Source organism: Verrucomicrobium spinosum DSM 4136 = JCM 18804 (assembly GCF_000172155.1).
Classification (GTDB): domain Bacteria; phylum Verrucomicrobiota; class Verrucomicrobiia; order Verrucomicrobiales; family Verrucomicrobiaceae; genus Verrucomicrobium; species Verrucomicrobium spinosum.
In genome coordinates, this window is sequence record NZ_ABIZ01000001.1 from 6,508,026 (window position 1) to 6,565,696 (window position 57,671).

General features: G+C 59.6%; 43 protein-coding genes and 3 pseudogenes (2 of these 46 cut by a window edge). 19 read left to right on the plus strand and 27 right to left on the minus strand.

Annotated elements, in window-relative coordinates; genetic code table 11:
• On the minus strand, positions 1-339 hold the 5' portion of the coding sequence (locus VSP_RS26545; RefSeq protein ID WP_198141235.1) for a substrate-binding domain-containing protein. It extends 759 nt beyond the left edge of the window; only the first 339 of its 1,098 coding nucleotides appear in the window; it begins with the start codon at positions 337-339; the stop codon falls past the left edge of the window.
• A 441-nt stretch (positions 340-780) separates the two neighbouring features.
• On the opposite strand from VSP_RS26545, the gene VSP_RS26555 reads away from it, so the two are divergent.
• On the plus strand, positions 781-1,557 hold the full coding sequence (locus VSP_RS26555) for a hypothetical protein (RefSeq protein WP_009964544.1): 777 nt from the start codon (positions 781-783) through the stop codon (positions 1,555-1,557).
• A gap of 755 nt (positions 1,558-2,312) precedes the next feature.
• Here VSP_RS26555 and VSP_RS26560 read toward each other — a convergent pair.
• Positions 2,313-2,747 carry a c-type cytochrome domain-containing protein gene (locus VSP_RS26560; RefSeq protein ID WP_009964546.1) on the minus strand — a complete coding sequence of 145 codons (435 nt, stop codon included), beginning with the start codon at positions 2,745-2,747 and terminating at the stop codon, positions 2,313-2,315.
• Between the two features lie 501 nt (positions 2,748-3,248).
• On the opposite strand from VSP_RS26560, the gene VSP_RS26565 reads away from it, so the two are divergent.
• Complete coding sequence (locus VSP_RS26565) at positions 3,249-3,797, plus strand: sigma-70 family RNA polymerase sigma factor (RefSeq protein ID WP_009964548.1); 549 nt, start codon at positions 3,249-3,251, stop codon at positions 3,795-3,797.
• 11 nt (positions 3,798-3,808) lie between these two features.
• Positions 3,809-5,329 (plus strand): DNRLRE domain-containing protein, encoded by a 1,521-nt coding sequence (locus tag VSP_RS26570; RefSeq protein WP_009964550.1) that lies wholly within the window; start codon positions 3,809-3,811, stop codon positions 5,327-5,329.
• A 1,240-nt stretch (positions 5,330-6,569) separates the two neighbouring features.
• Here VSP_RS26570 and VSP_RS26575 read toward each other — a convergent pair.
• A complete protein-coding gene (locus VSP_RS26575) occupies positions 6,570-7,460 on the minus strand; it encodes a helix-turn-helix domain-containing protein (protein ID WP_009964552.1) in 891 nt (296 codons plus the stop codon).
• Between the two features lie 195 nt (positions 7,461-7,655).
• Between VSP_RS26575 and VSP_RS26580 the strand changes: the two genes are divergently transcribed.
• The 4 genes from VSP_RS26580 (at position 7,656) to VSP_RS37555 (ending at position 11,749) form a co-directional block, all read left to right on the plus strand.
• On the plus strand, positions 7,656-8,699 hold the full coding sequence (locus VSP_RS26580; protein ID WP_009964554.1) for a TIM barrel protein: 1,044 nt from the start codon (positions 7,656-7,658) through the stop codon (positions 8,697-8,699).
• A 65-nt stretch (positions 8,700-8,764) separates the two neighbouring features.
• Entirely contained in the window at positions 8,765-9,592 is an 828-nt protein-coding gene (locus VSP_RS26585; RefSeq protein WP_009964556.1) for a class I fructose-bisphosphate aldolase, read from the plus strand.
• Between the two features lie 19 nt (positions 9,593-9,611).
• A complete protein-coding gene (locus VSP_RS26590; protein ID WP_009964558.1) occupies positions 9,612-10,745 on the plus strand; it encodes a Gfo/Idh/MocA family protein in 1,134 nt (377 codons plus the stop codon).
• Entirely contained in the window at positions 10,742-11,749 is a 1,008-nt protein-coding gene (locus tag VSP_RS37555) for a carbohydrate kinase family protein (RefSeq protein WP_009964560.1), read from the plus strand. Before VSP_RS26590 ends, VSP_RS37555 begins: the two co-directional genes overlap by 4 nt.
• Before the next feature lie 387 nt (positions 11,750-12,136).
• Here the strand turns inward: VSP_RS37555 and VSP_RS26600 are convergent, their stop codons facing one another.
• Together VSP_RS26600 and VSP_RS26605 are read right to left on the minus strand one after the other, a co-directional pair.
• Positions 12,137-13,789, minus strand: a complete 1,653-nt coding sequence (locus VSP_RS26600; RefSeq protein ID WP_009964561.1) for an NfeD family protein — start codon at positions 13,787-13,789, stop codon at positions 12,137-12,139.
• Between the two features lie 90 nt (positions 13,790-13,879).
• Positions 13,880-14,923, minus strand: coding sequence for a c-type cytochrome domain-containing protein (locus VSP_RS26605; RefSeq protein WP_009964563.1), 1,044 nt, complete (start codon positions 14,921-14,923; stop codon positions 13,880-13,882).
• Positions 14,924-14,976: 53 nt separating this feature from the next.
• On the opposite strand from VSP_RS26605, the gene VSP_RS26610 reads away from it, so the two are divergent.
• Entirely contained in the window at positions 14,977-16,299 is a 1,323-nt protein-coding gene (locus VSP_RS26610) for a glucose-1-phosphate adenylyltransferase (RefSeq protein ID WP_081452737.1), read from the plus strand.
• A gap of 118 nt (positions 16,300-16,417) precedes the next feature.
• On the opposite strand, the gene VSP_RS26615 is transcribed toward VSP_RS26610, so the two are convergent.
• Positions 16,418-17,152: a leucine-rich repeat domain-containing protein gene (locus tag VSP_RS26615; RefSeq protein WP_157211073.1), complete on the minus strand. Its 735-nt coding sequence runs from the start codon at positions 17,150-17,152 to the stop codon at positions 16,418-16,420.
• 136 nt (positions 17,153-17,288) lie between these two features.
• On the opposite strand from VSP_RS26615, the gene VSP_RS42605 reads away from it, so the two are divergent.
• A complete protein-coding gene (locus VSP_RS42605; protein WP_157211074.1) occupies positions 17,289-17,426 on the plus strand; it encodes a hypothetical protein in 138 nt (45 codons plus the stop codon).
• Here VSP_RS42605 and VSP_RS42610 read toward each other — a convergent pair.
• Both VSP_RS42610 and VSP_RS26620 read right to left on the minus strand, forming a co-directional pair.
• Positions 17,414-17,797: a glycine zipper domain-containing protein gene (locus tag VSP_RS42610; protein WP_157211075.1), complete on the minus strand. Its 384-nt coding sequence runs from the start codon at positions 17,795-17,797 to the stop codon at positions 17,414-17,416. The genes VSP_RS42605 and VSP_RS42610 overlap by 13 nt on opposite strands.
• Before the next feature lie 66 nt (positions 17,798-17,863).
• Positions 17,864-18,787, minus strand: a complete 924-nt coding sequence (locus VSP_RS26620) for an adenylate/guanylate cyclase domain-containing protein (RefSeq protein WP_009964571.1) — start codon at positions 18,785-18,787, stop codon at positions 17,864-17,866.
• 165 nt (positions 18,788-18,952) lie between these two features.
• Here VSP_RS26620 and VSP_RS26625 point away from each other — a divergent pair, with 165 nt between their 5' ends.
• Complete coding sequence (locus tag VSP_RS26625) at positions 18,953-19,612, plus strand: hypothetical protein (RefSeq protein WP_156346102.1); 660 nt, start codon at positions 18,953-18,955, stop codon at positions 19,610-19,612.
• 17 nt (positions 19,613-19,629) lie between these two features.
• On the opposite strand, the gene VSP_RS26630 is transcribed toward VSP_RS26625, so the two are convergent.
• The 3 genes from VSP_RS26630 to VSP_RS26640 form a co-directional block, all read right to left on the minus strand.
• The gene (locus tag VSP_RS26630; protein ID WP_009964576.1) at positions 19,630-20,322 is read right to left on the minus strand and encodes a toxin-antitoxin system YwqK family antitoxin; all 693 of its coding nucleotides are present in this window, start codon (positions 20,320-20,322) and stop codon (positions 19,630-19,632) included.
• Between the two features lie 69 nt (positions 20,323-20,391).
• Positions 20,392-21,309, minus strand: coding sequence for a hypothetical protein (locus VSP_RS40090; RefSeq protein WP_009964577.1), 918 nt, complete (start codon positions 21,307-21,309; stop codon positions 20,392-20,394).
• A gap of 8 nt (positions 21,310-21,317) precedes the next feature.
• Positions 21,318-23,048, minus strand: coding sequence for an LptF/LptG family permease (locus tag VSP_RS26640; RefSeq protein ID WP_009964578.1), 1,731 nt, complete (start codon positions 23,046-23,048; stop codon positions 21,318-21,320).
• Positions 23,049-23,162: 114 nt separating this feature from the next.
• Here VSP_RS26640 and VSP_RS26645 point away from each other — a divergent pair, with 114 nt between their 5' ends.
• Positions 23,163-25,166 carry an ATP-dependent DNA helicase gene (locus VSP_RS26645; protein ID WP_009964580.1) on the plus strand — a complete coding sequence of 668 codons (2,004 nt, stop codon included), beginning with the start codon at positions 23,163-23,165 and terminating at the stop codon, positions 25,164-25,166.
• 28 nt (positions 25,167-25,194) lie between these two features.
• Here the strand turns inward: VSP_RS26645 and VSP_RS40095 are convergent, their stop codons facing one another.
• Positions 25,195-26,136, minus strand: a complete 942-nt coding sequence (locus VSP_RS40095; protein ID WP_009964582.1) for a M23 family metallopeptidase — start codon at positions 26,134-26,136, stop codon at positions 25,195-25,197.
• Between the two features lie 246 nt (positions 26,137-26,382).
• Here VSP_RS40095 and VSP_RS26655 point away from each other — a divergent pair, with 246 nt between their 5' ends.
• The gene (locus VSP_RS26655) at positions 26,383-27,195 is read left to right on the plus strand and encodes an undecaprenyl-diphosphate phosphatase (protein ID WP_009964583.1); all 813 of its coding nucleotides are present in this window, start codon (positions 26,383-26,385) and stop codon (positions 27,193-27,195) included.
• 95 nt (positions 27,196-27,290) lie between these two features.
• Here the strand turns inward: VSP_RS26655 and VSP_RS26660 are convergent, their stop codons facing one another.
• Positions 27,291-27,629: a P-II family nitrogen regulator gene (locus VSP_RS26660; RefSeq protein WP_009964585.1), complete on the minus strand. Its 339-nt coding sequence runs from the start codon at positions 27,627-27,629 to the stop codon at positions 27,291-27,293.
• A gap of 101 nt (positions 27,630-27,730) precedes the next feature.
• On the opposite strand from VSP_RS26660, the gene VSP_RS40100 reads away from it, so the two are divergent.
• Both VSP_RS40100 and VSP_RS26670 read left to right on the plus strand, forming a co-directional pair.
• Positions 27,731-28,342: a DUF2062 domain-containing protein gene (locus tag VSP_RS40100; RefSeq protein ID WP_009964586.1), complete on the plus strand. Its 612-nt coding sequence runs from the start codon at positions 27,731-27,733 to the stop codon at positions 28,340-28,342.
• A gap of 87 nt (positions 28,343-28,429) precedes the next feature.
• Positions 28,430-29,155 (plus strand): peptidoglycan recognition protein family protein, encoded by a 726-nt coding sequence (locus tag VSP_RS26670; RefSeq protein WP_157211076.1) that lies wholly within the window; start codon positions 28,430-28,432, stop codon positions 29,153-29,155.
• Here VSP_RS26670 and VSP_RS26675 read toward each other — a convergent pair.
• From VSP_RS26675 to VSP_RS26710, 8 genes are all read right to left on the minus strand, one after another.
• Positions 29,152-30,324 (minus strand): cysteine desulfurase family protein, encoded by a 1,173-nt coding sequence (locus VSP_RS26675; protein WP_157211077.1) that lies wholly within the window; start codon positions 30,322-30,324, stop codon positions 29,152-29,154. The genes VSP_RS26670 and VSP_RS26675 overlap by 4 nt on opposite strands.
• Positions 30,325-30,464: 140 nt before the next feature.
• Positions 30,465-30,713, minus strand: coding sequence for a hypothetical protein (locus tag VSP_RS26680; protein WP_029190785.1), 249 nt, complete (start codon positions 30,711-30,713; stop codon positions 30,465-30,467).
• Between the two features lie 93 nt (positions 30,714-30,806).
• The gene (locus tag VSP_RS26685) at positions 30,807-31,985 is read right to left on the minus strand and encodes an ISAs1-like element ISVsp18 family transposase (RefSeq protein WP_009959057.1); all 1,179 of its coding nucleotides are present in this window, start codon (positions 31,983-31,985) and stop codon (positions 30,807-30,809) included.
• Positions 31,986-31,994: 9 nt separating this feature from the next.
• Positions 31,995-35,534 (minus strand): Verru_Chthon cassette protein A, encoded by a 3,540-nt coding sequence (vccA, locus tag VSP_RS26690; RefSeq protein WP_157211078.1) that lies wholly within the window; start codon positions 35,532-35,534, stop codon positions 31,995-31,997.
• A gap of 22 nt (positions 35,535-35,556) precedes the next feature.
• Positions 35,557-36,579 carry a Verru_Chthon cassette protein C gene (gene vccC, locus VSP_RS26695; protein ID WP_009964591.1) on the minus strand — a complete coding sequence of 341 codons (1,023 nt, stop codon included), beginning with the start codon at positions 36,577-36,579 and terminating at the stop codon, positions 35,557-35,559.
• A complete protein-coding gene (vccB, locus tag VSP_RS26700) occupies positions 36,576-37,124 on the minus strand; it encodes a Verru_Chthon cassette protein B (protein ID WP_009964592.1) in 549 nt (182 codons plus the stop codon). The genes vccC and vccB overlap by 4 nt, the downstream gene beginning before the upstream one ends.
• Positions 37,125-37,141: 17 nt before the next feature.
• The gene (gene vccD / locus VSP_RS37575; protein ID WP_029190786.1) at positions 37,142-37,795 is read right to left on the minus strand and encodes a Verru_Chthon cassette protein D; all 654 of its coding nucleotides are present in this window, start codon (positions 37,793-37,795) and stop codon (positions 37,142-37,144) included.
• A 211-nt stretch (positions 37,796-38,006) separates the two neighbouring features.
• A complete protein-coding gene (locus VSP_RS26710; protein WP_009960198.1) occupies positions 38,007-39,260 on the minus strand; it encodes an IS4-like element ISVsp5 family transposase in 1,254 nt (417 codons plus the stop codon).
• Positions 39,261-39,852: 592 nt separating this feature from the next.
• Here VSP_RS26710 and tnpA (VSP_RS26720) point away from each other — a divergent pair.
• The gene (gene tnpA, locus VSP_RS26720; protein WP_009964597.1) at positions 39,853-40,161 is read left to right on the plus strand and encodes an IS66 family insertion sequence element accessory protein TnpA; all 309 of its coding nucleotides are present in this window, start codon (positions 39,853-39,855) and stop codon (positions 40,159-40,161) included.
• 212 nt (positions 40,162-40,373) lie between these two features.
• Here tnpA (VSP_RS26720) and VSP_RS37580 read toward each other — a convergent pair whose 3' ends face one another.
• The 4 genes and pseudogenes from VSP_RS37580 to VSP_RS26735 form a co-directional block, all read right to left on the minus strand.
• Complete coding sequence (locus tag VSP_RS37580) at positions 40,374-41,429, minus strand: transposase (protein ID WP_081452742.1); 1,056 nt, start codon at positions 41,427-41,429, stop codon at positions 40,374-40,376.
• A 319-nt stretch (positions 41,430-41,748) separates the two neighbouring features.
• Positions 41,749-42,186 carry a hypothetical protein gene (locus VSP_RS42615; RefSeq protein ID WP_156346652.1) on the minus strand — a complete coding sequence of 146 codons (438 nt, stop codon included), beginning with the start codon at positions 42,184-42,186 and terminating at the stop codon, positions 41,749-41,751.
• A 2-nt stretch (positions 42,187-42,188) separates the two neighbouring features.
• Positions 42,189-42,401, minus strand: a pseudogene (locus VSP_RS44035) (hypothetical protein); the annotation flags it as partial.
• Positions 42,402-42,413: 12 nt separating this feature from the next.
• Positions 42,414-43,352, minus strand: coding sequence for an RHS repeat-associated core domain-containing protein (locus tag VSP_RS26735; protein WP_009964601.1), 939 nt, complete (start codon positions 43,350-43,352; stop codon positions 42,414-42,416).
• Between the two features lie 122 nt (positions 43,353-43,474).
• Between VSP_RS26735 and tnpA (VSP_RS26740) the strand changes: the two genes are divergently transcribed.
• The 3 genes and pseudogenes from tnpA (VSP_RS26740) to tnpC form a co-directional block, all read left to right on the plus strand.
• Complete coding sequence (tnpA, locus tag VSP_RS26740; RefSeq protein WP_009958043.1) at positions 43,475-43,819, plus strand: IS66 family insertion sequence element accessory protein TnpA; 345 nt, start codon at positions 43,475-43,477, stop codon at positions 43,817-43,819.
• Positions 43,813-44,172 carry an IS66 family insertion sequence element accessory protein TnpB gene (gene tnpB, locus VSP_RS26745; RefSeq protein WP_009964602.1) on the plus strand — a complete coding sequence of 120 codons (360 nt, stop codon included), beginning with the start codon at positions 43,813-43,815 and terminating at the stop codon, positions 44,170-44,172. Before tnpA (VSP_RS26740) ends, tnpB begins: the two co-directional genes overlap by 7 nt.
• Positions 44,173-44,261: 89 nt before the next feature.
• Positions 44,262-45,506: pseudogene (tnpC, locus tag VSP_RS37585) on the plus strand (IS66 family transposase); the annotation flags it as partial.
• A gap of 115 nt (positions 45,507-45,621) precedes the next feature.
• Here tnpC and ltrA read toward each other — a convergent pair.
• Positions 45,622-47,028, minus strand: coding sequence for a group II intron reverse transcriptase/maturase (gene ltrA, locus VSP_RS26755; protein WP_044133671.1), 1,407 nt, complete (start codon positions 47,026-47,028; stop codon positions 45,622-45,624).
• 490 nt (positions 47,029-47,518) lie between these two features.
• Here ltrA and VSP_RS40105 point away from each other — a divergent pair.
• Positions 47,519-47,806 (plus strand): annotated as a pseudogene (locus VSP_RS40105) (transposase domain-containing protein); the annotation flags it as partial.
• A 636-nt stretch (positions 47,807-48,442) separates the two neighbouring features.
• On the opposite strand, the gene VSP_RS37595 reads toward VSP_RS40105, so the two are convergent.
• Positions 48,443-57,671: the 3' portion of an RHS repeat-associated core domain-containing protein gene (locus VSP_RS37595; RefSeq protein WP_232289509.1), read on the minus strand. Its footprint extends 2,495 nt past the window's final position; the window shows 9,229 of its 11,724 coding nt (coding positions 2,496-11,724); its start codon lies beyond the right edge, outside the window; it ends in the stop codon at positions 48,443-48,445.

Here is a 57,671-nt window from a genome sequence, read left to right on the forward strand (position 1 = left end):
GCGGAGCTGGGCGATCTGCCGTTGCACGTCCCCCAGGGCGAGGATCTGCACCAGATCCACCCCCGCCCGGGTCCGGACAAGGCGTGCAGCCAGCACTTGCTGAAAATTTCGCATGGGGGTCTCCAGCGAGTCCAGGAACACCACCACCTTGGGTCGCTTGGGGGCCTCCTTGCCAAACACGCCCTTCTTCTCCGGCACCATGAGGGCGGCGGGATCCGGCTGCGGCTGGGTGCGATCCCGCTTCTTGCACCCGAGAAGCGGCACCCCTGCCCCCACGGCCAGACCCAGGCGACCCAGCATCGCAAGGGCAGCGCGGCGGCTGGCGGGCTCAGGAGACAAGTCAGACGGGGGCATCGGCATCCCGCCATTTTGAACCGCGATGGCTCCAGATCAAAACCACAAAATCTGAAAAAGATCCATCCAAGCACCAGACGGCCAGAAACCAGACCTGCGTGCAGCAGACTGCCGGCCCGCGTATTGCCCTTTTCCCTCTTTGGTCCCTTTTCCCTTATCCCTCTTTAGTCCATCCTCCCTCATCTCAGGCCCTGAGAATGGCATTTTGACCCCGCTGGGGCGGCGTTCTTCGATTTTGCTCGACCTCGACATGGTCAATCCTTTAAAACTCCTGCGGTCGGTTGAGAATGCTCTCTCCAAATTCTAAGAAATCCCCCTCATTATTGCGGTTTATTTTAGAATTCCGAAATATCAGTTGCCGATTCGCTGAAAAAATGGTAATTTCAGCCCGAGTTTATAAAAACCAAACCGGAGGGTCCGAGTTCCATGTTCTGCCTACTCTTCAAAAGGCGTGTTAAAGCGCATGCTGAGCGGCTGTTTCATTTTCTCCTTCCCCATGGATTCCCCGGCGAGATATTTCTCTGCGGGAGCGCCTTCAAGCCCCTGCTCAAGAAGAGCCTGCCCGTGCATGATGTGGACCTCTGGGTCCGCACCGCTGAGGACCGGATGAAGCTCTGCCAGGCCCTGATTCAGCGTGGAGCCTCCGTGGTGCCCGATGCCCAGCACCCTCACGCGCTAAAATTCCGCTTGGAAGGCCATCTCATTGAGATCACCTGCAACGCGGTGCACGATGGCACCCTCTCTGACGTGGTGCACACCTACGAGCTGGCCGTGCACGGGCTCGGCGTCCACTACCGGAAGGGCGAGGTGATCGACACCTGCGTGAGCCCGGAATGCTGGGACGCGATCTCGCATCGGCAGGTGAAGGTGATGCCCGCGTATGTCTGCCTGCTCATGATGATGAAGCCCGCCTGCCTTATCCGCACCCTGCACCGCATGGGACAGGAGGCGGCCGAGCTGGGCTTCGATGTGCATGTGGATGAGGAGCACCGCCTCTGGGAGATCTACTGGCATGATTACTCCGAGGAAGAACGGAAGGCCGCCATGGACCTCTACTTTGAGACCACCGTGTGCCACAAGAGCCAGCACCACTACCATGTGGTGCGCCGGGCGACCATCGGACTGGTCATGACGCCTGCGACGGCCCAAGCTGGTGCTGGCGGCAAGGTGCAGACACGCCAGCTCCGACCGAAGGTGGCTTAGAGTTCGTGATGCTTGGTGCTTGGTTGGCGAGGATGGAGGCATGATGAGCAGTGTCGGAAAATGAGTGGGTAAGGGGCAATCTTCAATGCTTGCGACTGATTCCGCCTAAAGGCGGTACTCCAACCCTGCTGCGGGCGTCTAGAGTACACTGAATGGGAAGTCGCGCAGTTCACGGCTGTTGCTTGCGAGCAGGGCAAAGGGACTTCCAACCCTCATGAGAACGTCAGCGCCGTGGTTGGAGCACCGTCCCGCATGCGGGACCAATGCCATCAGGGAAAAGTGGAGAGGTCGAGCATCTCCCTTTTGTGAAAGTATTGAGGGCCGAAGGTCCGGCATCATTGCAGCCTTGGGCAACGCCCAAGGTAGGCGCTCGTTTTAGATCTTGAGGGCTGTAGGCCCGACTTCATTCAGGGATGCCGGCATAGGCAGACTTGATGACACGGCCTACAGCCCTCAAGGGTAGTTTGGCCATCTATCCCCGGGGCGTTGCCCCAGGCTGGTATGAACCCGGACCTTCGGCCCTTCTGAAAGGGGCTCACCAGTTACAGTCGTGGCGGTTGCACCATCGCAGCTCCGAGGCGCGCCAAGGCAAAACAGCAAGACGATGCGTTTTCCCTGTTGGCATTGGCCTTTAGGCGGAATCAGTCGCGCAAAAGACAGCGCAATCATTATACCTCGAACCCAAAAGAACCAAGAACCAAGAACCAAGAACCAAGAACCAAGAACCAAGAACCAAGAACCAAGAACCAAGAACCCTACCCTCCCATCTCCCCCACCCACTTTTTCAACATCTCGATCTGCTCCTCATCGAGCTTGCCATCAGGCGGCATCTGGAGGTCGGCGTCTTCGTAGCAGACGGCCGTGATCAGGTTCGAACCTTCTACATCACCTGGCACAACGGCGGGCCCACTGTCGCCGCCTTCCATCATGGCCTTGAGGGTGTCCAGCCTCAGATTGGCCTTTTGTTTCTCCGGCCCGTGACATTTCACACATTGCGCATCGAGAAGCGGGCGGACCTTCTTCAGATACAGCGGATTTCCCTCGGGGTTCGAGGCATGCACACCTGACAAGCCTGTGAGCGTCAGGCAAAGGACCGCTCCCATCGCTGCATCCCGACCGACGACAGGCAAGGCACCCGGACGGCGGCCGCACAGGAACCTGAATGAACGGAGGATGCAGTGGAGCGACATGCGCGGGAATTCGAACTCGCAAATACAGTGATGAGGCCTGCTTGCACCGGGCTTGTTCATAGCATCCAACGTTAAAGAATTGATGTCAATTCGACAGGCTTTGAGCTGTCTGTGAAGATCGTGCCCGACCCGGTGGTGTGCGGCAGGCCTTGATGGGGACGGGCGGGAGATTGCGAAATGGTGAGAGCGTACGACAGAGCGGCGCAGGGAACCCACGCCTCAAGTCATCGTGCCTTTGTGCCTTCGTGTGAGAATACGCATTCTCACGCTCCGGCCACCTGGTGCCGATTGCCAATCGGCGGCACAGCAGATTGCCAATCTGCGCTACAGCGACTCCCCAGCCCACCTCAACCAGCGCAGCGTCTCAACCAGCGGCCGCCCCGTCTCACCGTGCCGCTGGCGCCACACCTCAACTTTTCCTGTCCAATTCCCCGCGCCATCCGGCCTAGTTAGGGTGACAGTCTCTATTTCCCAGCCCTGCCAGCCCCTGCTTCCGCCCGCATGGAGTCCGCCGACCGCACGACCGAATTTCTCACTCTGCTCACCCAGCACGATCGTGCGCTGGGGGTGTATGTGTACAGTCTGGTGCCGCTGGCGGCGGATGCGGACGATATTCTGCAGCAGACCAAGATGGTCATGTGGCGGAGTTTCTCCCAGTTTGAGCTGGGGACGAATTTTCTCGCGTGGGCCCGGAAGGTGGCCTTTCACCAGATCCTGACCTACCGGCGGGAGAAGAAAAAGGAGCACCTGCCTCTGGAAGACGACGTGCTTGAGGCCATCGGCCACGAGGTGGAGAAGCTGGCCACAGACGGCGGCGACCACCGCCGGGATGCCCTTCAGGCCTGTTTGCTCAAGCTGCCCAAGGAGCACCGCCAGCTCATCCTGCTGCGCTATTATGAGGATCTCGAGGTGGATCAGGTGGCCAGCCGCATCCAAAGCACTCCGGGGGCCGTGTACCGCGCCCTCAGTCGCGTGCGCATGGCCCTGCTGGACTGTGTAGAACGACAGATGCAGTTGCAACCCAACGCCAACGAGGGGGTAGCCCCATGAATCACCAACCGATGACTGACTCCGAACGCTGGCACCTGCTTGAGCTCTGCGAGAGAAGCCTGACGGCAAAGCTCACTGCGGCGGAGAGGGAGGAACTCAATGCGCGATTGCGCATGGATGAGGAAGCGCGTCGCTTGTTTGCCGCGGCGCTCCACCAGCATGCGGAACTGAAATTCGACTCCCATCTGCTCAAGCAACTGGCAGGCGAATCCCCGCCCTCGATCGCGAAGATCTCCCCTGGCAGGAGCATTGTTTCCCGCACCCCCTGGCTACCCTCCGCCCTTGCGGCCGCCGCAGGCATCGCCGTGCTGGGCATTGTGGGTGCCGTCTGGAACTGGCAGCTCACCCCTCGCACAGGCGACGGTCCGAATCTCACCGTGGCCACAGTCATCAAGGCCCGCGATTGCAAATGGGCGGGGAGCACCCTGCCCACTGCCGAAGGATCACGCGTGGCCGCAGGCATGCTGGAGCTCGCCGAGGGTCTTGCCACGCTGAAGTTCGACAGCGGCGCAGAGATCGTCATGGAGGCTCCGGCCACGCTGGAGATCGTGGATGCCAAAGCCTGCCGCCTGGTCAGAGGCACCCTCATGGCCGATGTGCCCCCCAGCGCCATCGGCTTCGTGGTGGACACGCCCGACGCCAAGGTCGTGGACTACGGCACGCGCTTCGGTGTCAGTGCCGGTGAGGATGGCAAGTACCTGGTGAAGGTGCTGGACGGCTTGGTGGAAGTGAGCCCCAAAGCCACCGGCGACGCCAAACAATTGCGCGGCGGGCAGAGCGTTGACACCGGCATCCGCCGCAGCCAGCTCACCCCGACTCCCAACCCCACCACCGTGGAGTTGGAGTCCCGCCGCTGGCAGCCCAACATCATTCTGGATGCCGGGGGCGGCTGGCAGATCGTTTCCACCGCCTACGGCCGTGGCAAGGACACCTACATCCAGGGCAATCCCAAGTCGAAGAACTTCGGCAAGGACCCGTACTTCCGGGTGAAACGCAGCAGCTTCTCCCCGGAGCTGGACCGCAAGGGCTATGTGTGCTTCGACCTTGGCAAGTTCAAGGATGACCTTAAAGAGGATGCCGAGCTGGTGTTGAGCATCGAACCCAGCGATCTCGGCTTTGCCACCCTCGTGCCAGACAGCACCTTCGCCGTGTACGGCCTCACCGATGAGTCGGAAGACAACTGGAGCGAGAACACCCTTACGTGGAAGGAAGCTCCTGCCCACCATGTGGACACTGACGCGGGTCAGCACCACCTTCCGGATCTAAGGAAGGCCGCCTTGCTCGGCCGCTTCCAGATCGCCCAAGGGGTCAGCCGCGGAACCCGATCCATCAAGGGCCAGGAGCTTGTGAAGTTCCTGCAGGGCGACACCAATGGGCTGGTGACTTTCATCATCTGCCGCGAGACAGATGAATCCGCCCGCGACGGCATGGCGCATGCCTTTGCCACAAAGGAAAGCGGCAGCAATACCCCGCCTCTGTTGCGGGTGAAGGTGAAGGATGTGGAGCCCGCTTCGCGGGAGACCAAAGATTAGAAGACGAAAGACAGAAGACCTGAGTGAGGACCGCCGGACGACGTCCGCTGTGGCAGAGCAAAGTAGTGCAGCACTTCAGTAAGGGTGTCAGTCACGTCCCCCAAGACACCCAATTCACACCCCCGCGCCCAAACGTCTTGGGTTGTAGGGCGAGCGCCCCGCTTGCCACCTCAGGAGCCGTTCGCACCATGCGGAGCGCTTGCCCTACAGCGCCGCTTGGCGACCGCACCGCACCGCGCCCCCCCGCAGGCCTCGCCAGACACCCAATTCACACCCTCACCCTCAAACCTCTTGGGTTGTAGGGCGAGCGCTCCGCTTGCCACCTCAGGAGCCGTTCGCAGCAAGCAGAGCGCTTGCCCTACAGCGCTGCTTGGCGACTGCGCCGCACCTAGCCCCCGCAAGCCTCCCCAGAGCCCCCATTCACAACCCCACCCTCAACCCCCTCGGGTTGTAGGGCGAGCGCCCCGCTTGCCCTATAGCGCCGCTTGGCGTCTGCGCCACACCTAGCCCCCCGCAGGCCTTCCCTGACACCCCAATCACATCCCCGCGCCCAACCGTCTCGGGTTGTAGGGCGAGCGCCCCGCTTGCCACCTCAGTCGCCACTCGCAGCAAGCAGAGCGCTTGCCCTACAGCGCCGCTTGGCGACCGCACCGCACCTAGCCCCCGCAAGCCTCGCCAGCCACCCAATTCACACCCCCACCCTCAAACCTCTTGGGTTGTAGGGCGAGCGCTCCGCTTGCCACCTCAGGAGCCGTTCGCGGCAAGCGGAGCGCTTGCCCTACAGCGCCGCTTGGCGACTGCGCCACACCTAGCCCCCCGCAGGCCTCCCCAGAGCCCCCATTCACAACCCCACCCTCAACCCCCTTGGGTTGTAGGGCGAGCGCCCCGCTTGCCACCTCAGTCGCCACTCGCGGCAAGCAGAGCGCTTGCCCTACAGCGCCGCTTGGCGACTGCGCCGCACCTAGCCCCCGCAAGCCTCGCCAGCCACCCAATTCACACCCCCACCCTCAAACCTCTTGGGTTGTAGGGCGAGCGCTCCGCTTGCCACCTCAGGAGCCGTTCGCGGCAAGCGGAGCGCTTGCCCTACAGCGCCGCTTGGCGACTGCGCCGCACCTATCACCCCCGCAAGCCGATATCATCCCCTCCCGACAACTCACCCCCAACACCTTGACGCACTGACGCACCGACGCACCGACGCACCGACGCACCGACGCACTGCCCACTGACGCACTGAACTCCCCTACCTCCTCCTCCGCCTCCACTCCGTGGGACTGCACTTGTGCACCCGCTTGAAGATCCGGTTGAAGAACGAGATCTGCGAGAAGCCGCATTCCCCGGAGATTTCCAGCACACTGCGGTCACTCTCCACCAGCTCCCGGCAGGCAGCCTGAAGACGCAGGCGGTTCAGGAACTCACTGAAGGTGCGGCCGGAGTGTTTCTTGAACTGCCGGGCAAAGGTGGGCCGGCTCAGATTGGTCAGCTCCAGCACCTCCTCCAGGCGCACCTCCTGGCGAAAGTTGGCGATGAGATGGCGCACCGCATCCCGAATGGCTTGTTGATAGTGCGACTCCATGGGCAGGGCAAAGGATCGCACGGAGAGGAAGCTCCGATCCTGTTCCGGTGCCCGTGAAAGCAGCGCCAGCAGCTTGAGCAGCAAGGCCAGGCGCTCCACGCCATCAGCAGTCGTGAGTTCCTGCAACAGCCCTGCCGCGGCTGTGACGGTGCGACCGCTGAGGCGGAGTCCGCGCCCAGCCTTTTTGAAAAGCCCGGCCAGCTTCAGGGTTTCAGGAAACGCCCAGAACGGGTGACTCTCCGGAAAATGCCACTGCACCGAGACGCCCGACGAGGACTCCTTCGTGTGCCAGTAGTGCGGCAGCTTCGCCCCCAGCAGCACCAGATCGCCTCCGGCGAAACTGCCGATGTGATCCCCCACAAAGCGCATCCCCGATCCGCTGGTGAAGAGGGTCAGTTCCATCTCCGTGTGGTAGTGCCAGTGCGTGCCCTCGCCTGCGATCTTTTGCGCCTTTCCCGGGGCCAGCACGCACTCCACCTCCCTGAGGTTCCGCGACCAGCGGATGACCCGGAAGGACTGGCCGGGTGGAAAGTCGATTTTCTCTCGGAGAACCTGCATGGCGATGGAGGGAAGCAGAAACGGGGCGGCGCGTGGCGGAGCCTCCCTGAGGCAGACCCCGCCGGTCACAATTCCACCGTTTCATGTCACTTCCATCCGCGAATGACGGTGTACAGCAGGAAAATTGAGACAATAGTCGCAGCCCCTGAGTCTGGGAGCGTAGCGCCCGCCGCCAGACCCGGCCATTGTCCCGGCATGAGCAATCCCACCCAGTACCGCTTCTCCTTCGGCCCTTGGAACATCAGCGAAGGTTCGGACCCCTTTGGCGTTGACGTCCGCACCCCCTTCCCGCACGAGGAAAAATACGCCCTCTACCGTCCCCTGGGTTTTGAAGGCGTGCAGTTCCACGATGACGATGTGGTCCCGGGCATGGACAGCCTGAGCCCGGACCAGATCTCCGCCAAGGCCGCCGAGGTGAAGACCATTCTGGCCAACCAGGGCCTGACCCCGGAGTTTGTCGCGCCCCGCCTCTGGTTCGCGGAACAAACCACCGATGGTGCCTACACCTCCAACAGCGCCAGCGACCGCGCCTACGCCTGGGACCGCACGAAGAAGTGCATCGACATCGCCCGTGCCATTGATTGCAAGGCGGTCGTCCTCTGGCTCGCTCGTGAGGGCTCCTACATCCGCGAGTCCAAGGACGCCCGCCTGGCCTACCAGCGTCTGCTGGAGACGGTGAACGCCATGCTGGACTACGACAAGGAGATTGAGATCTGGATTGAGCCCAAGCCCAATGAGCCCACGGACCAGGCCTATGTCCCCACCATCGGCCATGCCGTCGCGCTTTCCTACGCCTCCAACGATCCCAAGCGGGTCAAGGGCCTGATCGAGAGCGCCCACGCCCTCCTCGCCGGCCTTGACCCCAGCGATGAGATGGCCTTTGCCCTCTCCCACGACAAGCTGGCCAGCGTGCATCTGAACGACCAGAACGGGCTTAAATACGACCAGGACAAGAACTTCGGTGGCGCCAACCTGCGTGCCGCATTCAACCAGGTGCGCGTGCTTGAAGAAGCCGGCTACGGTCAGCGCGGCGAATTTATCGGCCTGGATGTGAAGGCCATCCGCACCCAGCGCGGCTGCCCGGTGACCGACCACCTGAAGAACAGCCGTGAGATCTTCCTCCACCTGGTGGACAAGGTCCGCTCACTCGACAACGGGCTCGTTCAGCAATACCGCGACGGTCGTGATTATGAGGCCCTGGAACTTTACATCTTGAAGCACCTCATGGGTATCAAGTAAGACCAGAGCCTGAGTCACCGCCTGCCTCATCCAAAGCCCCCCTTCCCGCTTTCCCAACCTGCTCCATGAAACAATACCGCCTCAATCGCCTCTTCAACGCCAAGTCCAACCGCTGTTTCGACGTCGCCGTGGATCACGGCTTTTTCAACCAGCCCGGTTTCCTTCAGGGCATCGAAGACATGCGCACGGTGGTGAAGACCCTCGTGGATGCAGCGCCGGATGCGATTCAGCTCACGCTGGGGCAGGCCCGCCATCTCCAGGAGATCCCAGGCCGCCACAAGCCCTCCCTCGTGCTGCGCACTGACGTGGCCAATATCTACGGAAAGGAACTGCCTGAAACCCGGTTCAGCCTGATGATCGAGGAAACCATGCTCCAGGCCGTGCGGTTCGATGCGGCCTGCGTCTGCGTGAACCTCTTCCAGATCCCCGGTGCCCCGGAAGTGCATGCCGAGTGTGTGGAAAACATCCTGCGACTCAAGCCCCAGGCGGACTACTACGGCATCCCCATGATGGTGGAGCCGCTTGTGTTTCAGCCCAATGAAAAAGCCGGTGGCTACATGGTCAATGGTGACCTCACGCAGATCATGTACCTGGTGCGCCAGGCCGTGGAACTCGGCGCAGACATCATCAAGGCCGATCCCACCGACGATGTGAGCGTGTACCACAAGGTGGTGGAGACCGCCGGCGGCATCCCGGTGCTGGTCCGTGGCGGCGGTCGCGTGAGTGACCGTGAGATTCTGGAGCGCACGCAGGGCCTCCTCGAGCAGGGGGCATCCGGCATCGTGTATGGTCGCAACGTGATCCAGCACCCGAACCCCAAGGGCATCACCCAGGCTCTCATGGCCATGGTGCATGACGGAGCCAGTGTGGATGAAGCCCTGACGAAAATCTAACGCCCGCCTTCTGCACCGCATGAAAGACATCAAGATTGGCATCATTGGCGGCGGTCTCATGGGCCGGGAAATGGCCAGCGCGTTCGCGCGTTGGTGCGCCCTCACGGACGTGAGCGTGCGCCCCGTGCTCACCGCCGTGGCGGATCTCAATCCGTCCACGCTGTCCTGGTTTGACATCATCCCCTCCTGCACGCTGCGCACGGGGGACTACAAGGAGCTGCTCGCCAGCCCTGATGTGGATGTCGTCTATGTGGCCGTGCCGCATCATCTCCACGAACCCATCTATCTCGATGTGTTGGCCGCCGGGAAGGACCTCTTTGCCGAGAAACCCTTCGGCATCGATCTCGCCTCCGCGAAGCGCATCCTGGAAGGCGTTCGCTCCAGCGGCCGCTTTGTCCGTTGCAGCTCCGAGATGCCATTCTTCCCCGGTGCCCAACGGGCACTCAGTCTGGCGGGCAGCGGCACCCTGGGCCGTGTGCTTGAGGTCGTTTCCGGCTTTCATCACAGCAGCGACCTGGATCCGAACAAGGCGGCCAACTGGAAGCGCATGAACCAGTTCTGCGGAGAAGGCGGCGCTCTCAACGATCTGGGCATGCACGCGTGCCACCTGCCGCTGCGCCTCGGCTGGAATCCTACTCGCGTCTTTGCCCAGTTGCAGAAAGGCTATCCCCAACGCCCGGATGGCAAGGGTGGACTGGCCGTCTGCGACACCTGGGACAATGCCCTGCTCCACACTTGGACGACGATCGGCGGCGACGAGGTGCCGCTGCGTCTTGAAATGAAACGTCTCGCCCCAGGAGCCACCAATACCTGGTTCATTGAAATATTAGGCACCGAGGGCGGGGTCCGCTTCAGCACGGCCGAGCCCAAGACCCTCTGGGTCTTTGAGCGCGGCAAGGAGCAGTGGTGGAAGAAGACCGAGCTCGGCTTCGGCACCCCGTTCAAGGCAGTGACAGGCGGCATCTTTGAGCCCGGCTTCCCCGACGTCATCCAGCAGATGTGGGCTGCCTATCTCATGGAACGCGAAGGCCTGCTTGAGGGTCGGTTTGGCTGTGCCACGCCGGAGGAAGCCGTGGCCACCCACGAGATCTTTGCCGCCGCCCTGGAGTCCCAGCGCACCAGCACCGTCGTCCCTATTCCCGGTCTGTCATGAGTTCCTCACGCAGCGGCCTGCTGGCGGGCGGCAACTTCATCGTGGATCACGTGAAGATCATCGACGCCTACCCGGACCAGGACATGCTGGCCAGCATTCTGGGCCAGACCCAGGCCAATGGTGGCGGTCCATACAACGTACTCAAGGACCTGGCCGCCATGGGAGCCACTTTCCCCCTGGCCGCCGCTGGCATGGTGGGAGAGGACGACAACGGGCGCTGGATCCGTGAGGACTGCCGGGTTCATGGTATTAACACAGCCCAACTCCATGCCACGAAGGAACGCGCCACCTCCTACACCGACGCCATGACCGTGGCCGGCACGGGGCGGCGCACGTTCTTTCACCAGCGCGGGGCCAATGCCCTCTTTGATGTGCCGCATGTGGACTTCCGCAACAGCTCTGCCCGCATCTTCCATCTGGGCTACCTGATGCTGCTGGACACCCTGGACTCCTTTGCACCGGACGGCCGGACGCATGCCTCCCACCTGCTGGAGCAGGCGTTGCTCGCAGGACTGGAAACCAGCGTGGACATGGTCAGCACGGAGCATCCCCAGTTCAGGGAAATCGCCCTGAGCGCCCTGCCCTACACCCATCACCTCATGCTCAATGAAGTGGAGGCCGCGCGCGTTCTGCACCGGAGCATTCCGGCGGATCAGCCTGCGGCGCTGCTGAGTGCCGCCTCGGACCTGCTGGGCCTAGGCGTGCGTCAATCGGTCACCGTTCATACGGAGCACGGTTGCGCCTCCGTCACCATCACAGGAGAAAAGCTTCACCAGCCCTCCCTGCTCATCCCCCCGGGTTACAGCAAGGGAGCCACCGGTGCCGGCGATGCCTTTGCCGCCGGTCTGCTCTATGGACTGCACGAGCATCTTTCCCTGGCCGAGCGACTGCAACTGGCCGTCTGCACGGCGGCGGCCTCGTTGGCCGATCCCACACCTTCCGCCGGGCTGCGCCCGGTGTCCGAGTGCCTGGCCCTGGCGGCTGAGTTCGGGTTCAGGAAATAGGCCGGTTTGATTTTGGAATTAGGGTTTGGATTTGCGATTTGCGATTGGGAAATCCGCATTGCCATGGGCCGGCCGATCCCGCAAGGCGGGAGAGGACTGCCCATGGGCATCTCCCGCTTGCCATCTACCACGGAGTGGTAGGCACATCGCGTTGACTCCCCCTGGCGCCCGCCAAGCACTTCAGGAGACGCAGTATCTACACAACGCTTTCAGCGTTGAAAGCTTCCCTCACTGTACCCACCGTAGACTCGCTTGAAGCTCGTCAACGGTGGGCTGTGCTACGGATCCCCTGCAGGGATCAACTTTGAACTGATCACACCTGCACCCCGAATGGCCGGATGCCCGACCATTCCGAAATCACAAATCCAAATTCGAAAATCCCCCCCGTCACGCCTTCTGGACGATGATCCGGTTGCCCGTCACGGACTTTACCTTCACAGCCGTTCCGGGGGCGATGTAGTCCCCCTCCACCATCGCTTCGATGGTGGTCTCGCCAAAGTCCACATGCCCATACGGGCGCATGGCACTGCGGGTGGTGCCGGAGGCTCCCACCGGCACCGTGGAGGCGCGGCTCTGACCATGGCCTTCAATGGAGTCCTGCTCGCCACCCACGGCCGCCTGCAGGATCAACCGCTGGAACGGTCCCGCAGAGGGGAAGTAGCGCATGAAGATGATGATCAAGGCCAGCGCTCCAGTGAAGGCCAGCCCCAGATTGCGCAGGGCCACGACATAGTCCTCGAACCGCACTGGGAAGGTGCCGCCCTCTGGCACATTCACATCCCAGCCGGACATCGTGTAGATGATGGATCCTATGACCAGCAACAGTCCCACCAGCCCGAACATGAGGTGCCCGGGAAAGACGAACAGCTCCACGATCAAGAAGAGCACGCCGATAAAGAAGATAAAGACCGTCTCATACCCCACCAGGCTGCCCGCCACATAGTGACCAAAGAAAAACAGGCCGAAAGCGGTCGCAGAAATGATCCCTGGAATGCCAAAGCCCGGGTGCTGCATTTCCAGGTAGCCCCCAGCGATACCCACCAGCAGCAAGATGGCGGCGTACTTGGTGATCAGAATGGCCACCAGCTCAAACCCCTTGGGCTCAGCCTTGATCATCGGCCCCTTGAAGCCCTCCTTCTTCACCAGCTCATCCAGGTTGCGCACGATGGCCCTGGCCAGCAACGGCTTCCCGTCATAGGTCTTCGTGGCCTCCTGCTGGTCCAGAGTGAGGATGCGCCCCTTGGGGCAGATCTCCACACCGGAGACCATCAAGCCCACATCCTTGTCGATCATGGCCTCGATGATCTCTGGATTGTGACCTTTGCTCTTCACCGCCGTACGGGCCATCGCCATAAAGGCGGAGTTCATCTTGGCGCGCTCGGCATCATCCATCTTCTCGCCGCCGCCCGAGACGGGTGTGGCGGCACCGATGCTGCTCGCCGGGCTCATGTACACGGCATCCGTGGCCATCGCGATGATGGCACCGGCTGAAAGCGCCCGTGGATTCACAAAAGCCACACTGCGAGGCGTCAGTTCCTGAAGGTCCTTCATGACCACCGTAGTCGTGTGCCAGGCAAGACCACCGGGTGTGTCCAGATCAAACACCACCGCCTCTGCGCCCTCCTCGGTCGCCCGCTTCATGGTGCGGGACATGTACTCGAACCGCGCCGGGCTGATGAGATCCTCTTCACCAATGGGAATGACGACCACTTTGCCTGTGTACTCACCCGTTTTAGTCGCGGGAGGTTTGACCCGGGGGGGCAGCACGTAGTCCTGCATCTTGGGCAAAGGCTTCGCGGCCTCCTTGGGGACGGGCGCGGTTCCCACCGACTCATCCTTCTTGTCATCGACTGGCTTTTCCGATTTGGCCGATTCCTTGGGAGCGTCTTCCTTGGCCGCAGCAGGAGCGGGCGCAGGGGCATCAGCTTCCGGAGCGGACGTCGCGGGAACTTCCTGCCCGGCAACGAGGAGGGTGCCAATCGTGGCCAGGATCGCAAAAAAAGCGACCGGGAAGATGGGGAGATTGCAGCGGGTTTTCATAGGGGAAGCTTCGACGGTGACAGGCTACGATCCTGCAACTCCGTCGAAACACAACCCCTCATCACGTCACACCGCCGCCCCCGGTTCTTCCTACTTGTTGTTCTTCTTGCGTTTGCCCTGCGTGTCTTCCTGCGCGGCCCCTTCCGGAGCGGCGATGACGACATTGTGAACAATCTCTGCCTGGGGCAGCGCCGCCTTGAGTTTGGCAACCCCTGCATCGGTTGCCTTGGTCTCCCAGAGGTAGATGTTCCGCAGAGTTTTGATGCCTGCCAGTGTTGCCAGGCTCGCATCTGTCACCTCGGTGCCATAGAGGTTCACGTAAGTGAGATGTTTCAGGGCACCGAGTTGCTCCACTCCCTTGTCCGTAACCTTGGTCTTGCGCAGGTCCAGACGGGTAAGCCGGGGAAATTGCACCACGGTTTTTAGAGCGGCATCCGTCACGGCCGTGCGGGCGAGGTCCAGGTGCACCACATTATCTTTGAGAACCAGCAGGTTTTGAATGCTGCCATCATCACAGCGGCTCACACCGGTGAGGAAGTCCACCCTCAACAGAGGGCTGTTCACCATCAAGGCGCTCACTTGGGCTCCGGCATTCTTCGCCTTCTTCAAGGCCTCGGCGCTGGCAGGCTGCAGACCTTCTGCGAGCGCCTTGTAGAGCACATCGTGTTCCCGCACTTTCTGCGCCACCTTGCCTGCGGCGGCTGGGTCTGCGGGCTTGCCCGCGATATTGCCTTCCCAACCACCAAAGTCCGCCCCCTCTTCAATCCAAGTTTTGATTTTCGCCATCTCGTCCGCCGTGACGGGATCCCCCTTGGGCGGCATGAACATGTCATCGTCTTTCGGAAGCGTCAGCACTTCAAACAAGTAGCTCTTGGCAACCTCTTTGGCCACCACCGCCGGACGCTTGCTCTCGCCCCCCTTAAGCATCGCCCAGGCCGCATCCAGGCGAAGTTCCGCCTTCGGTTTCACGAGCTTTCCGCCTTCCTCATGCGGAGCACTGTGACACTTTAGACATTTCGTCTCCAGAATCGGAAGGATTTCGGACTTGAACTCCACCTTCGCAGAGAGCGTCACCGGGAGGGTGGCAGCGACCCATAGGACGATGGACCGGCGGGTTATAGGAAGCTTTGTCATAAGGCGGCGAAGGAAACGCTTGCCCCAATGCCTTGTTTCAGGAAAATTCCACCATGGCTGCTGCTGCTTCCTCCGTGAATCGTTTCGAGACTGAAGCGATTCTGAATCGTCATACGTTGGGAATCATCATGGGTGGGGGGGCTGGCACACGACTCTTCCCGCTGACCAAAGACAGGGCCAAGCCTGCGGTCCCCCTTGCTGGCAAGTACCGTCTGGTGGACATCCCCATCAGCAACTGCATCAACAGCGGCGTGCGCCAGGTGTACGTGTTGACGCAATACAACAGCGCCTCACTCAACCGGCACATCAGCAGAGCCTACAAATTTGACCTCTTCAGCCACGGCTTTGTGGAAATTCTGGCGGCTCAACAAACACCAGAAGGCGAGGCTTGGTATCAAGGAACGGCAGACGCTGTCCGCCAAAACCTTCGGAACTTCACGCAGGGCAAGTACGAGTACTTTCTCATCCTAAGCGGTGACCAGTTGTACCGGATGGATTTTCGCAAGGTCCTGACCCGCCACCTGGAGCACAATGCCGACATCACCATCGCCACCATTCCGGTGGACGAGCGGCAGGCGAAGTCCTTCGGCATCATGCAGACGGATCCCGATGGCCGGATCAGAAACTTTGTTGAAAAACCAAAGGATCCCGCGGTTCTGCAATCCCTTGCCATGCCCGCAGAGATCGTCCAGCAACTCAAGCTGGGCGAAGACCAGCCCTACTATGAGGCCAGCATGGGCATCTACGTCTTCAACCGTGCGGCGCTCATCGCCGCCCTGGACAATGACTTCGTGGATTTCGGCAAGCACATTATCCCGCAGGCGATCAAGGACTACAAGGTTCTCAGCTATCCCTTCCAGGGCTATTGGGAGGACATTGGTACCATCCGCAGCTTCTTTGAAGCCAACTTGGACCTCTGCTCAGTGGTGCCCCAGTACGATTTCTTCGATTCGCAGGCCCCGATCTACACGCACGCTCGCTTCCTGCCTGCCACCAAGATCAACGGCGGCAGCATTCACCGTGCCCTGCTCTCCGACGGCTGCATTCTGTCCGAAGCCCGGATCGAAAACAGCATTCTCGGTATTCGCACCGTCGTGGAGGCAGAGACCTCCATCAAAGACTGCATCATCATGGGAGCGGACTACTACGCTGGTGCCGTGAACTGCCCGATCAACCGGCCGGCCACCGGCATTGGCCGACGTTGCAAGATCGAGCGTGCGATCATCGACAAGAACGTCCACATCGGCGATGGGGTGGTGATCACGCCCAAGGACAAACCGGAAAACTTCGACCATCCGGAAGGTCTCTACTACATCCGCGATGGGATCGTGGTCATTCCGAAGGACGCCATCATCCCCGCCGGGATGTGGATCTGATTCGGATCTGTTCTGATGAAAATTCCGGGGAGAAGGGCCTGACCCTCCTCCCTTTTTTATGCCAATCGATCTACCCTGGAGGATCCCCCCTCATTGAACCAGGTTTCCAGATTGGCCCTCAGGGACCCGTAGGGCGGGTTGCCCAGAACGCGGCTGGCGGCTTGAGATCATTGCCCTCTTCGGCAAACTTGGTGCCGATCTCCCCGAGTGGCATGGCCTTCACGACCTCCAGACCTTTTTTGATGCGATCTGGAGTGAACACCAGCCTCGTGAGATGCAGGCCCAGGAGAGGCGTGAGATCTTCTACAGGCGTTTCACCGATGTGCAGTCGCTCCAAAGACGAACCCGAGAGCGGACTGAGATCCACCACCCGGGTGAGGTGCAAGGTGAGGCTTTTCAGTGGCAGCCCTTTGAGCGGAGCAATGTTGCTCACCGGGCATCCATTCAGCCACACCATCGAGAGCGGACTTTTCCGCAGCCCGGAGATGTCAGACACAGGGCAGTCTTTGGCGTTGAAGTCCGTCAGGGGCAGCCCTTCCAGGGGCCCCAGATCCTGCACCGGTGCCCCGGTGAGATAGAGTTTGGTCAACGGCATCCCGCGCAAAGGAGACAGATCCCGCACCTTCGTGCGCTCAATGTAGAGCTCCGTGATCGGCAGCCCCTTCAGAGGAGTGAGGTCGCTCACTTGAGTGTCGCTTAGATAAACAGCCGTCAGGTGGGGGCGACCTTCCAGAAACTTCAGATTGCTCACCTTGGCCCCGTCCAGACCAACGGCAAGTGGCTCACCGCCCTCGATCCGGAACTGTCCGCCGCCCTCGTACTCAGGGTTGTGAAACTTGATCTCCTTGTTCATCAGCTCCTCAGTCCAGGCAAACTTGAGTTTGGCCGGTGCCGGAGTTGGCGTGGGGGTGGGTGCTGGCGACTCCGAAGAAGCGGTCTTCTCAGACGTGACTGGCTCCTGCTTTGGCCCACAGTGAGTCAACCCGAGGATGACCGCCAGAAGCCCGCCAGAAGAAGCCAAGGTGTGCCGATACGACATGGAGAAAGCCATGCCGCCTACCAACGCCGCCCGCAACATGAAGTTGCGCGAGGTTGTCAGCTTTCGACCGGGCACCTACCAGCAGTGACCACCATAGTAGCGGGGTGCGTAGTGCCGCCTGTAAACGACAGGGGGCGGGCAGTAGTCGTAAGAGTACGATGAATAGTAACGCGGCGGGGGCGGAGGAGGAGGCGGCCCATACCCATAGCCGCCGTAAGCATATTGATCCTGGGAGTTGCCGATCAATGAACCCGCGAGAGCCCCCAAGGCACCACCGATGGCAGCCCCTTCCAATCCCCGACCACTCTGGTGACCTATGATGCCGCCAGCCGCGGCTCCGGTTATGGCTCCAGCCACCCCACCCACGCGTTCATTAGGCCCTGGGTAGTAAGACACACAGGAACTGAGGGTGAACGCAGCCGCGAGGGCTCCGACACTGCAAACGGCGGGAATCTTCATGGAGGTGGTCGTGATTCGACGACCACCGCCTATAAACATTCAAATAAATTTCTGCGATTCACTCCTCTACGCCTGCCCCTGGCGGAGGCCGAAGACCTCCACTTTGTCCGGGTGCCCCTTCACCTCATAAGCTCCACAAGGCTCGAACCATTCCTGCCCCTCCGCCCAGCCATCCAGAAACGCAGCGCTCACCAAGATGGGTTGGCGAGTCTGCCGGGTCAGGCTTTCAATACGGAAGGCAAGGTTCACCGCATCCCCCAGGGCAGTGTTGATGCCCTTGCCCATCGCTCCCAGGGCCACAGGACCCAAATGCATGCCAATGCGGCAGTCCAGCACCACGCCACGAGTCTCGCGAAGGTGTTTGCGCACCGGCGTGGTCACCGTCACCTCCACCTCGCGCAGGGCTTTTGCAGCGGCCACCGCCTTCTGGCGGATGTCAGCCTCAATTCCCGGCCAGTAGGCAAACACGCAGTCACCGATGAACTTGTCGATCATCGCGCCATAGCGCTTCATGATGGTATTGCAGTCCGCGTACCATTCGCGCAGCAGTTCGGCCAGTTCCTCGGCACTGAGCTGGGAGCTCAGCTGGGTAAATCCTTTGAGATCGCCCACCAGCAAGGTGGCCGATGTGGTCTTCATCGGCACAGGGTTGCGGCGTAACACCTGGGTCTTGGTGCCGAGCATGGTGGTGTCGCTGTTGGCCGAGCTCTCGCTCTGGTCAAAGAGGAACACGGCACCACCGATCTGCAACCGGTCGCCGTCACGAAGCACACGTGCCGTCGTCAGCGCCATGTCATTGACGTAGCTCCCGTTCGCGCTGCCCAGGTCCACCAGCCAGTAATGCACCCCTTCACGGCGGATGGTGGCATGTTGCCTGGACACTCCCGCGTCGTTCAGGCGGATGGTAGCCTCCTCACTGCGTCCGATGAGGTTAAAGTCCTCCAGAGGAAAGGTATCACCGCTGGTCAAGGTTCTGAGGTAGGCTCCCATTTGTCACCTCCTTTCAACCGAATGGACCCATGAAAGTCAACTCTTCCTTTTTTTTTCATCAGTTTGATGGCACCCCTTCCAGACACCTTCCTGCCTAAGATTTCAAGTTGGCATTTTCAGCAAGTTCTTCGAGGTTCACTCATGGTTCGTAGGCAGTGGGCCCTGATGGCTTTGCTATTCATTCTGACAGCGGTCCGCATCCAGGCCCATCCCATCCCCACGCTCGTCGTGGAAGCCATTTTTCACCCGGATCGCACCTGTGAACTGAAGGTGAATCTCGATCCACGGCTCTTTCTACACGAAGTCCCCTCCACGCTGCCTCCGATACCCGGATCTTGGTGGAGAGATCAGAGTGAGGCTGATCGGGCCTTCAACCAGGATCGCGCGCGCCAGTACGTGGCCAGCACCCTCCAGTTTCTCTTCGGCACCGCTCAGACCCAACCCTCATGGACCGTTCAGGCCATCGACAGCACCCTGACCACCCCCCTCTCTCCCACCAGCGCAGAAGTACATCTCCTGGCCAGTTGTCGGGTGAAACCCAGTGCAGACGCCAGTGATTTCAAGCTTACCCTCGCCCGCGCCGCCGCTGTCCCCGTGATCCTGCTCAATTCAGAACTCGACAATCCCAAGGTCACCCCCCAATCCGTTTATCCCGGCGAGACAAGCCGGGCCTTTCCCCTGCCTCTCAAAACGACCGCCGCCCCCGAGCCTGCCCCAATCACACCTTCAGCTCCTCAGAACGACTCCTCCACGTTGTGGCGCCTCGTGCTGACATGCGCCCTTCTCGCCGGCGTGGCAGCAGTTTTCTGGCTGACCCGGCGCTGAAAAAACAGGCCAGGGACTCAGGGGGATTGTCCGGAGGCTTCCGCCTCAATGACCTCAGCAGACGGCTTTCCAGATTCCTGCTGGAGCCTCTCTGCCATCATCTCAGGCGTCTCAAAGCGGATCTCCTTGAGCCGCCCGTGCTCCTTGATGTAGTGCCCCATCAGCCGCCCCTCGCGATCATAGTCCCTCTCTTCGCCGTGGAAACGGCCCTCAGCATCGAGCTGCCCTTCGGACCACAGCACCCCGTTGTCGTACCAACGCAATATGGGCCCCTCTCCCACATCCTTCTCGTTCAAAGCGAATTCGTACTTCTTCTTACCGTTGCCATGGTACACCACGAGGAAGGCGGGTTTGCCTTGATCGAAGGTGCGCTCTTCCCGCAGCTTGCCTCCGCTGGTGAAGCTTACCATCATACCGTGGCGGCGACCCTTTACGTACGGAGTGCGGCGCGCCAACCGGGGGGGTGTCCGATCATAGTGGAGCTCTATCGCATCCCCGGTAAAGGGCACCTCAGCACCGGGGAGATAGGCAAGCCCATCGTCCCGGATTTCCACTTTGACTTCCTGATACCCCGGCACCTCAGCCTCAGGGGGACGAGTACCAGCCCGGTCAGATGCCGCCCGCCCTTTCGCCTCCATCTCGCAGGAACAGAAAAAAGCGACGCTGGCAAGAAGCAAGGCCGCTTGAGCAAATGGGACTCTGGAAATCATGTGTAGGTATTAAAATTTCAAGTCTCCGCCCTTGGTCCTCCCGGGCATAGCTGCGGGCAGGGATTCCGCTTAGGCGGAGCGTTCAGTGGCTTCTGGCTCGTCTGGAGCGGTTTCCTCCTCAGCCTCCTTCATCCTGGAAGCCCCTCCGACCGCCACATCCTCATCAGAGGCCGTGGCGTCTTCCGCCTCCTCCGCCAAGGAAGTTTCCTCAAGCCCTTCCGTCACAGGCTCCCCCTCTCCGGCGACAGCTTCATCCGCTTGGTGATTTTCCGTTGAGGGAGCTTCCTCCGTGGCTGCTGGCTCCGCTGATGCTTCCGCAGCAGACACTTCCGCTTCCGAGGGCGCGACCTCGGCCGGAGGCTGGACTTGAGCACTCGCGCCCTTGCCTGCCTTGCTCCCCTTCTTGCCCTTCTCCAAGTTTTCGACCTTGCCGTCGGGCGTGATCCGCATGCCAACGGCGGCAGCCGCTTCGGCTGCGGGACCGCCAAAGCCAAGGAGCATGGCAACTTCATCCTGCACCATGGCCAGCTCATCGAGCCTGAGTTCAGGATCCTTGATGATGTACACTTCCCCGCTTTTGCGGTGTTCGTAAATGATCGTCTTGCCGTGCTCCGTCTCTTTGGTCTCCTTGGGAACGAGCTGCTTTTTTCTCTCAAGCATCAACGCCAGGATGTAGCGGGCGTGCTCGGTGTGCTCTTCATCCTCCTCGACAAAGCGCCTCAGCAGATCTTCTGCGCTTTCGCGTCCGGTGATTTCCACCTTCGGCTTCATGCTCTCTGGCTTGACGTACTCAGACTTCCAGTAGGAAAAGGGCTTCCGCTCCGCGAGCTCCTCTTTCCAAGCGGACTCCGCCACGTCCCGTCTCTGGAATTCGCCTGATCCCGTATCGAAGTAGATGGCCGTATAGAACCTCTCCCCCTCTTCAAACGGGCGGTTCGTGCGGGAGCATTCGTGGGCTCGTGACTTGATGTTCCAGTTGGCTTGCATCCCAAAGGCTAGGCTGTCTTGACGAAGATGCGTGAGCGCAGGGCCTGCCAGCCCAGGGCCAGCTTCTCACGGAGTGTCTTGATGGAGAGTTTAGGCAGCTCCCGGTTCTGCGAACGCAACTTGAACAGGTAGATGCCGATGCTCCCCAGCAGCAAGTGCGGCAGCCAGACGGAGATGAAGGGGGGAATGACGTTGCTCTTCCCGAGGTTCAGGAAAAGGTTGTCCATGAACATCAGCACAAAGAAAAAGATGACGGCCATGGAGAGCCCGCCCACAAGACCCCGTCGGGAAAACACGACAGAGAGAGGGGCCGCGAACAGCACCACCACCAGACACTGCCAGGGGAATGTAAACCGGTAGAAAAGGTGCGTCAGGTACGGGGCAAGCTTCCGCTGCCCATACGCGGAGTTTCCGCGGATGTAGGAGATCAAATCCGGGACCCCCAAATAGTCCGGCACCAAGGTGCCGCTGAGGAGGATCCAGGGGGTTTCCGTCCAGCCTTCAAAGTCAATACGCGGGTGCCCTCCACCGGCGTCAAAGTTCTGCATCGCCACCACCTGGCCGTTCTTGTAGGTGACTTCCACGCCGGAGTAGAACGACCAGACCTTCCGATCGGGCCACCAGAAGGCGCTCTTGGCAAACCAGCCCTTCACGAGGCGCCCCTGGTCGTCTTCCTGGCGGATTTCAATCCGGCGCATGCGGTCTCCACGCAAATCTTCCGGCACCTGGCCCACGAACCAAGTCCGTCGATCCTCCTGGTTGCGGTACATCAGACCCATGACCAGGAAATTTTTTCCAATCCGTTCCTTCACGTTCTCCAGAAGCTTTTCCTTGTTCCCCGCAGAAACAGGAGCCCAGTGGTAGTTGGCCGCCATGCCCAGCAGAGAGGCGCAGCAGGCGATCACGTAGAAAGGCTTGAGCACATCAAACATGCTCTTGCCCGTGCCCAGCATGGAGATCAGCTCGTTCGTACGGGACATACGCCCCAGCGTGTACAAGGTGGACAGGAGCAGGGAGATGGGAGCCACCGTCACAAAGATGAACGGAATGAGCTTGATGTAGAACATCACAATCTGCGCCCGGGAGATCTTGTTTTCCTGGAAATCCTGCATGTTGTCCAGCAGGTCCATCACGATCCAGAGCGTGCAGAACGCGATGAAACAGAACATCACTGGCTGCAGGAACGAGCGCATGACGTACCGCTCCAGAATCTTGCTCCGGGCGTAGTACACGAGCACGATGGGCGGTGTGCACAGGAGCCCCAGAATGAGCAACAGCTGGACTGCAAAGGCAGTGACCGAAAACACCTCTCCAGAGAAGCTGGCACTGAGCGTTTCCCAGCGATCATACAGCTGGGAGACCAGCGCCCAAAGCGCAAGATAACCACAAGCGATCCAAGTAGGGATCACCATCTTGCGGGCGTCAGGGTAGGCACGCAGGATGAACGCATGGTAGGCCACCCCGCCCACCAGCACGAACAAGCGCATGTAGGACAGGATATAGAGAGTGAAATAGGCTCCCTCCGGGGGGGCCTCCCAGCCTTTCGGAAGCTCATTGATGTTGGAAGGCGTCACCGGCATGTAGTTGCGGTGATACCCGGCCATCTGGCAGACGAACATGACGATGACTGCCAGCAACAGGGCGAGCCAGCCGGCATTCGGGGAGTGCCGCAACCAGCGCCAGATGGCGTTGCAGCCGTCTAAAACGGGGGTGAGCACTTTCCGGAATTGCTTAGTCATGCTTGAGGGCTGGGAGGTTTCAACACAAAGCGGCCCTCGTCAAGGAGGGGCAAACACCTGAGCACTGTCTGCACCTTGCACAGCCGCCCGCCCGGACGTATCAAAACAACCTCCATGATTCACATTGCCTCCGATGCCGAAAGTGCCGCCCAACCCTCACTGGCGGAGCGCATGGGGCAGGCATTCTCGCCCGACGGCATCCTGGCGAAGTCTCCTGACTTTGAGTACCGGAAGCAGCAGCAGCGCATGGCAAAAATAGTTGGAAAAGCGCTGGAGACAACCCGTCCGGTCGTCATTGAGGCGGCCACAGGCGTCGGAAAGTCCCTCGCCTACCTCTTGCCCTCTGTGACCTTTGCGGTGGAAAAAAAACGAAAAGCGATCATCACCACCCACACGATCAACCTCCAGGAGCAGCTCATTTACAAAGATCTGCCGATCGTGCAAAAGATCATCGGGACACCTTTCAAGTCAGAACTCCTGAAAGGACGCGGCAACTACCTCTGCCCCCAACGTCTGGATCGGGCCTTCCAAGGCACGCCGGACCTCTTCACGAGCAGCGAGCAGGCGGAGTTGAAACTCATCTGGGAATGGAGCCAGAAAACGCAAGATGGCAGCTTGAGCGATCTGGACTTCACCCCCTCTCCCAAGGTGTGGTCTCAGATTTGCAGCGAATCCTACATCTGCACCCCTCGCCGCTGCGGCCAGACGCGCTGTTTCTATCAGGCCGTCCGCAAGCGCATGGCAGAAGCAGATGTGCTGGTGATGAACCACTCCCTTTTCTTCATGCTGCTGTCTTCTACGGAAGATGTGCTGCCTGAGGACGCCAACTTCCTCTATCCCAAGGACTTCCTGATCGTGGACGAAGCCCACACGATCGAAAATGTGGCCGCCCGGGCCTTTGGCCTCCACCTGTCCGAAAGCAATATCCGCTTTGAGCTGCAGCGGCTCTTCAACCCGCGGACCAAAAAGGGCCAGTTTCCCCACCAGGGAGATTCCGTGGGGTGTCGCGCAGTGACAGAGGCTCTGGACGCCTTGGAGATGTTCTTCCGCGCCGTGGAAGGCTCCTCTCACTTCATGAACCAGCAAAGCCGGGAATTCCGCGTCCGCGAAACCGGCTTGGTGGACAACACCCTCGCCATCCCCCTGCACCGGGTCATCGAACGGACAAAAATTGCCGGAGACGCGGCAAAGAATGAAAATTCCCGGTTGGAGTTCCAGGATCTGACCCGTCGGCTGGCATCCGTGCAAGCCGGGATGACAGCCTTCCTCGATCAGAGCGAGGACGACCATGTGTACTGGGTGGAGCGGAGCAACGGGGAGAACAAGTCCGTGAGTCTGCACAGCGCCCCGATCGATGTCAGCCCCCAGCTTTCCAAGCTCTTCTTCCGTGGTGACAAGGCGTGCATCCTGACCAGCGCCACACTGGGAGTGGGCGAAGCAGAGGACCTGAGCTATTTCCGCCAGCGCGTCGGGGCCACCTCCACCGTGGCTGTCAACATCGCCAGTCCGTTCGACTTCGAGAAACAGATGCGACTCTACCTGGTGAAATCCATGCCTGCGCCAGGCACCAAGGAGCACGAGGCCGCCCTGCCCAAGTGGATTGAGCACTTCCTGGACCTCTCCCAGGGCCGAGCCTTTGTGCTCTTCACCAGCTACACGCAAATGACCCGAATCGCGGAGCAGATGGAGGAGTTCTGCGAAGATCGTGGCTGGACTCTGCTTGTTCAGGGCCGGAATCTTCCTCGTCACCAGCTTCTCGCCGAGTTTCGCAAGGACACTCACAGCATCCTCTTCGGCACGGAAAGCTTTTGGACTGGAGTGGACGTACCAGGCGAGGCCCTGAGCAACGTCATCATCACCAAACTCCCCTTCGCAGTACCAGACCACCCGCTTACGGCTGCCCGCCTGGAGCACATCGAAGAAAGTGGTGGCAACCCTTTCACTGAATACTCCGTCCCGGAGGCGATTCTCAAACTCCGCCAGGGAGTGGGCCGCCTGATCCGAACAAAAAAGGATCAGGGTATCTGCGCCATCCTGGACAATCGCGTGCTCACCAAGCCCTACGGCCGGGCTTTCCTTAACGCCCTGCCCCCCTGTCCGGTCGAGATTCTCTCCTGAGCGGACAGAAAATGCCGAACCGCAGTCGTCACTTCTCGTCCAGGCCAGTGGTTACCGCACCATTGGCAATCTTGGATTTAAGCCGGGACCAGAAATCACCCTTCCCTGCATTCGGATCCGCAGGGGGAGTGGGCAGCGTGCTGCCCGGTACGGTGGAGGTCCCAGGTGCCCCGGGCGTCGGCGCTGTGGAAGCCGTGGCGGGCCCCGCTGCGGGTTTACCCGCAGGAGGGTAGCCGCTACCCGGGCCATTGATGACTGGAATGGCCAATCCGCGCCCCGTGCGCGTGAACCCACGGGAAGGCGCCGACCCGGAGGCGGTGTTCGCCGCCGAGGAAGTGGCCCCGGAAACCCGCTCCTGAGCCTCAGTCAATTCTCCCCCATAAGGAGCGAACGTATTGATCGGCACATCGTACTTTTTGAAGTCGGAGGCCAGCTGGCGGTGGGCATTGATGAAGGCCGTGGGGCTATGGTAGTTGGAATAGTCCTTCGCGAACTTGGAACGGTTCATCCCGATGGCGAGATTCTTCCGCACCTCGAGGTGGAGGTGCACCGGGTACATGCCATTGTTCCCCCCCATGGTGCCCACAAGCTGACCCTTCTCGATCATCTGCCCCACTTTGACCTTGCGCTCCAGAAGGTGTCCGTAGAGGGAGTCCACCATCTCAATCTTGCCAGTCACCTCCCGAAAAACGTGCCGGATGATGACCACATTTCCCCAGCCGACCTTTACATCCTCCGACTGCACCACGATCCCACGCCCAATGGAGTAGATCGGATCCCCCAAGTCACTGTCGCCACCGCCAGAGCCGTTCCAGTCTTCGCCAAGGTGGCCGTTGGGCCAAAATCCGCGGGCTTTGTAATAGCCAGCGCCCTCAGGCTTGCCACAAGGGAAGTCGAAGCCATCCGCCAGCTGGCAGCGGATTGTCTCAAAAGCAGCGGCGGGCCCAGCCCCCAGCAGAACCGTCATCATGGCCACGAATGCAAGCCAACCCAATACGGGTCCACGGGGCGGGTTCTGGTGCGGCAAAAGGGTCAGACGACGGAGCATTCGGCTTGCGACAGTTTTAAGGATCAATGCGTTGAAAAAGAGACTTCGGGCTGGCGGGGAAGACACCGTAGCCGGGGTTGGGAGGATTGCCACGATCAAGTTGCATATGAAGCCAAGTTCACCGGCCACCTGCTATTGAAGCTTGCGCATCCATGATCCTCCCCCATCATGCCGGGCTCATCCCCCTACCCCACCATGCCCGACTGGCTCACCGTCATCATTCTCGGCCTCATTGAAGGGCTCACGGAGTTCATCCCAGTTTCATCCACCGGCCACCTGCTGATCGCCCAGAAGTGGCTCCCCCGGCAGTCTGAGCTGTTCAACATTGTGATTCAGAGCGGTGCAGCCCTCGCGCTGGTCCCCCTCTTCTGGAAAAAGTTCAGCGGCATGGCCTTCGGCCTGGGCAAGGCGGAGAACCGCGACCTCCTCATGAAACTGGGTACGGCGTTCATGATCACCTGCGTGGCTGGCATGGCCATGAAAAAACTAGGGCTGGAACTCCCAGAGGACGCCCGGCCCGTGGCTTGGGCCACGTTGATCGGCGGGTTCGTCATCTTTGGCGTGGAAGCCATCTGCAAGCGCCGCGTGCTGTCGGATTCGCTTACCTGGCCCATTGTTATCGGGGTGGCCTTAGGTCAGTTGATCGCAATGGTTTTCCCAGGAGCCTCCCGCTCCGGTGCCACCATCATGATCGCCCTGATGATGGGGCTGTCCCGCCCTGTGGCCACAGAGTTCTCATTCCTGCTCGGCGTCCCAACCCTCCTGGCGGCGGGCGGCTATGAGATTCTGAAGGCCCTGAAGGATGGCGAGTTTGCCACCCTGAACTGGTTTCATGTCGGCTTGGGCTTCATCGCCGCTGCCGTTTCCGCTTTTGTGGTGGTGCGCTGGCTGATCCGCTTCGTCCAGAGCCACACCTTCAACGGCTTCGCCATCTACCGGGTCGCCCTCGGAGGGGTGTTGCTGCTCTGGCTGGCACGCTGACCAGCGTTTGGCTCGGTCTAAATAAAACAGGCCCTCCAGTGGGAGGGCCTGTAGGCCGTGAGAGACTGGGACCGGCTCAGAGCGGGAAGGGCAAATCAGAGGGCATCTACTCCGTGCTCATTCGTCCGGATGCGCAGCACATCTTCGATTTCATAGATGAAAATCTTGCCGTCCCCCACCTTTCCCGTTTTGGCAGATTCAATGATAGTCTGGATGATGCCGGGAAGCTGTTCGTCCGTAGTAAGGATCTCGATCTTGGTCTTGGGAACAAAGTCCACGGTGTACTCGCTGCCGCGATAGATTTCCGTATGCCCCCGCTGTCTGCCGAAGCCCTTGACCTCCGTCACGGTCATCCCGAATACTCCCGCCTCACGGAGCGCTTCCTGGACTTCCTCGAACTTGTGCGGTTTGATGATGGCTTCGATTTTCTTCATGGCGGTGAGATGTTGTTGAGGTTTAAGCGGGTCACCCCCCCGCAATCAAGCCAAAAGAATCATTGATTTTACGGACATCTTCCGTCACCGCCCCCTTCTTCATGCACCTGCACTACCGAAGATTTGTTCTGCGTCTCTACAAGAGGTTCCGCCATCCGCGGAAGCTCAAGCAAAGCCGCCTTCGCAAATGGTTCGCATTGCACTTTTTGGACAAGACCGTGTGGAAACCCACCCGGCACAGTTTCGCCGGCGGCCTCGCGATCGGCCTGTTCGTCAACATGCTGATCATCCCCGGGCAGATGCCTCTGGCGGCGCTGCTGGCCGCCTTGTTTCGAGTCAACATTCCCATCGCCATCGTGGCCTGCTGGATCAGCAATCCCGTCACCATGCCTCCCATAGCCTGGTGGGAAATCGAGTTCGGCAACTGGTTGAGCCACAAGCTGCATCTGGGCAATCCCCCCCCTTTGGACTGGAAGGATCTCAAGCGAATCCTGGACGAAGCCACGGGGTTCTGGAACTTCTTTGCCCAACTTAAGCCTTGGGCCGCCTCACTCTACATCGGTGGATCGGTCGCTGGCATCGTGCTGGCATTTGCTGGCTACGCGGTGGCCTTCGTCCTTTGGGATCTGCTGCTCACACTGACTCACCGCCGGGTGAAGGACGATGATGACGAAATCGATGGCAGCTCAGGGAATTCCCGGGGCCGTCGATGATGAATCTCCAACCTTACACACCATTCCCGTGATAAGCCCCCCTTGTCACACGGTGAGGATGCGTTACATCTATGGATATTACACTGCATGAGATTACTTCCTCCTCTTCTCTGTCTGGCGGTGCTGATTGCCGTCCTCCTGGGCTGTGAGAGCACCAGCCCGCGCGTGACTGGCTGGGAGGGACGGCTGGGGCCGGTACCGGTGGAACGGAAGGTTCTGCCAGTAGGCATGCTGCAGGAAGTCCGCCTCCAGCAGGACATGATCACCAAAGGTACGGCAGGTCGTAAGACCTTCCGGCGCATGAACCCCCAGTTCATCACCATTCACTCCACCCAGAACTACACAGGCAATGCCTACAACCACGCTCTGGCGCTCAAAAGAGGAGCATTGCGTGCACCCAAGCGCAGAGGGGGCAACCGGATTGGGTTCCTGACCTGGCACTTCACTGTGCAGGACAATGTCGCCATCCAGCATCTTCCCACCAATGAGCAGGGGGAGCACGCGGACTTCGACGGACCGGGCAACAACTACAGCATCGGCATCGAGATGTGTGAACACCGGGGCAACGACCTGGCCCGCACGATAGACAACACCGCCAAGCTGACCGCCTTCCTCATGATGGAGCACCAGATTCCGCTGCGGAATGTCGTCCCCCATTATCACTGGCCCCGGCAGGGTCTGAATCCGCCCAATAAAAACTGCCCGCACTTCCTGCTCGACAACGGTCGCCCCGGACGGAACTGGCGCTGGTTCTTGAGCCGGGTGGAGGCGCACTACTCCCGCCTCGTACCCGGCCCGGTGCCGAGGATCTAAGCGCTCATCTTGACGGGTCCCTCCACGTTGAGGGATTTCAGTTTTGCCACACATTCGATCACCTTCCCCGCTGCAATGACTGCCTCCTCCGCAGTGTTCATGCGGGAGAAGGAGAATCGCAAGGTCCCACCGAGGCGTTCCTCCGTGAATCCCATGGCGCATAACACGTGCGAGGGACGCAGCGTTTCAGCGTGACAGGCAGATCCTTCCGAGCACGCAACGCCGCGATCATCGAGAAGGATCAACAGCCCGGCGGCATCCACCCCTGGAAAAAAGAGACTGGAGGTACCAGGGACACGAAACTCCCGACTGCCATTGACCTCCGTGCCGGGGACTTCAGCCAGAATGCGATTCTCAAAGGCGTCTCGCATGGCGGCCACTTTGGCAGCTCCGTCGTCACGCAGATGCTCCAGCATCAGTTCGGCCGCCTTGCCCAACCCCACAATGTGTGGGACGTTTTCTGTTCCAGAGCGTCGGCCGAACTCCTGGCCGCCTCCCAGCATCCAGGGGCGAAAACGCACCCGCTTGCTGATAAAGAGAGCTCCGATGCCCTTGGGCGCATGAAACTTGTGACCGCTGAGGCTAAGGTAGTCCACGGGGATTTTCTTGACCGATACTGGGATCTTGCCCACCGCCTGCACGGCATCGCTGTGGAACATCGCACCGTTGGAATGCACGAGTTCCGCAGATTCCTCGATCGGGCCGATGACTCCGGTTTCGTTGTTCGCCCACATCATGCTCACCAGCGCCGTCTGACCGGAACGCGTACAGCTTTTCAGCTCCCGAATCATGGGCACTCCTTCGCGATTCACATCCAGGAAACTGGCAGAACGGCCCTCTTCCGTCCAACGGCGGGCAGGTTCAAGCACGGAGGAGTGCTCCGTCTTGAAGATGATCAAGTGGGTCTTGCGCGGCTGTTGCAGGGTCAGGGCGGATGCCAGCGCGGCATTGTTAGCCTCGGTGCCGCCACTGGTGAAGATCAGCTCATTGGGTTCACAATCGATGAGTGCGGCAACCTGCTCCCGCGCATGTTCCACCGCCTTGTGCACGAATCTGCCTCCAGCATGCCCGGAGGAAGGGTTGGCAAAATGCTTCGTCAGGAACGGCATCATGGCCTCAACCACCCGTGGATCGGTCTGGGTGGTTGCATTCGAGTCGAGATAAATCATAGGCCCATCTTCCCCCATAGGAGGATACGTGGGCAAGTGAAATACGGAGGCGGTTGGGTCACATCGTATTGGAAGTGAGCGATGAATCGCGCGTGACGAGAACCAACCCGCAGTTAGCGCATTGCCCGCGGCCATCCTGATCAAGGCGTGAAACGCTTTGTCCCAATCACCCGGAAACGGTAGTAAGGGTCCAGAGTGGCGTCGGCATGAGCAGGATCGGTGAAGTCAGGCAGGGCGGGGTCCGATGGATCAACATACCGCTCAATGGTGGTGGAGCCGCGAGACTCAGAGACCACCAGATCGCGCCCCTCCTCCCAGGTGCCCCAAGCCGTTTCCGAGGTGCCACGGGAGCGGGCCGCCTGCTGCAGCGCCTGCACTTTGTAATGCACGGTGTACGTGTTGGACTTTGTCGTGAGCCGGGGATACAGCCCCGCATAGGGACGCTCCTTGACATTGTCTCCTGTCAGCGAGTGCCCCAGGGCTTACGCATCTAAATTTACTCCAAGCAAGGTTTGGAGATAGTCTGTACTGAGTCCGGCTTCGAATCTGCGTTGGTTGACCGATTTTTTGGAGTTTGGGTTCTCTCGCTTGATCATTGCATGAGTCAGGCGTCGAAGGGTGGCCAGATTCTCCGCGCTGTAACCGCTTCTAGACCGGCTCTCATCTTCGCCAAAGGTCACATCTAGAACCCAGTGCAGCGAGTTTTCAATCCCCCAGTGAGCGCGTACTGAGGCTGCAATGAGCGCGGCATCGGCTTTCAAACTGCTGATGAAGTAACGCCTTTGCACCGTGGTCTGACCCGCCACGGTGCGCTCGCATTCCACCGCAGCCACGCTGCGCAGTCCCGCCCACTTTTCTGCCCCCTGCAGCCAGCATTCCACTTCCTCACTCACCCAACAGCGACGCACTTCATGCCGGCCGTGCCCATCGCTTTCCTCTTGATGAAAGTTGCCTTCTGCCCTGGCCAGGTCCTCCCCCGTGTCCAAATAGTGGCTGACCTGTTGATGGAGGCTTTCCTGGTTGCTTTTGAGGGCCAGGATGTAGTCCCCCTTTTGCTGGATGATTTTCCTGGCCACCTCCCTCTGGCAGCCCATGGCGTCGATGGTCACGATGCAGCCTTTCAACGCCAGCATTTCCAACAACTCCGGCATCGCGCCAATCTCATTGCTCTTGTCAGCAACCTTGACCTGTCCAAGGCACAGGCTCAATTCACTGGCCCAAGCCCCCACGATGACCGCAGGTGCCTGCCCTTTGTCGACGGCCCCGCGCAGTGCCTTTCCATCAATGGCGATCACCCCTTTGAGACCGCTCTCAAGCCCCTCGCTGGAGAGTTGGCGCAATACACCTTGGGTCCAGAGACTGAAGGCTTCCATGAAGCGCTTGGGATCAAGCAGGCTGAAGACTTTACGGAACGTGTCGTGACTGGGAATGCCGTTGGGCAGGGCAAGAAAGCTCTCCAACCAAGTGCGCTTCAGATTGCCGAAGGCTTCCATATGGGTGTAATGCCCCTGACCGCACAGCATGGCGCAGGTGGCAATCACCAGGATGTCGGCCAGATCATGTCGCTGGGTACGCTGCACCCTCCAGTCATCAATGCTCTGAAAAACTTCACGAAGATTGCTGTCAGGAGATGCAGAGGCGGAAGACATGCCCCACTTCATTCACACATCTTAACTAATTTCCACGTGCTTTGTAAAAACTAGATGCGTAAGCCCTGGCGAGTGCCCCTGCCAAAAGGCGGTCATCCCGGCCGCGGTCAGGCTCCCAAACCCGGGCACTCCTCTGGGGATCAAGTGAAGCTCACAAATGTCCCCCGGAGAGCGGAAGAGATCTTCCGCAGCGAACCGTGTGCGAAACTGGTCCAGTGTCTTTTGAGCATCGATCTCGTACCGGTAGTTCTTGCTGTTGCCGCCTTTGTAGTTTCCCGCATCCGCCACCGGGATGGCGGTCACCCGCTCACTGCGAAAGAGGGCGTGCAGGGCCGTGGTCCGCTCTACATAGGTGAACGGAACGATCTGGAAGTTGAGATTGATCTTGCCAGCGGTGGAGAAGGGCTCACTGATGGCGTAAGGCTCCACCACCGGCATCCAGAACAGATCAAGCAGCAGATGATCACGCGGGGACTGGGCCCCGATATGGGAAGCTCCGGGCGGCGGAGCCAGCGGCGAGGGGTCGGGCCGGAACAGCAGCGTGCGCCAGGGGACGCCGGACTTCAGCTGGCTGGGCAGTGATCCGAACATGACCGGGGACATCACCTGCCGGTTGGGCGAGAAAAAGGTGGGGCCGCTGGTTTCAATGAGCCAGTCGTTGGTGAAGTACGGGACGGCCTGCCCATCGGTGCCGCGGCTGTTATGGCCTTCATCAGGCTTGTTGATGTACGCACCATCGGGCGTAAAGGCCAGACCCGTGTCCCAGTCTCCCGAGTCACTGCCCCAGGGAGGGTCTTTGAACGGCACGTCCGGGGACGCAGTGCCCTGGTAGCTGGCACCTGGCACCAGCTTGCCCGTCCGGGTGGATCCGTAGAAGTTGCCGTGACTTTGATAGCCAGTGGTGAACGAGTGCGCCATGGCTTGAGCGGCGTCATAGTGCTGGTGAGGGACAAACACGGTGTCCGGAACCGTGCGCATCCCCGCCACCAGCCGGTAATCTCCATGAACCGGAACCAGCGTCCGCACCGTGTCCACGTCACGGAACAGGCCGCCGCTGGTCTGGATGTTGCCCCGGTTGGGAGGACGCGCAATACTGCCGATGCGCCCCGTTTTCCCGGCCTGGGCCCCGTCTTTGGAGAAGCTCCAGAAATTCTCCTGCGTGGTGACATACTCGAGATTGGCTCCGTTCATCTCATTATGGCCCGACGTGACCAGCCCCGGCGCGGGGAAGCTGCGGGACGGGAACTTCAACTCGATGGTCTGCACGAGTTTGGCAGCATCCGGCACATAAGCAGACGGGTAGGCAGGTATCGGTGCCGGCACGCCCCCATGATAAAACTGAACCTGGATGGGCTGCGAACCCTTCATCTGGAGCGTCATCGTACGTGCGGTGCCCGGCTTGATCGTGATCGGTTTGCTGACGAACGGATAGGTGTTCTGGATGTTGGTGGCAGAAGCGTCCTTGGGCATGTCACCGCGCGCAGGCAGTCCACGGTCCACCAGCGTCACCCGGAAACCGCCCTGCCCGCCAAAGGCCCGCTCGTGCGCAATGTCCCGCCGCCGCTTGGTCACCCAGATGGTCGCATCTGCAGGAAAGCCCAGATCCTGCATCGCATCTCCAGACCCGTCCCCTTTCAACTGCAACTGCTCCAGACCCGTCACCCTGATCTGGGTATCCTCATTCAAAGACGTCCAACCTTGCATCACGGAAAACAACTCAAGCAGGAACAACGCCTCGACTCGTATCTCTCCCTCCTGCAGTTTGGCCGTTCCCAACGTCTTGTTCTTTTTCAACCCATCCGCGTCCACCACCGCATTGCTGGCGGGAACGGCGGGATCGGCGGTGCAGATGAAGTGCAGGCCAGCCTCGGTCAGCGTCTCATACCGGCCGAAGCCCATGGTATCCGTGGCAGTCACGTATAGCGGCACCACCTGCCCGTGCCCCACCGCCCCGGTGGAGATGGTGGCGCGAGATTTCGTAAACTGCTTGCCCTTCGTGGGAAAGGTCCAGCCCGCAGGCTGGTTCTGATCCTGTGGTTCGAGGGTATCATCAAAAAGGTTGGTCGAACGGATGTAATCAAGGATCTCTGTGAGGATCTGGTCGCGGTCGAGCGGATACTTTGACGAGAAGGTGCCGCCATAGCCGGGCACTGCCTTGTCCGTGAGCGTCTGGAGATACCGGTAGAGCCTCCCATTCCCGGGAATGGCTTCGATGTCTGCGGTCGGGCTGTCCGCGATTGCCCGCTTGAAGATGTAGTCCGCCGCACCGGCACTGGCGCAGAAAGCGATCAGGCGGTCGAAGGCGGTCCGGTAGTCACTTTGGTTCACTTCATGCACGGGCCAGATCGCCACGCGTGGGCGGTTGAAAAGATTGACCTCCGGCGCACGGCTGTGGGCGGAGAGAAAGAAGCGGGTTCTTTCCAGGTCGGCAGGCGTGAGCGCAGTCACGGAGCGGTCCGGGCGGTAAACGAGCTCATCCACCGCCGCATAAAGACGGTCCACGTCCGTGACCACTCCAGTTGATGCAATCACCGTCCCGCCCCGGGATCCCCCTTCGCCAATGCGCGGCACCATCTCCGCAATCTGCGCACGGGTGAGGGAGGGAAACACGGCGCTGAGGTAAGTGGTGGCTGGATGGCCGGGATACCGTTGGTATTCGCGCTGGGCAGGCTGGAATTTCGCCATCCTCTCCTTCTCAAAGCTATTGTTGGTACGCGGAACGTCCCAGTAGGAACCCGGAATGGGATTGGTGCCGGTGCCGGAAGCCCACTCGTCGCCAGCAGCCGTGTTGATGTTGACCTTGTTGGTATCGTCATCTGTCCAGAAGGCGATCCGCCCCACCACGGGATTGTGCTGGGTCGGTGACGTGATTTCGCCTGTCTCCCAGGTTGCCGTGGTGGTGGTGCCTGAGGACGGGGCCGTGAGCGTGCCATCCCGCAGCACATAGAGCCACCTGACTGGCATGGGCGCGGGATTGTCCTCCGGCCCGGTCCCTTTCACCGGGGCCCCGGTGAGGGTGATGCCTTGGGTTGGGTTCGGTCCGGTCACTGAGGAAGGATAAAAGATAGGGTACTGGCGGGTGCCATACCGGTTCAACACAGGAAGGTTGAGGTCCGTGTAGAGCGCCGGTTGCTCATGCCATGTGGTGGGGACATCACTCTGGGCGACAAAAGGCCCGTCGGTCGGCACCCAGTTCATCCTCCTTGCAGAGTACAGCTTGTAGTACTCCAGCGGGGCGCTGGAAGCGCTGGTGGTTGCGCCGGCTGCCACACCATAGGTGCGGATCATGCCCGGCTGGGATGCCCAGGCGACGTTTGGCCCTCGGGTGGTCGCCGCCCGGACTTGAGCCATCACCACACTGGTGACCGTATCCACCAGCTCCCGGCTCCGGTTGCCAGCATCGGCATGGCGGGACGCCTTGGTCTCAGTGGTGACACTGCCAAAGAAGGCCAGGATCAGGGCGCTCAAAAGGACGAGGAAACTCAGAACGAGCACCAGGGCCATGCCGCTGCGACGGTTCGGGAGATGCCTCCCCAAGCGGGATAAGAATCGGAAATGCATGATGAAGGGGGGGCAAATTTCCTCAGTTGGATTCATCCTGGCTCCACTTCGCCCCCCGAAGGCTTACTTCGGTGCTGAAGATGCGGTAGTTCACCTTCATGGCGACGAGATTGTTCTCCAGAGTCTGGAGGTCGGCTTTTCTTTCGTCCAGCCTGGCGTCGGTAAAGAGCGTTTCCAGCCCAAAGTCCGGCGCGGTGGCCCCCTTCTCAAGCATGGCTGCAGAGCTCTCATCGATGGCCACCATGGTCACCTCCACCACCGGCGGGAGCTGGTGCAAACTGCTGCGCCCCGGCCCTTCCGCCGCCTGACCAGGTGTCACCGAATCATAGGCGTAGGCAGGGGCCAGTCGTGAGCCGTCTGGATCCACTCTGGGATCCCCTGCCGGCCCCTGGCCCGGCAGTTTGGGCAGAAAGGTGAGGCAGATGATGTTGCTCGCAATCACATGGGAGCGGGTGCCGCCTGCCACGGTCTGCAGCCATTGGGCCGGCGTGGAGTACACCTTGAGATCCTCTGTTGGCTCCATGAACTCCATCAGGCGGTAGCGGTAGCGTCCTGTGGCGGGCAGGTAGGCGGGACGGTCAGTGTCTTCACGAAACTCCAGGTAGTACCCCCAGGTGTTCACCAGATTCTCCAGCCCTGCATTCCCTGGAATCTCCGTGAAACCCAGCGGAGCCTGGAAGAACAGCCCGTGCGTAGGAAACTTGCTTGCTCCTCCAGACAGAAGCGTGGCCGCCGGCCCCGTTTGAAAACGGAGCTCAGACTGCCGCCCGTACCTGGCAGGGACGAAGGTCGCTGGATCAGAGGCCTTGCGTGAGGTGCCGTCCGCCGCGTAGTAGTCATAATACGTGTTCAGCGTGGCCTGCGACAGGTTTCGAGTGATGGCTTCGAAGGCGTTGCGGGCCTCACGAAACTGGTTGGACTTCCCCGTCGTGTCCTTCCAGACAGCGCTGGTCTGCCCCGTGATGGTGACCAGCACAATCATGAGAATGGAGACGATGGTCATCGAGACCAGCAGTTCAAGGAGGGTGAAAGCGCGGGTTCTCATCGGACACGAGCCACGTGGCTGTTGTAGGTGTAAAATACGAGACCGGGGGCGGGGTCCACCGTCTGCGCCAGTGGATCCGTTTCAGAAGCAGGCCTCAGTTTGATGGGACGATTGGAAGGATTGGTAACGACCTGCACCGTGATGGTGGCCAGGGAGGAGTTCGAGTTCGAGGAGGACGTGGCCGGCAGATGGCTGGAGGGAAGCACCCGCGTGTGCACATGGTAGATCGCATCGGAGGTGGAGGTGACTTCCACTCCCTGGTCATTGAAATAACGCCAGGGTTTCACGACAGGGCTGGCCCCTCCCCCGGAGGCTCCCACCAGAACGTCGTAATCCGTCTGAACGGCTTCATGAATCAACCGCTGCGCGATCTGTGATGACATCGTGACAGTCATCGAATCCCGGAACATGGTCAGACCGGAAGGAAGCAGACTGAACAGCAAGATGATGCCAATGGCAGCAATACCGGAAGCGACGGCAACTTCCACAAGCGAGAAGCCACCCTTGCCACCGGCCCTGCCGGTGGTGGTTGGTAGGTTTTTCATGAATTGAAGTCTGGGGGTTAGCCGGGCCGATAAAGTCGCAGGGAGCCGTTGTGCGGATCAATCTGCAAGGCGGCATGATTGGGGGGCGGTGATCCGCCCTCCCTCGATCCATGCAGAGTCAGAAACCAGCTGCCCGCCCCCAGGTCCGTGGATCCATCAGGTCTAAACCGCAGGACATAAGCTTCATAGCTGGACCCAATGCCTCGTGGCAGGTCCCGCTTGGGATCGTCCGCGGTCCAGTTCGTCTTTTTCCGGGTCGGCCCTAGAAGCGACGAGAGCGCAGCCTCCTTGCTGATCAATACTCCGCCGGGCAGATGCTGCACAGCGGCCAGAGGCGTGGCTTTGACGTTGGTCTCGTCAAAAACCACCGATTCAAAAGCTGACACCTCTGGGGCGACAGCATCACCGCGATCCGCGCTGGCGAAGTCATAGAACCTCACTTCAACCATGCGGTTCCTCGTGATGGCCACCTGGCGGGCCAGACTGATCTCATCCACCACCATTTGCGTGCCCGTGGTGACTTGGTGCGCACTCAAAATCGAATTCGTCGCTGGCACCGCCAGGGCTAGTAGCAGGCCGCAGATGGTAATGACGATCAACAGCTCAATCAGCGTGAAGGCCGCTGATGAGGCGACCCATCGGGCATGAAGACGTGGGGGACGTAGATTCATGAACTGCTATCTCCCCTGCCCGTGTTTGGCGTCGGCATGACACCCATCCGTTGCAGGATCCTACACAAGTCTCGTCAAAACTCTAGAAACTGTCAATACCATGTCACAGTCATCCCATAGCCCTGCAAAAGCAGCGCCAGAGGCTTGAGTTGGTGATGTTTTGAAGTGCCTTTTGCGAAAGTGATTTCTCAAACGGGGCGGTCCTGCTCCGTTATGCGACGCCTGCTGTCCCATAGACGGGGGGCTCCAGCCCAGGCAGATACACGCTTTGCGGGCTGGCTCGCATCTTCCATGGACCGCCTGCTGTCCCATAGAACGCCAGCAATCTGAGCAGATCCACCCGGCTCCAAGTCACCCCTCGGATCATCGTGAAGAGGCGGGTGAAGCTGTGCGGCCAGCCCGATACTTGTGCCAGGAACCGCAGCAGCACATAGAGCAACAGGGCCGCCCAGAGCTGCCAGCGGATCGCGTTTTTGCTATGTCCCAAAAAATCACAGATGCAGAGCGTTTGCTTGATCTGCTTGAAGAACACTTCAATGCCCCAGCGGCTCTGGTAGAGTTCTCCTACCGTGCTGGCGGCCCATTCTGTCTGGTTGGTGATAAAGGCCATGCGCACTTCCTTGCCGTCAAGCTCCACGAGCATCTCCACCCGGCGCAGCGGGCCGGGATGTTGCGAAAGGCTCCTGGCTCCTTTGAGCACAATGAGGTCATCGCGCAGCACCTTGCCTTGCGGCCGTGCCTGGAGCTTGCGCGTCACCCGGTAGCTCATGTTGTCCTTGGCACGGGTGACCCAGAAGATGCCCCGCCCGGTCAACTCCCAGAGGTGGGCAAAGTTGATGTAAGCCTTGTCAAACAAGGCAATTTCCCCGTCTTTGAGGCTGGCACAAAGCGCGCGGGAGCGCGAGTCATCATGATGAGAGGCTTCTTCGATGATGGCAAAGGCTGGCAGGAAGGTTTGCAGGTTGAGACGCAAATGGAGCTTGGCCGCCGCCTTGCGCTGCCGGTGCTTGGCCCAACTCATACAGTTGGCCACCAGGGCGATGGTGCTGGAGTCGATGGCGTAGATGGCCCGTCTAAACCGCCGGGGCAGTCCTTCATAGCGCAGGCCAAACCCGGGGTGCCGATGCTGGAGATGATCCAACATCTTCCAAAAGAGGGTCTCCATCAGGTCGCTGTCCCGATTCTTATTGGCATGGGACAGGGTGTTGCGGGCTGGCGGTGTCGCTCCGCGGATGGCAGCGAGGGCCCCGGCATGATGCCTCAAGCTGTCGCACACATCGTTGAGACTGATGGAGTGTGTCAGTTGCGCGTAGAGCAGGCTGACCACGTGACTCCAGGAACTGAAGGTGCGCGGCTGGCTGCCGTGGTGGTGTTGAGCGCAGAGGTTCGCGACCAAGTGCCCGGGAATGAGCTTGCAAAGCTGCCCCAGAACGCTTCCAATGACTTTGGCTGGTTTGAATTTCATCTCAGGCCTACCCTGTGTGGGGTAGGCCGCCAGTCACCTTTTTGTTTCGCTGTGGGACGGCTGTGATACCATGTATATTATCTTTCGAACGGAAAGGATTGCTCCTCGAACCTGGCATTTGACTTAGTTGCTCTACGCAAATGCTTTAGTATTTAGCCGAAATGAAACTAATGGAGTTGCCCTCCGAAGAATTGAGAGAAGGAGTGCCCTGGGGTCAGTTCAATGGGGCTTGGGAAGATCCCTCAACTGCAGCCCTGCTTTCTTCTCTGCATCCCACGAGAACTTTTCAGTCAATGCCCGGGGAAACTCCCACGGTGATTTGTCGTCTGCGTAGATGATTGCCATCACCACCACAAAGCGCGGCGGTCGCCGGGATGAAACGGCTGTGCCCGGTCTGAGGTGGTTTTGCTTGTGCACCCAGCCCATGAAGGTTTGATAGTGCACGCCAGCCAGCGCGGCGTAAGCGTCAAGCCGATCCCCGTCTGATGTCGCTATGAAGCGTTATCACCATCAGTCATAGCTGAGGGGTATGACTCATAGTGATCCTTCTTCCATAGCGTCAGCTCCACTCAAGCGTGATGTCAGGTCCAGGGTGCGCAGCACCCCGGCACAACGACACGCCGCGCTGGAGGCCTATGCCCGCTCAGGCCTGAGCGGGCCCCAGTTCGCCAGATCTGCTGGCATCAAGTACCAAACGCTGGTCTCCTGGCGCAGGCAGGCCAAAATCTCCACCTGCATTGCCACTCAGGCTGCCTCCCCTCCCATCGTGGCGTTTCTGGAGGCCGTCCCCATCTCCCCACTGCCTTCGACACGCCTGGATCTTCTGCTGCCCGGCACCGCCCGCCTGCACCTGTCCTGCTCCTTAATGCGCAAAGACAGGCTATACGCAAATCCAGAATGAGAATATCGCAATCCAAATGCTCATTCGAGGCACACCTCCAATCTCTGCCCCATTTCAGACCCCTTCGGCGGGATTACCCACGGCATTCCGGACAGCAAATCAGCACTCTTCCTGGATGCGAGTCCACACAGATTCACCAGGGTCTCAATGCTCCTTGGCCCCCTATTCCCGTTTGTACCGGCCACCCTGCTTTGCGGCACCCCTGATTGCCCTCACACCACCCCGACTCTCGGCGCTCGAAAGGCAAACATTCCGGCAAAACTTCCGCCCTTCATGGGGCGGGCACCTCGTTGGCGGCGGGCATCAAATTGTTCACGGCGCGCCTCAAAGAACTCATCCACAAACCCCCGGCTTCCCAAGGCCACACCTAGCGTGAAGTACGTCACCCGATGACGCAGCGTCTCCGCGAGCGTCAGCTTGCCGTCTTCCTCGCGCACCTGCTCCACCACCTCGCACTTGATCCCCTTGCGCAGCACCTGGCTGTCGGAACCGTGACCGTCCCGAACCTCCTCCCCCTGGCCAAAGAGCCATACCCGGTAGCCGGAAAGCACTCGATCCGCACTCGGGATCCGTTGTGACCCTCCCGTCTGATTCTGCTCATGCAGCCGATGCTCATTGGTGATCGTGTACAAGGCTGACAACGCCTTGCGCCCCCCCGCCACCGCCTCCGCATAGCTGCACCACCGGTAGTCCTTGGGGTCCTGCACCAGTCCGGCCCGCACCGGGTTGAGGTCAATGTAGGCACTCATCACCGAGAGCGTAGCGAGCTCACCTTCCAGCAGCACACTGGTGAACCGCTCCTCCCAGAGAGTGCCCTTGCGATTCTCCCTCTTGTTGAACCACAGGCTGAAGCGCTGTTTGAGCTCCTTCATGAACTGGCTCACATCCCACATCCGCCCCAGGTATCTCTCCTTGAGTTCCTCGGCCGCCGCGTCATGCCCCTGGCTGCGCAAGGTTTCCAGCGTCTCCTTGAGCATCCGCACCGCCGGTTTGGAATAGATCAACGCCACCTGCTTGAGCAACCAAGCATCCGAATACACCGCCCCTTCAGGCCGCTTCTTCACCTCCACCATGATGTGGAAGTGGTTGGACATCACGCAATAGGACAACACCCGCACCTGGCAGAACCCCTCATAGGCCCGCATGAGCCGCACAAACTGCTCCTTCTCCTCCGGTCCAAACGCCAACCGCCGCTCCACCACCCTGGAAATGCAGTGGTAGTACGCAACCGGAACCATCGGATCGGCAAAATATCGAGGCGAGGCCATGAGGTCCCCATCGCATTAAAAGACTGCGCAGTCAACTTCCTTCTCCCGTAATAGCCTGTCTCTTCGTACTGTCTCTTCGTACTGCCGGGGTGCGCACGCGCCCCAGCCCGTCCTGCTTCAATACCAATGACGTCGTATTCATAGACGTCATACCTTTTCAAACCTCGACGTCTATGATGCCTGCATGGTCATAGGGCGCTGGGCGTGACGCTTACTGTTTTGGAGCCCAAATTGTCGAAAGCAGCCCGTTGGCACGGCCTGCTATGGGTTGTCACGCTTCAGTCTGTTGGCACAGACTGCGATGAGCACGTCCCATTTACTAAATTCGAAGGGCTTGCTTCCAAGGTTGCATAAGACCTTGATCTAACATGCGATCCATAGATCCATCACGCACTCCTCCCACAACCGTTCCATCAAGTTGCAACTGAAATGACATACCAAAGTCACGGCTAAGTCTACAAAGTTCGCTTACCACTTCTTCTACCTCCTGATAGTGGGCACGATCAGTTTCCAAGGGGAGCTTCGCGCCCCATGGCGGCAATGCAGAGTAGACTTCAAAAGACCCACCGTGCATGGTAGCACTCGGCGATGCTCCGGAAACTTCGTCCTCAAAGTAAGATGGCTCTTGAATAGTCCAAGACCGTCTCGCGGCCACAGATGCAATCCCTCGCTTAAGCGCATCAATTAGTTTTGGAGTTGGATCGTTCCTGAGCAAAAAAATGAACTGCTGTTTGGGATGATTTCGGGTGATCGTCATATCTAACCAGATGTTGGAATCCCGCCAGGATTGAATCGAAATCCTCCTGGCATATGTGCATCAAGATGCCGCGTCGCTGGTGTTGGGATTGTGAGTGGCAGACCTTGTATATGGTGCATCGGAATAAGCTCGCCCTTCAGGACATCATCTCCCGGGAAGACACGGATCCAAGCATCGTCCACTTCTGGAACAAGTCCACGATTAATTAACGTCCTGTTTTCATGGCTTCAAATATCGCCGTATCCCAATTCGTCCCAAAGGTCACGCGTGGCTCTCCAATCCGCCGGATTGTCACGAACCACCCCGAGGCGGGTAGCATTCGATCCTGATGGAGATGCCCCAACTCTAAACCAACGATTCGGTCCAACCCCTCCTTTCGACGCTCTGAGCTCGTAGGTAACCCCATCTACAATTTTAGTCGAATTCAATCCGCTTTTTGCGGCAGCTGGCGCATGCTCAAAGAATTTGAATTCCCGCGACAGAAATGTTAAGATCCTCGCTTTCCCTGCCAGTTTGAACGTCGCTCGTAAGGCAAAGTCTTCGGGTGCTGGAGCCAGTAGAAAGACGGAAGCTTGCGCAACTGGCACCGTCCACGAAGCGCCATCAGAGGCAGCTCCCCAAACCCGGTTCGCATTCACATTGTCACCGGGATAGTTCCACCTCGCCGGCATTTGCATCGCCGGCTTCCGTTGCACCTTGTACCCGTCCTTGACACTCCCTTCACTTCCCTCCTCCCGTATACCAAACCAGTAGGTCCAACCAAATTTTTCAAATTCGCGAATGTCTCGTCCTTCATAGATCTTTGCCCGCGTCCCACCAGCGTCATCCGCCAACGGTTTGCGAGTTACTTCGTCCAGGAGAATTCGATAAACAAACCCACTCCCCGGAATGCCCTGGTATGCCGTGTCTTCCACCGCTGCCATCCCCAAATAGTCCCACCCATTCACCGGGTCGTTCCCGCAATACCCGTACAGGTTGAACCCACCTGCTTCACCTAGCGGATCACGGCTGATCCATCGCCCCATCTTGGGGGTGTAATACCTATAACCAAAGTAGCTCAGACCCGTCTCGGCATCGTGGAACTTGCTCTGATAGCGGAACGGGCATGCTTCCGCATCACCGCTCTGGCCGAGTGGCTCACCATACGGACCGTAGGTAAGCGTCAAGCCGATCCCCGTCTGATGTCGCTATGAAGCGTTATCACCATCAGTCATAGCTGAGGGGTATGACTCATAGTGATCCTTCTTCCATAGCGTCAGCTCCACTCAAGCGTGATGTCAGGTCCAGGGTGCGCAGCACCCCGGCACAACGACACGCCGCGCTGGAGGCCTATGCCCGCTCAGGCCTGAGCGGGCCCCAGTTCGCCAGATCTGCTGGCATCAAGTACCAAACGCTGGTCTCCTGGCGCAGGCAGGCCAAAATCTCCACCTGCATTGCCACTCAGGCAGCCTCCCCTCCCATCGTGGCGTTTCTGGAGGCCGTCCCCATCTCCCCACTGCCTTCGACACGCCTGGATCTTCTGCTGCCCGGCACCGCCCGCCTGCACCTGTCCTGCTCCTCGCAGATGCCCCTGGTTGCAGCGCTGCTGCGTCAACTCGAACTCAAGCATTCCCCGGACCTCCACTCATGCTGAGCTTCTCAGGCAGCCTCAAGGTCTTCATCGCCCTTCAACCCTGTGACATGAGGGCCGGGGTGGGCACCCTTCAGGGCATGGTCAGTGCGCAGTTGCAGGACGATCCCCGCAGCGGCTCGCTCTTTGTCTTCAGCAACAGGCGCCACTCGGTGCTCAAGATCCTCTACTGGGACGGTTCGGGCTGGTGGCTGCTGGCCAAACGGCTCGAACAAGGCACCTTCAGCTGGCCGGCTGTCGCCGATCCTGCGCAGATCAAGCTGGCCCTGGCCCCGCAGGCTCTGGCCATGCTCACCGACGGCATTGATCTGCGGGGCGCGAAGATGCGCCCCTGGTATGAACGTGAGACGGGATAGTTTCCTGATTCCTGCATCTGAAGCTGGACAAGGGCGCGGCTTGAGGCCACATCACGCGCCTCGTGACTCCTGAACCTGACGCCGCCACTTTGATCGCAGAGCTTCGTCGCAAAGACGAGGAACTCACGGCGGTGCGTCTGGAGAACAAGCTGCTGCGCCTCAAGCTCGACGCGCTTTCGCGCCGGATGTTCGGCAAAAGCAGCGAGAAGCTGGATGCAGAGCAGATGCAGCTGCTGCTCGACGGGATCGAGGAGCTCACGCTGGCCGAAGAGTCGGCCCGTCAGACCCGGCCGGGCAGGGAGCCGTCCACCCCGGAGCCAGTCCGGGAGCGCAAGCCCCGCATCCCGGAGCACCTGCCGGTTAAAGAGGTGTTCATCGACCCAGAAGAGGTCACGGCCAGCCCCCAGGACTGGGTGCACATCGGCGAAGAGGTCACCGAGCAGCTTGAGTACACCCCGGCAAGCTTCGAGCGCTTGCGCATCATCCGGCGCAAGTATGTGCGCAAGGACCAGCGGCATCTGCCTCCGGTGGTGGCCCCGTTGCAGCCCTGCCTGCAGGAGCGCTGCCTGGCCGCCCCCTCGCTGCTGGCTCACAGCATGGTGTCGCGCTACCGGGACCATCTGCCCTGGCACCGGCTGGAGGGCATCTACGCCGGGCTGGGCGTGGAGATCTCGCGCCAGACGCTGGCCAACTGGAGCGGGATGACCGCAGAGGCCTGCGGGCTGCTCATGCGCGAGATCCATCAGAGCGTGTTTGCCAGCGGGTATGTCCAGCTTGATGAGACACCCATTGAGTACTTGAGCCCCGGTCATGGCCAGACCAAAACGGGTTACCTGTGGGTGGCGCACTCGCCGCTGACCCAGGAGACGTTCTTCCAGTGGCACACCGGACGGGCGGCCTTTTGTCTGGAGAGCCTGGTGCCTGCCGGGTTCGAGGGCATCATCCAGTGCGATGGGTATGCCGCTTACGCGTCTTTTGCCCAGAGCCGGGAGCGTGCGGGCACGATCCGGCTGGCGGGCTGCTGGGCGCATGCCCGGCGGAAGTTTTTTGAGGCCAGCACCTACTGCCAGGATGCCCTGTGGGTGCTGGTGCAGATCCGGGAGCTTTATGCCGTGGAGGAAGAGTTGCGCGAGATCCGGGCTGGGCCGGAGCAAAGACAGGCGGCCCGAGAAGCCCGAAGCCGCCTTGTGATGGGGCAGGTCTATGAGAAGCTGGAGCAATGGCAGCAGCAACGCAAACACCCGCCCAAGAGTCCGACAGGGGCCGCGATACGCTATGCCCTCAACCAGCGTGCGAGCCTTGAAGTGTTCCTTGAGGACGGACGCGTGGAGGTGGGTAGAGTCGGAGACAGGCGCGGTGGTTTTAGGAAAGAGGAGTTGCTGTTGCCGGCGGCTTTCGCCTGATGCCGGTGCCTCAGTCTCTTCCCTTGACTCCGTTTCCTGCCCCCGCTCATCGAACCGGACTTGCAGCTTTACCGCATCCGGCTCTCATCACCGACTTCTGTACTTTCGCATTCAGCGTGCCTGGGCGCTCGCATTGCAGTTTGTACAGGCCAAGCTCCTCGTAGAGGTGCTTGTCGGGATACTGGCGGTAGCCCGTGCCTTTCTTCTGCCTGCGCCGCATCAGCCACCTGCGCAACCGCCTCTCTGTATAGGCTTGGATCTTGCGATACTCCTTGAAGACCGGGCCTTGGTTGAAGTAACCCGCCCAGCCTCTCAGTTTCCGGTTGATCACCAATGTCCTCACCTCGGGTTCCGAGGCGTGCCACAGTGAGGTGGTCTCGTCATGGATTGCCTTCATCAGTTTTTGCACAGCCTTCTTGGAAGGCCGGGTCCCTTCATATGACTTTCCGTCTCGTCCGTAAAACCGTCCGAAGCTGTAACCCAGGAAGTCAAACATCCCTCCCGGCACCTGCACCAGCCGCGTCTTGCGCTCGTTTACCTTCAACCCAAGTTTCTCCATGATCCCTTCCATGGCCTCGAGGGCCGTCGGCCCGTTTCCGGGTTTGCAACAGATCACGAAGTCATCAGCGTAGTTCACGATCACCGATTGCGTGGCACGGTCGTGCCCAAACTTCTTCCAGGCCAGCAGGAACCTCCGAAAGTAAAGGTTGGCAAGCAGGGGCGAGATCACCCCTCCCTGCGGCACCCCGCGTCGGTGGTTGCGGCTTTCAGTCGCTTGGACAGTTCGGCTGCCTCTGCTTGGTTCTTTGACGGGGACTTTGAGCCACATCCGGATGATCCGGAGCACTTTGCCATCAGCTATCCTCCGGCTCAGGCACTTGAGCAGCGCTCCATGGGGGATGGTGTTGAAGTAATCGCTCAGGTCCGCGTCCACCACTTCACTGCGTCCTTTCTGCCTCACCTGATAATAGACAAGGCGTACCGCAGTTTTAGCGTCGCGTCCCGGACGATACCCCATCTGCTCTTCGCAGAGGTCGGCCTCAAAGATTGGGGCCAGCACCAGCACCATCGCCATTTGCACCACTCTGTCCTTCACCGTGGGAATGCCCAGCGGTCTCTGTCCTCCTCCTGCTTTGGGTATCCACACCCGGCGGAGGCGTTGCGGGCGGTAAGCACCGCTTCGCAACTCCTCCCGCAGCTCCCTCAGCCACACGCTCACATCCTGTTGTTCGATCTGTTGGAAGCTGGTGCCATCCACTCCGGGTGCCCCCGCTTTGCGGCGGCAGCGGTCCCAGGCTTCAGCCAGCACATCCTCGCGCCAGACCTTGTCCCACAGACTGTAAAACCGGCAGCCGGGCTCGGCCTTGGCTTTTGTCAGCAGTGCACTTTGCAGCTTCCCAACCGTCCCGGTCTTGCCCGGTTGAAGTTCGTAGATGTTGCCATCAATCCTCATGGTTCTCGCTGCTTGGTTCACTTGCCAGTCATCAGGGAGCCTTCCCTCCACCCGCATTACCAGGCTTCCCAGGTACTACACCCCCATCCGTCATCTGCCAGGACCCACCGTCTCCCTCGCGGGCCGATGGTTGGGCTCCGGATGCCACCCCGGCTGTCCATCCCAGCAGACTTCCCTCGTTGCGTTGAGCCCCTTCCATGCGTACTGCCACCACTACCCCGGTGGAATCCAGGACCTTCAACCGCTCAGAGCGGCCCCAGACGACGGCCTTCCCCGTTATTATGGCGGGTCGGCTCCCACAACAGTCTTTCGAGGCCTGCACGGTGTTCACACTACATTGCAGCCCGCATGATCGCTGACTCCCTACGGAGCCTTTTCTGGAAGTACTTCGATTCATTTGTCACCTCTTGAACCGCCCCCAGTGCTTCTGGCCGGAGCGATATAGCCAGCCGGGACTTCCACCCGGTGATTCTCAACGCCTTTCCGAGGCATACACAACAACCTTGTCGAGAACGCGATCCGGCCCAGCGCCATTGGCAAGAAGAACTGGCTCTTCATGGGAGACGCGCAGAGTGGAGCCCGCGCGGCAACCTTCTACACGCTGATCGGGAACTGCCACCGCAACGGGATCGACGCCTTTGCGTACCTCAGTGACGTGTTTACGCGCCTGCCCCGCGAAACCAACCGGACGGTCCATCGACTTACGCCACGAAACTGGGCGGCCGACCGAGACGCGGCCCGCCAGGCACTGACCCAGGCCGCTGTCGTGGGCGGGTAGACGTGTCAACCAGTCAAGCAAAGACGGACGGAGATTGGTCTACCGGATACGTTCGGATGGTAAGAGGGCATGCCCACAAAGCCTCCGCTCACGAGGAGCCTGTTTTGGTGCTTATTTTGCGAAAGCAGGCTGTTGGCACGGCCTGCTTTGGGTTGTCACTTTTTTTGGCACTTATTTACGGAGAGCAGGCTGTTGGCACGGGCTGCTATGTTTTTTACCCTTTTTCAGCGAAGACCACTCAGCAATTGGCCCAACCACTTTGACTTAGACTTTCCGTGCACGACGCGATCACGAAAAACAATCAAGTGGAAAATACTATCCTGGGGGCATTCGTGCGAGACGTATACAGCATAGTTCTCTGAAAGATGGGTCAAGGCATCGGCTATTGTCGGCAGAAAACTTCCTCGAATCAATGTTTCATCATGGAGCTCGATTGAGATCCATCGCGATCTACCGCGTGAGTCGTTCATCACAAAGTTTCCACTGATCGGATCACAGACCCCCCCTATTTTTTCTATTCGACACCTAATTAGGTTCTGCGCCTCTAGATATTCCTCAGCGAATGCATCTTCGTCCAATACAGGCGGATTATACGGTTCCGCGAATAGCTTATCCATAGCGGCCAACGAGACGAGTTCAGCTTTGATCTGGTGGTGCATAGTACTTGGCTGTAGCATTGGTTCCATTCAACACTCCTTGAGGGTCGGAGTGCATGTTAAATAGCGCTCGCTCTTGATCTGGGCTTAGATCTGGATAGCCAGTGTGCTCAATTTGAGTCGTGATCATTCGTTCTTCAGCTCTAATGACCTTCTGAATCACAGAGTCGGCTTGATCTTGAGTCATGCCCTCCTGCTCTGTCAATATCTTGTGCATAGCCGTCCGATTACCAACTGCATCGCCATGAGCCCCAATTGCGGCAAGCGCTTGGATTCCAAATGGTACAACGCCCAGGATCTTTCCTCCAGATCCTTTAAACACGCGATTAATACTAGCCTCATTTTGCCTGACAAACCGTGCAAGATGTTTTGTCCCTTTGGCTTCAGCAAATCTGTACCCCCAGCCCCACGCTTTCAACTGCCCTTGATTAAAGTGACCGACTCTCTTCAAATAGCCCGAAATGTAGCCATCGTTCGAATTTTTGATTCGACTGACCAATTCATCGGCATGCTTTGCGGCCTCTTCTGTAGTCATTTTTGCCGACAAGCTAACCCCGTCTTTCGCGAGGTGATCCTGATATTCTTCGATGACCTTCTGCACACGACGGTCATATTCGCGGTGAGCCGCTGCTCCATGAGGCTCCGCAGTTGCAACCGTTTTTTTATTTAGGGATCTTTGAAGCTCGTCATCAAAGTCGTTAGCATCTGCCCGATTGAGCGGAACAATGTGGTGATCTGTATCACTCCACGGGACATTCCGTTTGGATTGCCTCAACCCCTCAGGATCGAAGCTCGTCCAAGGATTCTGCCGGACATACGCATACAGGTTCGGGCCATCCACAAAGCCCGCAGGGTCCTTCGACAGAAATGCCCCCGTCTCCAGATCCCGGTACCGGAACCCTTCATTCGCATACCCCGGCACATCGCGGTCCTTGCTGTTGCTCTTCTGGCGGTCCTGGGTGCTGCCAGACTCCGCCTTGATCTCGCCCCAGGCCTCGTAGGCGACTTGATAGGTCAGGGCTCCAGCGCCATCGGTCTTGGCCACGACATCGCCACGGGCATTGTAGTGCGTGTAGCTGGGGGTGCCCGACCGCAGGGAATAGAGCAGACCTCCCACACCACCGCCGATGTCACTGCCACGAACCAGCTCTGAGGAAAGAACGCCGCCGTCCAGCTCCTGCACCGAGGTGCCGCCACTGAACACGAACTTGGTCTCTGGTGCCGCATCCTTGACCGTCTCGATCCGCCGGGTGCGGTAGTCGTACACAAAGGAGTAGAGCCCCTGCCCGTCTCCCGTGTTCTTGTCAAAGCTCACCAGCCGGTTCTCACAGTCCCAAGCCAGGGCATCACTGTTTGCCCCCTGAGTGCGGGTGGCCCGGTTGCCGTTGAGGTCATAGGTGTAGCTGATCGTGTTGGCACCGTCTGTCCACCCGGTGAGCTGGTTGATGCTATTGTACGAGTAGTCCGTGGTGCCCGGCGTAGGGCCGCCCGTCACGATCTTCTGCGAGCGGTTGTTGGCGTCATCGTACCCATAGGTCACGCTCACGGTTCCACTGCCTGCCGTGGTCGTGGACTCGGTCACGAGGCGATAGACGTCGTCGTAAGTGTTGACCACCGTGCGATTGGCCAGACCGGAGGGATAGACTTCCGAGACCTGGGCCACATTGCCCACCAGGTCGTGCTTCATGGTCTGCGTGTAGAGCAGGCCGGACGCAGCGGTCATCCCCTGGATCTGGGTCGCCCGATTGAGCGCATCGTAGAGGGTGGTGGTGGCATCGCCATTGGGCAGCGTGCGAATGGACACTGCCCCGACTGCATTATACGCATAGCTCGTGGTCCGCCCGTTTTCGGTCATGGTGGCGAGACGGTTGAGCGCGTCATAGGTGCTGACGATCTCCCGGGCAGTTCCGCCGTAGGTCACCCGGGTGCGGTTGCCGGCCAGATCATAGCGGTACTGGTGAGTGACGCCGCCAGAGGTTTCGCTCAACGGGCGGTTCAGCGAGTCATAGGTGTAGGCGACATCCGCTTTCCCCACCTTGCCGGGTTCGGTGACCCCGAGAAGATTGCCCGCTGCGTCGTAGTCATAGCTGCGGTTGTCGGCAGTGCGCCCCACGTACATGACCGTCTCCAGCCGGTGACGGTCATCGTAGCCGTACTCCGTGCGCTGGCCCATGGCATCCACCCGGGCGGTCTTGTTGACGTCGTTGTAAACGAACACCGTCTCCCGGTCCAAGGCATCACGGATGACCGTGTTGCGGTTGAGCCCGTCGTATTCAAACTCGGTGCGCTGGTTCTTGCCATCAACCACCGCCGTGCGATTGCCGACCTTGTCGTACTCGTTGGTCACGACCATGCCTTCCGCATCGGTGGTGGTCTCCAGCCGCCCGAGGTCGTCATAGGTGTTGGTGGTGACCTTGCCGTTGGCATCCGTCACAGTGAGCACATGTCCACTCTTGTCATAGGTCGTGACGGTGACGGGGCGGGCTGTGGCGCCATCCGGCTTGGTCACCAGCGGGCTGGTGATGGTCTCAACCCGGTTGGCCTCATCATGCGTGGTGTCTGTGGCATGGCCACGGGCATCCACGATCTGGACGACGTTGCCCACGTCGTCATAGTCCGTCACAATGGTGGGGTGGATGAAGGCGGCTGTCTCCGCATCCCACACTTCGGGATGTTCTTCGGATACCTTCCGGTTGCGATTGTCGTATTCAAACTCCCAGCGCTTCCCGAGGGCATTGATGGTGGCGGACACATTGCCTGCGTCATCATATTCGGTCAACGTGACCGGACTCTCGGTCAGTCCGGTGAGGGTGTTGAACACGGCCGGTTGCGTCACCTTTACCGGTCTGGCCGCCCGGTCAGACTCGGTCAGCGTGACCCGTCCCAGTTCATCCTGGACCTTCCACTTGAGTCCGGTGGAGGTGTAGAACGACTTCTGGAAGGTGGCATCCTGGAAAGTCACCTGCACCGGCCGGTTGAGTGCATCGTAGTCTGTCGAGGTGTGCTTGCCGAGCGGATCGGTCACCTCGATGGCATTGCCCACGTCATCGTAGTCCGTCGTCGTAATCGCCACCGCGCCCGGGCCATAACCTGTCCGCGTCTCGACCGCCCGGTAGAGGGCGTCGTAGGTGACACCGGTGACATATCCCCTGGGGTCTTCGCTGCGCGTGGGTTTGAAGGGCGTGGAGTCAAAGACGCTGCCACCGCTGTTGGCTCCGTACTGAAAGAGCGTGGTGGCGCTCATGGGGGCATGCTGCTCCTTGAGCCGTTGCAGCCCGTCATACACATAGGTGGTGACCTTGGCACGTGAGTCGGTGGAGGTCGTCACCGAGCCGACAGCGTTGTAGGCTTGCTGGGTGACCAGATCCGGGGCGTCAATCACGCCATTGCCGTTCATGTCACGAGCCTGCCTGATGACGCGGTTCAAGCCATCGTACTCAAACAAGGTGGCATGGCCATTCTCGTCCTCCTCCCGGACCTTGTTGCCCCGGCTGTCGTAGGCGATTTCCTTTTCCGTGGCATCCGGGTTCTCCACCCCGATGAGCCGGTTGCGTTTGTCATAGTGGAACCACGTCGTATGCCCGCGTGGATTGGTCACCGATCGCTTGCTGCCATTGGGCAGGTAGGTGGTGGTCGTGGTCAGAGCCAGGCCGCTCGGGGCCACGATTTCCTGCGCCACCCGGCCTGCGCCATCAGGAACATACTCAGTAACAAGGTCTCCGGCCCACGCAGGATCTCCTGCCAGAGACTTCACGGTCTTTCGAGTGATGAATCCGGGGAACTGGCTGTCTCCATACTCGAAGGCGGTCTGCTGCACCAGGGTGTTGGTGCTGGAATAAACGGACTCCTGGGTCCGCCGACCGAGGGCATCCGTATCATAGACCGTCCGCTGCCCCTCTTCATCCACCACCTGGGTCATGATCCGGCGGCTGTCGTAGCTGAAGGACCTGGTTTTGCCCAGCGCATTGGTCTGGGAGGTAGGATCTTCATAGAACCCGTTCAACCCGGTGCTGAGCGGCAGAATCTGCCTGTACTTTACCGGGGCCGCCCAGGCATCACCAAAAGCAAAGGTCGTCGTATTGCCAGAAAGGTCCGTGCTGCTGTTCAGCGCCATACCTGCTTCCTCAGAAAACTGGAAGGTCTCCGTGCCGTAACCTTCGTGGGTCACAGCCATGGTCGTGAAATAGACAATCTTGGGGTCGCTGACGTCCTGGGAGGGGAAGTATTCCCGGAAGGTGTCCACCTCATGGACCACCCCATCGGACCACTGGTAGGTGCGGGCGTGGCCCTCCGCGTCGATCACGCGGGTTTTGCGCAAGCTGTCTGCCGTCAGCCGGGCTTTGCCCTGGGGGTCTCGTTCGATCTTGACCTTCGAAAAGTCCTCGAACTCGGTCAAACCTGCCCCGTCAGGCAAGGTGACCTTCTTCACCTGGCGCGGATGGCCTGTGGTGGCGTAATACCCGGCGAGCTCGGGGTTGTCGCTGTCCCACTTGAAATTGTATTTCCCTCGACCGGTGTTGGTCCCGTCATGGTTGTACCGGTACTCGAAGCCATACACCTTCCCATTGGGGTCCTGCACCGAGGCCAGGTCGCAGTGGATGTGCACTGTGCCTGGGTCAGTGATTTCCGGCAACCTTGGCGTAAGATCGGCCTCTTGCGCAAAGTCGTAGGTGAACTGCGTCTCCGCCCCATCAGGCGCAGTGATTTTTTGCAGGAGCCAGACATTCCTGGTGTTGTCATGAACGTAGCTGTACTGGGTCTTGTTCCAGTTGGGGTCCCAGATGGCTGTCACCAGGCCGTTGGCATTCTGCTGGATGAAGAGGGCCTGATCGGCGCGACCGTCCACACTGATGACCTTCGGCACCAGAGTCTCCAGGGTCTCATAGTCATAAGAGAGGGACTGCCCGAGCCGGTCGGTGACCGTGGCCAGGCGGTAGTAGGTGGTCTTCTCCTTCGCGCCATGACCCGCAAGCCGGTCCTGCGCCACTTCATGGAGGAGGCTGGTGGCTTCAAACCGCAGCACCGAACCAAACTTCTTCCTGAAGACGAGCCGATCGTCCTCAAACGCCAGACTGGCCAGGTAAGCCGCCTTTTCGTGCCGGCCGGTCGGCATCGGGAAGAACCGGGTGAACGAGACCGAGCCCACGGTTTCCTGGTAGATGGCAAACCGGAAGGTGGAGCCGTTTTCGTCGGTCACATAGGCATAGTTGGGCTCAGGGTTGGTGCTGGAGTTGTTCCCGGGACTTTCGACGATCCGCACTGCGGACACCAGGTTGCTGCCCCAGGCCGCGCCAAATGGGCGGTCCACTCGTTCATGCGGCCGCAGACCGCTGCGTGTCGTCCAGATCTCCGTTTGAAAATCCCGCCGGATTTCGAGGGGCAGTTCGGTTCCGGGCGTGGGCACATAGGCGTCCGTGGAACTGTAGCGCAGCCCGAGGGTCAGCGCGTCCACAAAGGTCTCCTCCGCCTGCTGGTCATCTTCACCGGCCGTTTGAGGCTTGCCATCCGGCAGCGGTCGGCCATTGAGCGCGATCTTGCGATATCTGGCACCGGCGGATTCATCCGTAGGAACACTCAGGCTACGGCGAGGCTGGAACTCAAAGGTAGCTTCCTCCGTGTTCAGAGTGGTGCCATCCGGGGCCTTGAAGGTGATTGAAAAATCAATGCGGTCTCCATCCACGGCATTTTCTCCGACGTAGACCCGAAAAGTCATGCCATATTCCTCGTAAGTCATCACCTGACCACGGGAGAGTTTCACCCACTGCCCGCTCGCGCGGTGGTAAGCATGGATCTCGATGTCATCATCGCCGCTCCAGTTGACCACATGGCTGTAGCCGTCATACACCATTCTTTCCAAGTGGAAAATCAATGCCCCGTCCTCCCCTTTCCCGACTCTGACAGGGTGCTCCAATTCATCTTCATCAAGGCCGCCCCAGCCGCCGTTTCCAATTTCAAGGCGGGGCAGGAACCGCAGCTCAAAATGGCCATTTTTTGATTTCACAGTGCCGTCCAGCTCGTACTCGGGACTCTCCGACGCAGACGAGGAGTTGATGGTCCAGCTCCTTATGTTCTGAACAAAAGTGCGCTCCTCCTCGGGTTCTGCACTTTCTTCTTCAACATACACCTCCATCCATTTGACCGTACGCCCTGAAGCGGGAAATGCCGAGAGTTTGTACTTAACTTTGCCTGCACCGTAATAACTGTGTTCTCTGTGCAGGTTGCGACCGCTAGTAAGTGACTGTTGATAATGCGCGTTGAAGAACTCCAAAATCAGTGGAATTCGGTCCCACTCCTGCGGATAGTCACCCAACAGATTGTGCGTATCAGAGATGAATGTGGCAACGGGATACTCATCACTTAATGTCGCCGTCCAGCTGCCAGAATCAAGATGGTAACTGCCTTGAAGCGTCGTCGGGTTGATCCTTTCAATGCTAAATTCCGTATATGGCACGTCATGACGTTGCCCCGCAGAATCCACACTGATACTCCTTCGGCCAGTCCAATTACCTGTATCCGGGTCAACGGTGGCCGAGTAGGAATCAGAGGAATAGTTGCCAAAGATGTCGTACTCGTAAGTCGATGTGGAACTCGAACCCTCGTAAGAAAGGTCGTAGTTTAAATCGTTAAATTCATCAATGAACAGATCCACCGAGATCGCCGAAGTGCCACTTTCGCTCACTCCCCACAAATCTCTGACCACGGAGATGTTCCAAGTCACAGTTTCACGGAGGTAGTGCCTCGGCACCCAGCCCGAGTCCCCGTATGCATAGTCACGAATGCCAGGATTAATCGCAAAGGCGATCTTTTTCTTGGCATCGAGAGATCTCAACAGCGGGGGTTCATAAGCGGCCACAGACGACGGTTCTGTTGCAAAGGTCTGGCCATTCAACGAGACCACAGTGAATAGGCGGTAGTGATATCGGGTATCGCCCTCCAGCCCCGTTTGGGCCACGCTCAGCGTCCCTGACCCCGAGACCAGTTGAACGAATTGCCATGGACCATCGCTCACCTTCCGCTCCAGGATGTATTGCAATCCAGGAACAACGGTGTTCCATTCGATGGTCAGTTTCGTGGGATCGAAACTTTCATCCCACTCCGTCATGCCGTTGAGCCGATCAGTAGACGTCAGGGTCAGCGTTGAGACCCGGGGATCCGTGGGATCCAGGTCCAAGTCGGGAGCATCGCCCCCCCCTCCAGCACTGGGCGCGGCATTGGGGTCCCCATATCCTCCGCCTCCTGCAAGGCCCGATGAAGTGTAGGCGGAGAATGACACCGTGACAGGCGGTTGACTGAGCACGCCAGCAATGATCCGATTGAGAGGGTTAGTTCCAGGCAGGAAAACCGCCTGGGCCACGCCCTGCCCATCCGTCGTGGTCGAATAAATGGCCGGAATCCCCGACGCCCCCAGCACCGACCCATTGCCATCTCCCACCGCGTAGCGTACGGGAGCCCCGGCAATGGGCACCCCGGCTGCCGTGGTCACCTTGATGACCAGCGGGGCAGCCAGGGCGCCCCCCACCCCTCCGGTCTGGTTGTTTCCACTTACCAACAACACTCTCGGGGTGTCGCCATTGAAAAAGTCCCTCGGGGATGTACCTTGAAGGTATTCGTCGAGATTGGATCTCTGATCTTCGTCCTCATCCCCCCCGCCATTGTGGACGAGGTCTCCAAAATGCTGCAGCTCCCATGCGTCGGCCAGACCATCGCGGTCCGTGTCTGCCAACACTTGTAAGGTCACCGCCTGGGAATCTCCCGGCGTACCCAGATCATCATAAGCGCGAGCCGTGAGCTGGAATGTGCCGACGGGCAGGTTGCTCCAGTTCAACTGGTAGGGGGCGGTGCTGTCCTCGCCCACCTTGGTCGTACCGGCATAAAACTCCACCCTCGTGATGATACCGCTCTCGTCCTCCGCTTCCGCCTTGAGAGCCAGCGTCTGCCATTGCAGTGCCACCGTGGGAGCGACCGGCTCGACCAGCACTACCGATGGCGCCCCGGGATTCACCCGCATGGTCACCGCCACTTCAATGGGATCCTGATCCGGATGTGTGTGCCCCACAGTCAAGGCCCCCTCCATCAGACCAGAAGCAAGGCCGATAGCCCTGAACACCCCTTGTAAATCCATTCCTTGACCAGCCGCCAGCGTGCCAGACAAAGGCCCGATTTCAAACCAATACCCTCCTGGGGCAAACCGTATCGCCAGTTCATTCTTCAAATAGGGGGTATCGTGCACCACTGTAATCCCAGCGTCCTGAAGACTGTTTTGAACGCCCACCGTTGCACTGTCCAACGTGCCGGAGAGAGTCTTGTAGAAGTACTCGATCGTTCCATCCTCGTGCAACACGATCTGGAATGTCAGCGTACCGCTGCCACCCGGACGTTCGACCTCCTCGAACTGGATAATGCACTTGTCTCCTTGATCCAGAAAATAGATATCCCCACCCGTTCCGGGATTAAGGTCATCGAAAAACCCGGCAATAAGGTTTCCTGGAGCCTCGACCCCTGGCAGAGCCGTGTTTTGATACATCGAGCTGCCGTCTCCGAGCGTGACATAACCGTTGGAACTCACATGAATTTCAGCATAGGACGTTCCGTAAAATGGGAACTGAAACGACAAAGTCACCAATTCGCTTGCGTCGTCAGAGTCGGACACGCCAGCCAGCAGAGTTCCGGTGGAACTGATTTCTGTCCAAGTGTAAGTCGGGCCCACAGGCATGTCGGAATCGGCCCATCGGTAGGAGTCCCCCACCCCTTGCAATTCTGCATTCTCGACCGAGAGGGTATAATCCACCGCTTGACTGCTATGGTTGACTAGTCGCAAGGTGTGGGATGCCTCGGTGCCTGCTGGCACCGTAGCAGCGAATGGTGTGGGTGCCAGGGTCAATGGAGTGCTGGAGACCTGAAACGTGACCGGGGCCGCCGATCCCGTCACCACCGACACACTGCCAAAGGGCGGCGGACTTGGCGCCTGCTGGAAGAACACCTGGGCGTTGCCGGAGGAGTCGGTCAACACCAGAAGAGAATCTGACAAGGCTGGTGTTCCCTGGTTGGCGGATGCCAACTTCCCTCCGCCGACTCCCGCGGCAAATGTCACCGGAGCATTCACCAGCGGAGAACTGTCTGTAGAATTCACCAAGTGAACTACCAGAGGGTTGGGGGCAAACTGAAGAGCCGGAGCATATTGCAAGTTTCCAGAGTGAACAGTCAGCAGC

Excerpts from the sequence above, each read along its gene's own strand:
- tnpB (WP_009964602.1), top strand. The coding sequence starts at position 43,813 with ATGCTGAGCTTCTCAGGCAGCCTCAAGGTCTTCATCGCCCTTCAACCC.
- VSP_RS26710 (WP_009960198.1), bottom strand. The coding sequence starts at position 39,260 with ATGAAATTCAAACCAGCCAAAGTCATTGGAAGCGTTCTGGGGCAGCTT.
- VSP_RS26675 (WP_157211077.1), bottom strand. The coding sequence starts at position 30,324 with ATGATTTATCTCGACTCGAATGCAACCACCCAGACCGATCCACGGGTG.
- VSP_RS26640 (WP_009964578.1), bottom strand. The coding sequence starts at position 23,048 with ATGACTAAGCAATTCCGGAAAGTGCTCACCCCCGTTTTAGACGGCTGC.
- VSP_RS26580 (WP_009964554.1), top strand. The coding sequence starts at position 7,656 with ATGAGCAATCCCACCCAGTACCGCTTCTCCTTCGGCCCTTGGAACATC.
- VSP_RS26555 (WP_009964544.1), top strand. The coding sequence starts at position 781 with ATGTTCTGCCTACTCTTCAAAAGGCGTGTTAAAGCGCATGCTGAGCGG.
- VSP_RS26620 (WP_009964571.1), bottom strand. The coding sequence starts at position 18,787 with ATGGGAGCCTACCTCAGAACCTTGACCAGCGGTGATACCTTTCCTCTG.
- VSP_RS26605 (WP_009964563.1), bottom strand. The coding sequence starts at position 14,923 with ATGACAAAGCTTCCTATAACCCGCCGGTCCATCGTCCTATGGGTCGCT.
- VSP_RS26610 (WP_081452737.1), top strand. The coding sequence starts at position 14,977 with ATGGCTGCTGCTGCTTCCTCCGTGAATCGTTTCGAGACTGAAGCGATT.
- VSP_RS37580 (WP_081452742.1), bottom strand. The coding sequence starts at position 41,429 with ATGGCCTCGCCTCGATATTTTGCCGATCCGATGGTTCCGGTTGCGTAC.
- vccC (WP_009964591.1), bottom strand. The coding sequence starts at position 36,579 with ATGAGAACCCGCGCTTTCACCCTCCTTGAACTGCTGGTCTCGATGACC.
- VSP_RS26590 (WP_009964558.1), top strand. The coding sequence starts at position 9,612 with ATGAAAGACATCAAGATTGGCATCATTGGCGGCGGTCTCATGGGCCGG.
- VSP_RS42610 (WP_157211075.1), bottom strand. The coding sequence starts at position 17,797 with ATGAAGATTCCCGCCGTTTGCAGTGTCGGAGCCCTCGCGGCTGCGTTC.
- VSP_RS37555 (WP_009964560.1), top strand. The coding sequence starts at position 10,742 with ATGAGTTCCTCACGCAGCGGCCTGCTGGCGGGCGGCAACTTCATCGTG.
- vccA (WP_157211078.1), bottom strand. The coding sequence starts at position 35,534 with ATGCATTTCCGATTCTTATCCCGCTTGGGGAGGCATCTCCCGAACCGT.
- VSP_RS26625 (WP_156346102.1), top strand. The coding sequence starts at position 18,953 with ATGGCTTTGCTATTCATTCTGACAGCGGTCCGCATCCAGGCCCATCCC.
- VSP_RS42615 (WP_156346652.1), bottom strand. The coding sequence starts at position 42,186 with ATGACGATCACCCGAAATCATCCCAAACAGCAGTTCATTTTTTTGCTC.
- VSP_RS42605 (WP_157211074.1), top strand. The coding sequence starts at position 17,289 with ATGACCGCCAGAAGCCCGCCAGAAGAAGCCAAGGTGTGCCGATACGAC.
- VSP_RS40090 (WP_009964577.1), bottom strand. The coding sequence starts at position 21,309 with ATGCAAGCCAACTGGAACATCAAGTCACGAGCCCACGAATGCTCCCGC.
- VSP_RS26570 (WP_009964550.1), top strand. The coding sequence starts at position 3,809 with ATGACTGACTCCGAACGCTGGCACCTGCTTGAGCTCTGCGAGAGAAGC.
- VSP_RS26585 (WP_009964556.1), top strand. The coding sequence starts at position 8,765 with ATGAAACAATACCGCCTCAATCGCCTCTTCAACGCCAAGTCCAACCGC.
- VSP_RS26670 (WP_157211076.1), top strand. The coding sequence starts at position 28,430 with ATGAGATTACTTCCTCCTCTTCTCTGTCTGGCGGTGCTGATTGCCGTC.
- VSP_RS26645 (WP_009964580.1), top strand. The coding sequence starts at position 23,163 with ATGATTCACATTGCCTCCGATGCCGAAAGTGCCGCCCAACCCTCACTG.
- VSP_RS26685 (WP_009959057.1), bottom strand. The coding sequence starts at position 31,985 with ATGAAGTGGGGCATGTCTTCCGCCTCTGCATCTCCTGACAGCAATCTT.
- VSP_RS26600 (WP_009964561.1), bottom strand. The coding sequence starts at position 13,789 with ATGAAAACCCGCTGCAATCTCCCCATCTTCCCGGTCGCTTTTTTTGCG.
- VSP_RS26660 (WP_009964585.1), bottom strand. The coding sequence starts at position 27,629 with ATGAAGAAAATCGAAGCCATCATCAAACCGCACAAGTTCGAGGAAGTC.
- VSP_RS26565 (WP_009964548.1), top strand. The coding sequence starts at position 3,249 with ATGGAGTCCGCCGACCGCACGACCGAATTTCTCACTCTGCTCACCCAG.
- vccB (WP_009964592.1), bottom strand. The coding sequence starts at position 37,124 with ATGAAAAACCTACCAACCACCACCGGCAGGGCCGGTGGCAAGGGTGGC.
- VSP_RS40095 (WP_009964582.1), bottom strand. The coding sequence starts at position 26,136 with ATGATGACGGTTCTGCTGGGGGCTGGGCCCGCCGCTGCTTTTGAGACA.
- ltrA (WP_044133671.1), bottom strand. The coding sequence starts at position 47,028 with ATGAGGATTGATGGCAACATCTACGAACTTCAACCGGGCAAGACCGGG.
- VSP_RS26630 (WP_009964576.1), bottom strand. The coding sequence starts at position 20,322 with ATGATTTCCAGAGTCCCATTTGCTCAAGCGGCCTTGCTTCTTGCCAGC.
- vccD (WP_029190786.1), bottom strand. The coding sequence starts at position 37,795 with ATGAATCTACGTCCCCCACGTCTTCATGCCCGATGGGTCGCCTCATCA.
- VSP_RS26615 (WP_157211073.1), bottom strand. The coding sequence starts at position 17,152 with ATGAACAAGGAGATCAAGTTTCACAACCCTGAGTACGAGGGCGGCGGA.
- VSP_RS26560 (WP_009964546.1), bottom strand. The coding sequence starts at position 2,747 with ATGTCGCTCCACTGCATCCTCCGTTCATTCAGGTTCCTGTGCGGCCGC.
- VSP_RS26655 (WP_009964583.1), top strand. The coding sequence starts at position 26,383 with ATGCCGGGCTCATCCCCCTACCCCACCATGCCCGACTGGCTCACCGTC.
- VSP_RS26575 (WP_009964552.1), bottom strand. The coding sequence starts at position 7,460 with ATGCAGGTTCTCCGAGAGAAAATCGACTTTCCACCCGGCCAGTCCTTC.
- VSP_RS40100 (WP_009964586.1), top strand. The coding sequence starts at position 27,731 with ATGCACCTGCACTACCGAAGATTTGTTCTGCGTCTCTACAAGAGGTTC.